The sequence below is a fragment of the Pseudoalteromonas peptidolytica genome (assembly GCF_012641745.1).
Taxonomy (GTDB): domain Bacteria; phylum Pseudomonadota; class Gammaproteobacteria; order Enterobacterales; family Alteromonadaceae; genus Pseudoalteromonas; species Pseudoalteromonas peptidolytica.
Map to the genome: position 1 here is coordinate 57,672 of NZ_WEHZ01000004.1, position 57,671 is coordinate 115,342.

Annotated in this window: 48 protein-coding genes and 1 tRNA gene (2 of these 49 cut by a window edge); 27 read left to right on the forward strand and 22 right to left on the reverse strand. The window is 44.1% G+C overall.

Annotation, left to right across the window (positions count from 1 at the left end; all coding sequences use genetic code 11):
- The 8 genes from F9Y84_RS03855 to F9Y84_RS03890 all read left to right on the forward strand — a co-directional run.
- Positions 1-6,785: the 3' portion of a non-ribosomal peptide synthetase gene (locus F9Y84_RS03855; protein ID WP_147389631.1), read on the forward strand. 5,272 nt of this gene lie to the left of the window's left edge; 6,785 of the gene's 12,057 nt are visible here — the last part of the coding sequence; its start codon lies beyond the left edge, outside the window; its stop codon occupies positions 6,783-6,785.
- A 32-nt stretch (positions 6,786-6,817) separates the two neighbouring features.
- Positions 6,818-7,786, forward strand: a complete 969-nt coding sequence (locus F9Y84_RS03860) for a TauD/TfdA family dioxygenase (RefSeq protein ID WP_147389628.1) — start codon at positions 6,818-6,820, stop codon at positions 7,784-7,786.
- Positions 7,787-7,872: 86 nt separating this feature from the next.
- Positions 7,873-9,249: a serine hydrolase domain-containing protein gene (locus F9Y84_RS03865; RefSeq protein ID WP_147389627.1), complete on the forward strand. Its 1,377-nt coding sequence runs from the start codon at positions 7,873-7,875 to the stop codon at positions 9,247-9,249.
- 266 nt (positions 9,250-9,515) lie between these two features.
- The gene (locus F9Y84_RS03870) at positions 9,516-10,076 is read left to right on the forward strand and encodes a YcjF family protein (RefSeq protein WP_125251004.1); all 561 of its coding nucleotides are present in this window, start codon (positions 9,516-9,518) and stop codon (positions 10,074-10,076) included.
- A gap of 78 nt (positions 10,077-10,154) precedes the next feature.
- Positions 10,155-10,331 (forward strand): hypothetical protein, encoded by a 177-nt coding sequence (locus tag F9Y84_RS03875; protein ID WP_167508250.1) that lies wholly within the window; start codon positions 10,155-10,157, stop codon positions 10,329-10,331.
- Between the two features lie 153 nt (positions 10,332-10,484).
- Positions 10,485-12,146: a cyclic peptide export ABC transporter gene (locus tag F9Y84_RS03880; protein ID WP_147389626.1), complete on the forward strand. Its 1,662-nt coding sequence runs from the start codon at positions 10,485-10,487 to the stop codon at positions 12,144-12,146.
- On the forward strand, positions 12,143-13,222 hold the full coding sequence (locus F9Y84_RS03885) for a prohibitin family protein (RefSeq protein ID WP_125251006.1): 1,080 nt from the start codon (positions 12,143-12,145) through the stop codon (positions 13,220-13,222). The genes F9Y84_RS03880 and F9Y84_RS03885 overlap by 4 nt, the downstream gene beginning before the upstream one ends.
- Before the next feature lie 333 nt (positions 13,223-13,555).
- Positions 13,556-14,617, forward strand: a complete 1,062-nt coding sequence (locus tag F9Y84_RS03890) for a DUF6765 family protein (protein WP_147389014.1) — start codon at positions 13,556-13,558, stop codon at positions 14,615-14,617.
- A 43-nt stretch (positions 14,618-14,660) separates the two neighbouring features.
- On the opposite strand, the gene F9Y84_RS03895 is transcribed toward F9Y84_RS03890, so the two are convergent.
- Positions 14,661-14,816 (reverse strand): hypothetical protein, encoded by a 156-nt coding sequence (locus F9Y84_RS03895; RefSeq protein ID WP_167508214.1) that lies wholly within the window; start codon positions 14,814-14,816, stop codon positions 14,661-14,663.
- An 86-nt stretch (positions 14,817-14,902) separates the two neighbouring features.
- On the opposite strand from F9Y84_RS03895, the gene F9Y84_RS03900 reads away from it, so the two are divergent.
- Together F9Y84_RS03900 and F9Y84_RS03905 are read left to right on the forward strand one after the other, a co-directional pair.
- The gene (locus tag F9Y84_RS03900) at positions 14,903-15,148 is read left to right on the forward strand and encodes a helix-turn-helix domain-containing protein (protein ID WP_128730151.1); all 246 of its coding nucleotides are present in this window, start codon (positions 14,903-14,905) and stop codon (positions 15,146-15,148) included.
- Positions 15,132-16,163 (forward strand): type II restriction endonuclease, encoded by a 1,032-nt coding sequence (locus F9Y84_RS03905; RefSeq protein ID WP_147389015.1) that lies wholly within the window; start codon positions 15,132-15,134, stop codon positions 16,161-16,163. Before F9Y84_RS03900 ends, F9Y84_RS03905 begins: the two co-directional genes overlap by 17 nt.
- On the opposite strand, the gene yhdJ is transcribed toward F9Y84_RS03905, so the two are convergent.
- The 7 genes from yhdJ to cutA form a co-directional block, all read right to left on the reverse strand.
- Complete coding sequence (gene yhdJ, locus F9Y84_RS03910; RefSeq protein ID WP_147389016.1) at positions 16,152-17,060, reverse strand: adenine-specific DNA-methyltransferase; 909 nt, start codon at positions 17,058-17,060, stop codon at positions 16,152-16,154. The genes F9Y84_RS03905 and yhdJ overlap by 12 nt on opposite strands.
- Positions 17,061-17,209: 149 nt before the next feature.
- Positions 17,210-17,286: transfer RNA gene (locus tag F9Y84_RS03915), tRNA-Ile, on the reverse strand.
- A gap of 719 nt (positions 17,287-18,005) precedes the next feature.
- Positions 18,006-19,352 carry an acetyl-CoA carboxylase biotin carboxylase subunit gene (gene accC, locus F9Y84_RS03920; RefSeq protein ID WP_125251013.1) on the reverse strand — a complete coding sequence of 449 codons (1,347 nt, stop codon included), beginning with the start codon at positions 19,350-19,352 and terminating at the stop codon, positions 18,006-18,008.
- Positions 19,353-19,372: 20 nt separating this feature from the next.
- The gene (gene accB / locus F9Y84_RS03925; protein ID WP_147389017.1) at positions 19,373-19,834 is read right to left on the reverse strand and encodes an acetyl-CoA carboxylase biotin carboxyl carrier protein; all 462 of its coding nucleotides are present in this window, start codon (positions 19,832-19,834) and stop codon (positions 19,373-19,375) included.
- Between the two features lie 19 nt (positions 19,835-19,853).
- Positions 19,854-20,315 carry a type II 3-dehydroquinate dehydratase gene (gene aroQ / locus F9Y84_RS03930; RefSeq protein WP_147389018.1) on the reverse strand — a complete coding sequence of 154 codons (462 nt, stop codon included), beginning with the start codon at positions 20,313-20,315 and terminating at the stop codon, positions 19,854-19,856.
- A 195-nt stretch (positions 20,316-20,510) separates the two neighbouring features.
- Positions 20,511-22,322: a protein-disulfide reductase DsbD gene (locus tag F9Y84_RS03935; RefSeq protein ID WP_147389019.1), complete on the reverse strand. Its 1,812-nt coding sequence runs from the start codon at positions 22,320-22,322 to the stop codon at positions 20,511-20,513.
- Positions 22,322-22,642: a divalent-cation tolerance protein CutA gene (cutA, locus tag F9Y84_RS03940; protein WP_147389020.1), complete on the reverse strand. Its 321-nt coding sequence runs from the start codon at positions 22,640-22,642 to the stop codon at positions 22,322-22,324. The genes F9Y84_RS03935 and cutA overlap by 1 nt, the downstream gene beginning before the upstream one ends.
- Before the next feature lie 129 nt (positions 22,643-22,771).
- Between cutA and F9Y84_RS03945 the strand changes: the two genes are divergently transcribed.
- From F9Y84_RS03945 to F9Y84_RS03960, 4 genes are all read left to right on the forward strand, one after another.
- Positions 22,772-23,284, forward strand: coding sequence for an FxsA family protein (locus tag F9Y84_RS03945; protein WP_147389021.1), 513 nt, complete (start codon positions 22,772-22,774; stop codon positions 23,282-23,284).
- Positions 23,285-23,440: 156 nt separating this feature from the next.
- Positions 23,441-23,728 carry a co-chaperone GroES gene (locus tag F9Y84_RS03950; RefSeq protein ID WP_010368755.1) on the forward strand — a complete coding sequence of 96 codons (288 nt, stop codon included), beginning with the start codon at positions 23,441-23,443 and terminating at the stop codon, positions 23,726-23,728.
- Between the two features lie 50 nt (positions 23,729-23,778).
- Complete coding sequence (gene groL / locus F9Y84_RS03955; RefSeq protein ID WP_125251019.1) at positions 23,779-25,425, forward strand: chaperonin GroEL; 1,647 nt, start codon at positions 23,779-23,781, stop codon at positions 25,423-25,425.
- Between the two features lie 420 nt (positions 25,426-25,845).
- Positions 25,846-26,358, forward strand: coding sequence for a DUF3016 domain-containing protein (locus tag F9Y84_RS03960; RefSeq protein ID WP_128732686.1), 513 nt, complete (start codon positions 25,846-25,848; stop codon positions 26,356-26,358).
- Between the two features lie 68 nt (positions 26,359-26,426).
- On the opposite strand, the gene F9Y84_RS03965 is transcribed toward F9Y84_RS03960, so the two are convergent.
- The gene (locus F9Y84_RS03965) at positions 26,427-26,720 is read right to left on the reverse strand and encodes a prephenate dehydrogenase (protein WP_125251022.1); all 294 of its coding nucleotides are present in this window, start codon (positions 26,718-26,720) and stop codon (positions 26,427-26,429) included.
- A gap of 185 nt (positions 26,721-26,905) precedes the next feature.
- On the opposite strand from F9Y84_RS03965, the gene F9Y84_RS03970 reads away from it, so the two are divergent.
- Entirely contained in the window at positions 26,906-27,115 is a 210-nt protein-coding gene (locus F9Y84_RS03970; protein ID WP_125251023.1) for a hypothetical protein, read from the forward strand.
- A gap of 95 nt (positions 27,116-27,210) precedes the next feature.
- Here the strand turns inward: F9Y84_RS03970 and epmB are convergent, their stop codons facing one another.
- Positions 27,211-28,227, reverse strand: a complete 1,017-nt coding sequence (gene epmB / locus F9Y84_RS03975; protein ID WP_147389022.1) for an EF-P beta-lysylation protein EpmB — start codon at positions 28,225-28,227, stop codon at positions 27,211-27,213.
- A gap of 42 nt (positions 28,228-28,269) precedes the next feature.
- Between epmB and efp the strand changes: the two genes are divergently transcribed.
- Entirely contained in the window at positions 28,270-28,836 is a 567-nt protein-coding gene (gene efp, locus F9Y84_RS03980) for an elongation factor P (protein WP_125251025.1), read from the forward strand.
- Between the two features lie 208 nt (positions 28,837-29,044).
- Positions 29,045-30,019, forward strand: coding sequence for an elongation factor P--(R)-beta-lysine ligase (gene epmA, locus F9Y84_RS03985; RefSeq protein ID WP_147389023.1), 975 nt, complete (start codon positions 29,045-29,047; stop codon positions 30,017-30,019).
- A gap of 50 nt (positions 30,020-30,069) precedes the next feature.
- Here the strand turns inward: epmA and F9Y84_RS03990 are convergent, their stop codons facing one another.
- From F9Y84_RS03990 to F9Y84_RS04000, 3 genes are all read right to left on the reverse strand, one after another.
- The gene (locus F9Y84_RS03990; protein ID WP_125251102.1) at positions 30,070-31,284 is read right to left on the reverse strand and encodes a methyl-accepting chemotaxis protein; all 1,215 of its coding nucleotides are present in this window, start codon (positions 31,282-31,284) and stop codon (positions 30,070-30,072) included.
- Positions 31,285-31,377: 93 nt separating this feature from the next.
- Positions 31,378-32,100 (reverse strand): glycerophosphodiester phosphodiesterase, encoded by a 723-nt coding sequence (locus F9Y84_RS03995; protein WP_125251026.1) that lies wholly within the window; start codon positions 32,098-32,100, stop codon positions 31,378-31,380.
- Positions 32,097-32,960 (reverse strand): DMT family transporter, encoded by an 864-nt coding sequence (locus tag F9Y84_RS04000; protein WP_147389024.1) that lies wholly within the window; start codon positions 32,958-32,960, stop codon positions 32,097-32,099. Before F9Y84_RS04000 ends, F9Y84_RS03995 begins: the two co-directional genes overlap by 4 nt.
- 109 nt (positions 32,961-33,069) lie before the next feature.
- Between F9Y84_RS04000 and F9Y84_RS22510 the strand changes: the two genes are divergently transcribed.
- The 5 genes from F9Y84_RS22510 to rlmB all read left to right on the forward strand — a co-directional run bounded on the left by F9Y84_RS22510 (position 33,070) and on the right by rlmB (position 40,662).
- The gene (locus F9Y84_RS22510; RefSeq protein WP_147389025.1) at positions 33,070-34,164 is read left to right on the forward strand and encodes a sensor histidine kinase; all 1,095 of its coding nucleotides are present in this window, start codon (positions 33,070-33,072) and stop codon (positions 34,162-34,164) included.
- Positions 34,161-34,763 (forward strand): response regulator transcription factor, encoded by a 603-nt coding sequence (locus tag F9Y84_RS04010; protein ID WP_147389026.1) that lies wholly within the window; start codon positions 34,161-34,163, stop codon positions 34,761-34,763. Before F9Y84_RS22510 ends, F9Y84_RS04010 begins: the two co-directional genes overlap by 4 nt.
- A 108-nt stretch (positions 34,764-34,871) precedes the next feature.
- Complete coding sequence (locus F9Y84_RS04015; RefSeq protein WP_147389027.1) at positions 34,872-37,058, forward strand: ATP-binding protein; 2,187 nt, start codon at positions 34,872-34,874, stop codon at positions 37,056-37,058.
- A 355-nt stretch (positions 37,059-37,413) separates the two neighbouring features.
- A complete protein-coding gene (gene rnr / locus F9Y84_RS04020) occupies positions 37,414-39,900 on the forward strand; it encodes a ribonuclease R (RefSeq protein WP_147389028.1) in 2,487 nt (828 codons plus the stop codon).
- A 21-nt stretch (positions 39,901-39,921) separates the two neighbouring features.
- Positions 39,922-40,662, forward strand: coding sequence for a 23S rRNA (guanosine(2251)-2'-O)-methyltransferase RlmB (gene rlmB, locus F9Y84_RS04025; protein WP_147389029.1), 741 nt, complete (start codon positions 39,922-39,924; stop codon positions 40,660-40,662).
- Positions 40,663-41,116: 454 nt separating this feature from the next.
- Here the strand turns inward: rlmB and yjjG are convergent, their stop codons facing one another.
- The 3 genes from yjjG to F9Y84_RS04040 form a co-directional block, all read right to left on the reverse strand.
- Positions 41,117-41,794 (reverse strand): pyrimidine 5'-nucleotidase, encoded by a 678-nt coding sequence (gene yjjG, locus F9Y84_RS04030; RefSeq protein WP_147389030.1) that lies wholly within the window; start codon positions 41,792-41,794, stop codon positions 41,117-41,119.
- Positions 41,794-42,327: an inosine/xanthosine triphosphatase gene (gene yjjX / locus F9Y84_RS04035; protein WP_128731118.1), complete on the reverse strand. Its 534-nt coding sequence runs from the start codon at positions 42,325-42,327 to the stop codon at positions 41,794-41,796. Before yjjX ends, yjjG begins: the two co-directional genes overlap by 1 nt.
- A 97-nt stretch (positions 42,328-42,424) precedes the next feature.
- Positions 42,425-43,324 (reverse strand): phosphoribulokinase, encoded by a 900-nt coding sequence (locus tag F9Y84_RS04040; protein ID WP_147389031.1) that lies wholly within the window; start codon positions 43,322-43,324, stop codon positions 42,425-42,427.
- A 135-nt stretch (positions 43,325-43,459) separates the two neighbouring features.
- Between F9Y84_RS04040 and F9Y84_RS04045 the strand changes: the two genes are divergently transcribed.
- The 3 genes from F9Y84_RS04045 (at position 43,460) to phnW (ending at position 46,847) form a co-directional block, all read left to right on the forward strand.
- On the forward strand, positions 43,460-44,344 hold the full coding sequence (locus F9Y84_RS04045; RefSeq protein WP_147389032.1) for a TolB-like translocation protein: 885 nt from the start codon (positions 43,460-43,462) through the stop codon (positions 44,342-44,344).
- Between the two features lie 23 nt (positions 44,345-44,367).
- Positions 44,368-45,381 carry a UDP-glucose 4-epimerase GalE gene (gene galE, locus F9Y84_RS04050; protein ID WP_147389033.1) on the forward strand — a complete coding sequence of 338 codons (1,014 nt, stop codon included), beginning with the start codon at positions 44,368-44,370 and terminating at the stop codon, positions 45,379-45,381.
- A gap of 359 nt (positions 45,382-45,740) precedes the next feature.
- Entirely contained in the window at positions 45,741-46,847 is a 1,107-nt protein-coding gene (phnW, locus tag F9Y84_RS04055; protein ID WP_147389034.1) for a 2-aminoethylphosphonate--pyruvate transaminase, read from the forward strand.
- 441 nt (positions 46,848-47,288) lie between these two features.
- On the opposite strand, the gene F9Y84_RS04060 is transcribed toward phnW, so the two are convergent.
- From F9Y84_RS04060 to F9Y84_RS04085, 6 genes are all read right to left on the reverse strand, one after another.
- A complete protein-coding gene (locus F9Y84_RS04060; RefSeq protein WP_147389035.1) occupies positions 47,289-47,981 on the reverse strand; it encodes a UTRA domain-containing protein in 693 nt (230 codons plus the stop codon).
- 92 nt (positions 47,982-48,073) lie between these two features.
- Entirely contained in the window at positions 48,074-48,622 is a 549-nt protein-coding gene (locus F9Y84_RS04065; RefSeq protein WP_147389047.1) for an HD domain-containing protein, read from the reverse strand.
- Positions 48,619-50,037 (reverse strand): FAD-dependent oxidoreductase, encoded by a 1,419-nt coding sequence (locus F9Y84_RS04070; protein WP_147389036.1) that lies wholly within the window; start codon positions 50,035-50,037, stop codon positions 48,619-48,621. Before F9Y84_RS04070 ends, F9Y84_RS04065 begins: the two co-directional genes overlap by 4 nt.
- Positions 50,037-50,846 carry a phosphonoacetaldehyde hydrolase gene (phnX, locus tag F9Y84_RS04075; RefSeq protein ID WP_128731111.1) on the reverse strand — a complete coding sequence of 270 codons (810 nt, stop codon included), beginning with the start codon at positions 50,844-50,846 and terminating at the stop codon, positions 50,037-50,039. Before phnX ends, F9Y84_RS04070 begins: the two co-directional genes overlap by 1 nt.
- Before the next feature lie 17 nt (positions 50,847-50,863).
- Positions 50,864-52,210, reverse strand: a complete 1,347-nt coding sequence (locus F9Y84_RS04080; RefSeq protein ID WP_225740750.1) for a DUF5690 family protein — start codon at positions 52,208-52,210, stop codon at positions 50,864-50,866.
- Positions 52,211-52,295: 85 nt separating this feature from the next.
- Positions 52,296-55,091, reverse strand: coding sequence for a TonB-dependent receptor (locus F9Y84_RS04085; protein ID WP_147389037.1), 2,796 nt, complete (start codon positions 55,089-55,091; stop codon positions 52,296-52,298).
- A 243-nt stretch (positions 55,092-55,334) separates the two neighbouring features.
- Here F9Y84_RS04085 and F9Y84_RS04090 point away from each other — a divergent pair, with 243 nt between their 5' ends.
- Complete coding sequence (locus F9Y84_RS04090) at positions 55,335-56,549, forward strand: cation:proton antiporter (protein ID WP_147389038.1); 1,215 nt, start codon at positions 55,335-55,337, stop codon at positions 56,547-56,549.
- 175 nt (positions 56,550-56,724) lie between these two features.
- Positions 56,725-57,671: the 5' portion of an alkaline phosphatase gene (locus F9Y84_RS04095; RefSeq protein ID WP_147389039.1), read on the forward strand. It continues 718 nt past the right edge of the window; 947 of the gene's 1,665 nt are visible here — the first part of the coding sequence; the start codon lies at positions 56,725-56,727; the stop codon falls past the right edge of the window.

Consider the following 57,671-nt stretch of genomic DNA (forward strand, 5'->3'; position numbering starts at 1 on the left):
CAATACCTCAGCAGTTTCCAGAAGTTAACGTGGAGCAGTTGGCTTATGTGATTTATACCTCTGGCACGACAGGTAACCCCAAAGGCGTAATGATAGCTCACCAAGGATTGGCGAATTTATGTGCTTGGCACCAGCGAGCCTTTGCGGTGGATACTCATAGTGTTGCAAGTCAAACCGCCAACCCCGCCTTTGACGCGGCAACGTGGGAGGTTTGGCCTTATTTATGTGCCGGAGCGAGTCTAGTGTGTGTAACAAAAGCGGTGCTACAGTCACCGGCCGAATTAACAATCTGCTTCAATACATATCAAGTCACGCATAGTTTTATTGCAACGCCAATCGCTCAAGCGCTGCTCACCGAGCCTTTGTTTAACCCGCAAAGCTTGCGCTATTTATTGGTGGGTGGCGATAAACTTGGTGCGCTGCAAGCAAAAGAGTACGGATTTACCCTAGTCAATAACTATGGGCCCACCGAAGCCTCGGTGGTCGCGACTTCAGGCTTGGTTGAGTTTGACGAACAGGTGCCAGATATCGGCTTACCCGTCGACAATAGCCAGCTATTTATTTTAGATCCACAATTGCGCGCTGTGCCTCAGGGGATGATTGGTGAGTTATATATAACCGGAGCGGGACTTGCTAGAGGGTATTTACATCAACCACAGCTTAGCGCAGAGCGTTTTATTGAGCTAAAAATCTCTCCATCGCAAACGGTGCGAGCCTATAAAACGGGAGATTTAGTACGCCAGCTTAGCAACGGCCGTATCGCCTATATGGGTCGTAACGATGGACAAATAAAGCTGCGAGGTTATCGTATTGAGCTGGTCGAAATTGAACAGCAAATTGGGCTGCTATCGGGTGTACAAGAATGCGCGGTTCAGATAACCACAAGTGCGTCAGGGCAGCCACAGTTGCAGGCATTTGTGGTAGCAAATACTGAGCCTCAAGTGCTTCAAACCCAGCTAAAGGAAAGGCTACCAAGTTATATGGTACCAGAGCATTTTGTCATGCTCGCAAGGTTACCTTTGACGCCGCATGGCAAGGTTGACCATCGTGCCTTGGCAACGCTTGGTAAAACTCAACAGACTATCACAGTAACCGAGCCGAGCACGGTCACACCACAGGCTAACAGCATCGTTGCTCAGTTATTGGCGATTTATCGGCAGGTATTAAATACGCCATCTATGACCGCTGAAGACGACTATTTTGCGTTGGGCGGCGACTCTATTTTGAGTATTCAAATCGCCAGTAAAGCCAAAGCACTCAAGTTACCAGTGAGTGCGACTGATGTGTTTACCTACCCCAGTGTTTCGGCCCTTGCTGCAAGACTTGCCCAGCAAGATATTCTGGTGCCGACGGACAGAGAAAGACTGCCATTGGTTGGTCAGCTCGATAAATTACCAATTCAGTATTGGTTTTTTGCTCAGCAATTTGCCAAACCCAGTCATTGGGATCAAAGCGTGTTGGTGAGTGTGGATAAATCCGTCACACCTGCGCAGCTTATGGAGGTTGTAAAATATCTGCTTACCCAGCACGACGCGCTACGCTTGGTGGTTGCGGATGAAAACACCCTATTTGTAAGTGATAGCATTGATATTCAAAAGGTATTTACGGCCCATACACTTGAGCGTGAGGTATGGCAAGCTGAGCTGAGCGAGTTCAGTGAACAAGTGCAGCAAGGTTTTGCGTTTACTAGCACGCCACTGTTTAAAGCGGTGCTATTTGTTACACCTAACAGTGAGGCCAATAATCGCTTGCTGTTTAGTGCACATCACTTGCTAGTGGATGGCGTCTCTTGGCGGGTGTTACTTGAAGATGTGAGCCAGTTACTACAGCAGCAAATAAACAATGTGCCGTTTGAGCTTCCAGCCGCAAGCGCAAATTTGGCTGAACTTGTCGATTTTTATCGTGAACTTGCATCTAATGAGCGCGATTTGCGCAAATGGCAGAAGGTGGCTGCACTGGCTGAAAGCTCACACTTATTGAGCCTAAAAGATACAAGCGCGACTCCAACGATAACCAAAGCTCGCCACACGTTATCAGCATCGCACACCCGTGCATTATTAGGATCTGCCAACACCAGTTATGGTACGACTGCGCAAGCATTGCTTCTCAGTGCACTTGCTTGGTGTGCGCAAAAGCGTGGTGCAGGCAGTGAAGTGATCATGCTAGAAGGGCATGGCCGCGAGTTACTGACCGAGGCACTGGATAGCAGCCGCACCATCGGTTGGTTAACGGCGCTTTATCCAATGCAGTTATTTAGTAATGGCAGCCGCTTGCATGATGTGATTTGCAGTATCAAGGCAGAGCTTGAAAGGAGCGCTAAAGTTGCCAGTAGTTATGGTGCTGCGCGGTATTTACACCCAGAGCCAAACGTTCGCTCAGCGCTTGAGATTGATACCCGAGACTTACTGTTTTTTAACTATTTAGGCCAGCTAGATACAGTTATTGAGCAGCAAGGTTTGCTGGGAGATGCTAATGAGTCGACAGGCACTTTGGTTGCAGAGTCAAATCTCAGTTACTTTGGAGCGCAGCTAACAGCGGCGGTCGTGGATGGTCAATTGGCGTTAACGCTGGAGTTTGACAGCCAGCGCTTAGCATCTGAAGCAGCAGAGCAATTAAGTAAAGAGATACTCGAAAGTCTAATTGAGGTCATCGAGCATTGCCAATCTCAGCCTAAACGTCATTACACAGTCAGTGACTTTGTACTTCTCAGTGGCATTTCTGAGAGGCAGTTGCAGCGCATACTTGGGCAGGTCGAAGGGGAAGTTGAGGATATTTACCCCCTAACGGATTTACAGCAAGGCATGTGGTTCCACAGTCAAACGGCACGTGAGGCGCACACTCAACGCACGCAACCTTATATCGAGCAAACCAGCTTATTGCTACAAGGTTGTGTGGATATTGAGGCGTTGAGTTACGCTTGGCAGCAGTTGATTAAACAGCACAGCATATTACGCTCGGCCTTTGTGAGCGTTGCTGGTGAGCCGCTGCAGGTGATTTATAAACATGCCGAACTACCGCTGAATCTGGTGCAGAGTGTCGCTATTGCAGATGCGCAATCGCATGTGGTGAAATCACAGGCCGAAGTGGAGCTTGCCGAGCCGCTTAAGCTCTCGCAAGCGCCTTGTATGCGGTTAAGCTTAATCGCTTTTGATGATGGCAATGTTGGAGTGGTGTGGACGTATCATCATCTTATTATGGATGGCTGGTCATTACCGATATTATTTGCTGAATTAGTGGCATTTTATCAAGCTCGTTGCCAAGGTGAGTTACGCCCCATTGTAGTAGATAATTTCCGCGATCATATCGAATATTTGCATACACATGTTGAGTGTGATGAGGCGTTTTGGCGGGAGTATTTGGGTGGTGTTAGCGCGCCCACATTACTCAGCGAAAAGGTACTTCACACTGAAAATAAAGCGGCTGGTGTTAAAGAACTCAGTGTGACTTTACCGCAACCGCTGCAAGATGCCGTGACTCGCTTTACAGGCGAGCAAGGGCTTACCGTCAATCAGTTTATCCAAGGGCTCTGGGCGTATTGGATGGCAAGTTGCTGCAACGAACCGTATGCCTTATTTGGTCAAACCATAGCGGGCAGACCTACAGCGCTTAGTAGAATGGCGCAGCGCGTTGGCTTGTATATCAATACGCAAGCGGTTCATGTCGCGATAGATCAAAATGCGCGTGTGAAAGATTACTTACAAGCGGTGAAGTCGCAGCTTACTGCATTGGCGAAGCACCCGCATACACCACTGACACAAGTTCATCAGTGGTCGGGTATTGACAACGACAGTCCATTATTTGATTGCTTGTATGTTTTTGAAAATTATCCGCAAGATCCGTTACAAAATAGCGCTGCGCTGCCATTTATCGCAACAACCTTAAGTGAAGTTGACGAAACGCACTATCCATTGACTTTCGTGGTCGGCGTAGGGGCGGGTTTATCGTTCACGCTGAGCTATCAGCAGCAGTGCTTTGATGAGGTGTTTATCAAGCAAAGCCTTGCGGCGATGCAGCAGCTGATGTTAGCGGCGACACAACAGCCTGAGCAAACACTCGGAGAATTGTCTTGGCAGCCTCAACATATGCAGAATAGCAAGGCATTGCCACTGCCCACTTTTGCACTGACGCAAGCGGCACCATATCAAACGCCAAGTTTACCTATTCAGCAATTATTTGCTCAAGTTGCTGCTGAATTTCCTGAGCATATTGCTATTCGCGAATATAGTAGCGTCTCTGAGGAGGCGCGTTGTTATCACTATTCACAGCTGGATAAAGACGCCAATCAGCTCGCCCATTACCTTGCATCACGATTAGAGCTAAGTACAGCCCCCGTTATTATTGGCCTGTGTTTAGAGGCGAATTATCAGCTTATTGTGGCTATGCTTGCGGTGCTCAAATTGGGCGCGGCTTATCTACCAATTGCACCAACACTACCTGAGTCTCGACGCCGTTTGCTGTTGCAAAATGCCAATGCAGCCATGCTGATTACTAAAACAGAATATTGGCAGGGTAGCTCGGATCTGGTGGTGCCTCAAGTCGATTTAGATAGTATTCAGGGCGCTTTGGCCGAGCAGTCCAGTCATTGCTTTACTGCGCCATGCCAGATTGACGACCTCTGTTACGTAATTTATACCTCGGGCACCACGGGCATGCCAAAAGGGGTGATGGTGGAGCATGCCAGTGTCGTTAATTATGTGCAGACTTTAGCTACACAATATGCGATTACGCCAAGCGACAATTACCTGCAATTTGCTAGCATGAGCTTTGATGTGTTTGCCGAAGAAGTCTTTTGTACTTTACTTCGTGGTGCAACCTTGGTGATGGCACCGACGGACGACATGTTAGATCCCAATAAACTGGCGCAATTAAGCCAAGATGCTGAGTTAACACTGATGAGTTTGCCAACGGCGTATTGGCATCAACTTGCAGCAACTTCAGTCACCCTGCCAGATTCGCTGCGGATCATCACCATAGGTGGCGAGCAAATGCAGATTGCCGCGCTCACCGATTGGCAGCAGCGCTACGGCGACCGTATTCGAATAATTAATGCCTATGGCCCAACCGAAGCAACCATTTCGGCAACGCTTAATGATGTCACGCACTTCAGCGGTGCACGCGTGCCAATCGGTCAGCCTATCGCGGGTTTGTCTTTATATTTACTCGATGAACAGCTTCGAGCGGTGGCCACCGGTGTGGAAGGGGACTTATACATTGCGGGTATTGGCCTTGCCAGAGGCTATCTCAACGACGAGGAAAAGACGCAGCAAGCCTTTATTATTGAGCCAAATAGCGGCCAGCGACTTTATAAAACTGGCGATCGCGCTTGCTGTTTAGCCTCAAATGAATTGTTGTATTTAGGCCGTGGTGATGACCAAGTCAAAGTGCGCGGCTACCGTATTGAGCTGGGAGAAATTGAGCGACAACTTCAGCTGCTAGACGGGGTTGCTAATTGCGCTGTGGTGGTGCGCGAAGATGGCAGTAACAACGCGCAACTGGTGGCATTTGTACAGCCTGCACAGCAGACTGAAGTTAGCGCGGCTTCACTACGGGGGCAACTTGGAGCGGCTTTACCTGCTTACATGATCCCTGAGTTGTTCCAATCAGTTAGCCATCTGCCGTTGACAACCAACGGCAAAGTCGATCGCAAACAGCTCACTGCGCTGGCCGGTTCATACACTCTATCGCAATCCCAGCACCAAGAGGCTAAGCAGGAAAGGCTCACCCCACTACAAACGCAATTAGCGCAGCAGTTTGCTCATCGCTTGCAGGTGGATGGAGTGTGCCTTGACGATAACTTCTTTAATTTAGGTGGCCATTCGCTATTAGCGCTGCGTGTAGTGGGTGATATTAATCAGCACCTACAACTCAATTTGCCGCTGTCGGCACTGTTTGAACATCCAACCGTGCGTGGCCTCAGTCAGCATATACAAGTATTAAGAGAGGGTCTTGGCGAATGCGATGGCAAACCTCAATCGCTTGAAACCTTAGTGTGTTTGCAAGAGGGCGAGCTCGGTTTTACACCTGTGGTGCTGATTGCGGGAGCGGGAGGTTGGCTAATGGCATTTCATGCGTTAGTGAATGGGCTTGATAGCCGTATCCCCGTTTATGGCTTGCAACCAGAGGCGCTTGCCGAGGAGCCTGAGACGCTAACCTCCATAGAATGCACCGCCGAGTATTATTTTAGTGTATTAGCTGGCGCAGAACTTGGTGAACAAGTGCATTTGGTCGGACATTCTTTTGGCAGCTTTATTGCCTATCAACTTGCCACTTTACTTGAGCAACAAGGTCGAATTGGCTGCTCGGTAACTGTGATTGATACGCCTGTACCGAGTAACCCAGCGCTTAACTTGGATGAAACGCAAATTGCACAAATGATGCTGGATAATCTGGTGGCATTTTTCCGCCTTAGTGTCTCTGATGCTGAAATCAGTGCTTATCAACAAGGTGATGCAACAGCACGCATTGCTTCTCTCAATCGCTGGATAAAACAAGCTGGATTTAATTTTAGTGATGCGCATCTACGTCACTCTCAACAAGTTTTTAGTGCCCAACTGCGAGCAAATATTGAGATGCGGTCTATGCTTAGCGACATCCCAATCTGTGTTGTGAAAACGCAGCAAACGCAAGAATTTGAAGGCCGTCCTGTGAATAAAGACATGGGGTGGCAACCATTTAGTCACTCTCTCTCTTGTTATGAAGTCAAAGGAGATCATTTGTCCTGCTTGCAAGCCGAGCAAGTGGGGCAGTTGGTTAACATAATTGAGCGCAACTATATGTTGCACTAGCAAAAGTACTTACTTTTAAGGATGGGAAAACAATGGATCACGCACTTTCTTTGGAATTGGATCCGACAACGATTGCAGCAGACCCTCGGGTACATGACTTATCTGAGGTTAAACAAAGCGGCATGGCATGGGTGAAAAGTCACGTTCAAGAGGTAAATAGTTGGGTTGAGCGAGATGGTTTTGCACTACTGCGTGGCTTAAATATTGTGAGCACAAATCAGTTTAGCACCATACTTGAGACCTTATTTGGTGAGCGTTTAAGCCAGTATATTTATCGTTCTTCTCCTCGTACCGCGTTGAACAACAATATTTATACCACGACTGAGTACCATGCAGATCAAGTGATCCTTCAACATAACGAGAATGCCTATTCCAATGTGTGGCCGATGCGAATGGGGTTCTTTTGTGTTATCCCAGCAACCACGGGAGGATGCACCCCCCTTGCTGATAGTCGTGAAGTCTACCGCCATATTCCAGCTGAGCTAAGAGATAAGTTTGAGCGCCTAGGCGTGCAATATGTGCGTAACTACGGTGATATTGACCTACCATGGCAAGAAGTTTTCCAGACCGAGAGTAAGACAGAGGTTGAGCACTATTGCCAACAAAATGAAATCGAATTTACTTGGCTTGATGATAAAAGGCTACAAACCAAGCAATGGCGTCCAGCCGTTATGCGCCATCCAAAAAGTGGTGAAAAGGTATGGTTCAATCAAGCTCACTTGTTTCATTGCTCAAGCCTAGACAATCAACTCAGTGCGCACATGCGTGACAGTATCGGCAGCGAATTTTTGCCACGCAATGCTTTTTTTGGTGATGGCAGTGAGATTAGCGACCAAGACATTGCCATGATTAACCAAGTTTATCGCGACCTGACTTTTGCCTACCCATGGCAAAAAAACGATATTTTGCTATTGGACAATATGCTGTTTACCCATGGCAGAGAGGCCTATACAGGTACTCGAAAAGTGCTAGTTGGCATGGCGAAAATAGCCTCGGCTTAACTGGTTAATATTAATCTTTTCCAGTGGAAGCTGGGCAATAACACTTGTTAGTGGTTACGTGGTTGGCAATGTAAGGAATTTGAACAATGAAATGGCTAATACAACTGCGACTAAGACTGATGATGCTATTTTGCATTACCCTAGCGCTTGCATCTTGTTTGCAGAAAAAAAGTATCGCGGATAATCACACCATCATGCCTAATCAATTAGAAATGATAGCAGCGGTGGTGAAAGAGTACTGCGATGCGAACCTTTTCTTTGGCACTATTTATATTACGTCAGTTGATAAAGTAATTTACCAGCATCACTGCGGGCCACAAAATATGCAGTATGATGTCGCGAACAGTGTGAAGTCGAAGTATCGCATTGGCTCCAATACCAAAGCGTTTTCGGCCGCTATTCTAATGAATATGTTAGATGGTAAGGACTTACGGCAGGAAACCATTGGCGACCACTTGCCTTGGTATCCAGATAATCAATGCGCAGATGTGTCATTGCATCACCTACTTACCATGTCATCTGGGATCAATAACTACAGTGACAACGAAGCGGTGTACGACAACTATGGTTGGCGACCCTATTTATATGACTCAAATCTAGACCTTAACGGACCAGAAGATTTTAGTAATCGCTTTTGTACTTGTGGTGCTGAAGCTGGGCAAAGTGGCACCCCCTCGTTCACGCCCGGCAGTAAGTATGAATACAGCAACTGTAACTACTATCTTATTGGTAACATTATCGAGCAGTTAGCTGCAGGTAAACAGGGCAACATTGGTCGTGAGTATTGGTTTGCTAATATCGTTCAAGAGCAAATTCTAAACCCGCTTAACATGACTGACAGTGGCTCATATAGCGCGATAGGTGTGTATTCGAATATGACCACAGGTTATATCTACAACCAAAACCAGTATTTACCTCTAGCGAATGGCCGCCCTCCAGCTACAGGCGGGCCCGCCCCCTATGAAGATATTTTGGTTAACCCTTACAGTAATCCGCTAGTGCTTTACTCTGCCGGAGATTTATATTCGACCGTAGAGGATATGCACAAGTGGGATCAAGGGTTATATGGTACGCAGATCTTAAGTGATGCCCAAAAACTGGCAGCCTTTGCACCCTATTCCAATACCGGCAGTAGCACAGAGTGTGAATATTATGGTTATGGTTGGTTTGTAACCTATGTCGACCCTAACCAGTATGGCAAAGTAGCAAATTGCCCCGAAAACCCAGCAGACGCTAACCTTAGAATGTATGAAAAGTTTTTACAGTATTCAGGCAGTTACCCCTATTCATGGGTGACTAGTTTTACTCGTTTACTGGAACGAGATCAAAGCATCATGGTGTTTAGCAACTATGTAAAAGAAGGGATTGAGTCAGATTGTATCGCCGATGAGATCCGTAACATTATCTTCTATAGTGATAAACACCGCACTGAGGAATGTCAGCAAGATTTAAATCAGGCATAACGCGGTGAGAGAAAACATCGAGCTCTGATGCTCGGTTAAACAAATTAATAGAACACCTGTGGTAGGTGGCAACGTTTCGCTCAGCTGTATTTGTGACACTGTGCAAATCCTTGGTTGTTCTTAGGTTTACTTCTTCATGATTAATGAAGGTAGTAAAGCCCATCTTTGAATGAGCATAGCTTGTGAAATTATGGGTGCTAGGGCAAGTGCCGTGTTGGCACTTGATGGGTTCGACAACTGTTTAAGTAAATCATAGAGGATGAATTATGGCAGTGACAAAAACAGCGAAGGACGACAAGGTAAGCGAAGCGCCAGAACAACAGGAATCACAACTTGTTGCTGATGAAGATAGAGCAGCCGTTGCTCAGCTGATTGTCGACAAATACACCAAATGGTCGTTTGGCTCTGGGTTTATTCCCTTGCCTGCGGTTGATTTAGTGGCGTTGACGGGGATCCAAATGAAGATGATAGGCGAAGTCGCGAAAGTCTATGGTCAATCATATGGAGACAATAAGTTGCGTGGCACAGTAAGCGCATTGATCGGCGGCTCTTTTCCACAAACCTTAGGGGGCGCGGGACTAAGCAGCTTTTTGAAGGCGGTTCCTGTGCTTGGTACGTTAAGCGCAATCGCATTTATGCCTATAGTGTCTGCGGCATCAACACATGCAGTGGGCTCTACGTTTGTTCGACACTTTGAAAATGGCGGTACGCTGATAAACCTGAATTTAGCAAGTATGAAAGGGGATATCGCAGATATTGCAGCTAAGTATCGTGCAAATAAGGGAAATGCGGACGCAACCGCTACAGCGGATAAAGCCACAGTATAACGATACTGGCTGAAATAAACCGGCAGGCAACTGCTGGTTTATTTTCCGTTTGTCGTCAATCACAACTTGGAGCAACTTATGTTAATTGCGCTGTATTTAGTGTTATGTGTTTTAACTGGGTATTGGGGGCGTCACACCTTTGCGGGGCCGGTAGGATTCTTTCTCATCTCATTGATGTTCACGCCTGTTATAGGGTTGATTATTTTACTCGTTGGGCAAAGGCGCAAACCATTGGCCGAGCAAGATGAAGAATAGCCATTTCTGTTGTCACGGCTTTAACTAGATATCAATATAACCAGATGTTTTAAAGCGATATTCTTTTGTTTTTGACCTGTGGTTTTTATTTTTAGGGACTATGCTTAATTGCATGCGCGGGCAGTAGCCCAATAACAATAAAAGATAATAATAATGGTATTGTACGAATTAATTCGCCGACATATTCAGATAAAAAAACGGACCTTTTTTGCACTTGGGTGTATTTCTGGTTTGGCTAATGCGCTGGTGCTTGCACTTATCAACAACGTAGCAGCCAATATTTCTGACATAAATAAAGAAAACCACATACTCTATTATCTTGTGTTGTTTTCACTCACTATTGCGATTTATGGTTTGACTCAGCAACGCTTAATGACCAAGGCTGCACAAATGGTTGAGCGTGCCATAGATAAACTGAGGGTCGATTTATTTGAAAGCATTCGCCACACTGAGTTATCAACACTGGAAAAAGTTGGTAAGGAACGGATTTTCAATACGATAAGTAAAGAACTCCAAACCATATCTCAATCGGCGCAGCTTTTTGTGATCATCGGTCAGTCTATTAGTTTAGTATTCTTCACATCGCTTTATATCGCTTGGCATTCATTTGTAGCCTTTATGGTTATCTCAACACTTATCATGGTGGGTGCCAGTATACACCGCTTAAGAGCGAATGAGATTCAGCGCAACATGCGGATCTCCTTTGACAGTGAAAACCAGCTTATTCATCGCTTATCTGATTTGCTTGATGGCTTTAAAGAAGTAAAGCTGAGTGAGCCAAGAGCAGAAGACTTAGAGCGGGAATATCGTCGCGATTCTAATCGTGCTAGGCGAGCGAAGACAAAAACACAAACTCTGTTTGCAACAGACTTTATTTTGTCACAAATAACGTTTTTTACCGCAACCGGTGCAATGGTTTTTATTGTTCCTATGCTATCCGATGTCTATACAGATGTCGTGATCAAAGTCACTACTGCATCGTTATTTTTAATCGGTCCAATTACCAGCATTGTTGGTGGGATCCCAGTATTCACAACCGCAACCGAGGCGGCACAAAATGTCTTGGCACTAGAGCGTGATCTGAAAACGATAGCAGACCAACAGCATACCGAGAGGCTGAAATCTACCGAAAACCTCACATCATTTAAAGCCATTACTATGCAAGGCGCGTTTTATCAGCACCAGAAGAAATCCAGTGACCGCCCTTTTTCCGTAGGGCCTGTTGATATTACATTCGAGCAAGGGAAAACCACTTTTATTACCGGTGGAAATGGTAGTGGCAAAACCACATTTATTCGTATGCTGACAGGTTTATATGCGCTTCAAGGCGGACAAATTTTATTAAATGGTCAAGCTGTGACTGATGATAATCGGCTCGCATATCGAAGTTTATTCACCGCTGTCTTTGCCGATTTTCATTTGTTCCAGCAGCTCTATGGTATTCGTGATTTGAGTGCTCAAGAAATAGACGAGTGGTTAGACTTTCTGGAGATGCGTGCCAAAGTCAGTATTCAAGAAGGGGCGTTTAGTACCATTGACTTGTCATCAGGGCAGCGAAAGCGATTGGCGCTACTGAGCACTATTTTAGAAAATAGGCCTATTTACATTTTTGATGAGTGGGCGGCAGATCAAGACCCTATCTTTAGACGCAAATTCTACGAACAAGTGTTACCACGCTTAAAGGCTCGTGGTAACACGATTATCGCCATCACTCACGATGATGCTTACTTCCACTTAGCTGATACACACTTAAAAATGGAAGAAGGACAACTATTTACCCATCAAGATAGTGAAAGTAATGGAGTGCTATCATGAATGTTACTATCCCTGAAGATTTTGGTTTATATGCTGTTGGTGGTGTCGTACTGGCACTTATTCTTTCAAACTTGTTTATGCGGGCGTTAAAGCGCCATAAACCCAAATGGCATAAACGCATATTGTCTTGGCGCTTTCGTGCTGGTGTGACGTTACTAATTTTGCTTTTTATCGCCGTTGTTTTGGTCAAAGTTGTCTTTATAAAAATAGATTCAGGGCAGGTGGGAGTGATATGGAAGCGCTTTGGCGGCACGTATGTTGAGCACCCGTTTTATGAAGGGACAGTTTTAGTATACCCATGGGATACGTTGACGATTTATTCCAGCCGCTTCCAAACGACCACCACAGAGATCCATGCTATTACCTCTGAGGGACTGAGGATAAAAATGGAAATAACGGTGCGTTACCGCCCCGTCGTGGAGCATATTCCTTATTTACACAAGTTAGTTGGGGAAGACTATCTAGATGAAATTGTGATCCCAGAAGTTGCATCTGCGGTGCGCATGATTGTTTCTGACTATACCGCCGAGGAAGTATACGCAAATCAACGCTTAAAGATTCAAGATAAGCTGTTAAGCACTGTCCTGAGAGAGGTTCAGTTGCAAGAAAAAACCATACTAAAGCAAGAAAAGAGCGAGATGCAGGGGCATAATTTGGTAAATCTAGACGACATGCTAATTCGCCATGTAGATATTCCAGAAGGGGTGCATAATGCAATTATAGCGAAAGTAAACCAAATGCACTTGTATCAAGAGTACGAAATGCGCTTGGATGTTGCTGAAAAAGAAGCAGAGCGAAAGAAAGTTGAAGCCATGGGGATAGCTGATTTTCAAGAAAAGGTGAGTGGGGGGATCTCTGAAACTTACCTAAGATGGCGCGGCATAGAAGCAACCATTGAATTAGCCAAATCGAACAATGCAAAAGTGGTGGTTATTGGTAGTGGAAAAGATGGGTTACCACTGATTTTAAACACTGAAAATGGGGGAAGTGCTTTACCAGCTTCGGTGCAGCCAGTGGCAGGGGATCCGCAAAACCAAGAACCACAAACCCCCAATGCCATTACTAAACCAAAATAATACCAATTTTCTTAATTAAGTGGTCTATTTTGAGACGAGAAAACCTTGTCGATAACCCCGCTACCGCGTCCTGTTGTCGCCAAGGTACCTACATCCGCGTAGGTAAGGCTAAAAATTTGCTATTTAGTTGTTCTAAATAAGAAATTTTTAACGCTATTAGCGTCAGATTTACTCCTTCAAATTGAGCAAGCATTAAGTCAAATTGGTAAAAGAGACCAAAGTGAGCCTCACTGCAATACGGTCGCTCATAGCCTATCCTAGCCCTAAGTTAGTTACATTTTGATTCTCACGCACTACACTGTGTTGCGTGAGAAAAGGCAAGGATAATAAAAAATGCAAATTGATTTACACCATGGTATGACATGGGTTGTTGCCCGTGCTGCGGGATTCATTGAACAAGAAGCTGAAATTATTGCTCACGCGTCGCAATATGTAGACGATGCAACAAATTACGGTCATATCGAGTTTGATAACGGGGCGGCCTATGAGCGTATCGCTACCGCACATAAAATGCTTGATTATAAAAACCTCGACAGCCTGAAGAATATGAAAGTGTGGGTGCCTTTTCATTTTTTACCAGGCAATGGAGGGTTGCCCGCTGGACAAAACCCCTCCGGCAGTTTTATTCAAAAACTGGTCTGTAAACCGCATTCATATGTAGCAAAAGACATGATTACTGAATGTATCGCAGATAAGGCAAGGCCATATGGATTACATCGCCTAGGTATTACCTCTCATGTATTCATCGATACATGGGGCCATCAAGGGTTTGCTGGAATACAACATAAAGTCAATAAAGTTAATGAAATAAAAGACTTAAATGGCGAAGCGGAAGAAACATGGAGCGAGCATATCAGTGAATATTTTTCAGATATTTTTCAAGATGATATTCCAAGCCTTGGACATGGGCAGGCACTGTCTCACCCAGATCAGCCGCATCAAGTGTGGAGCTATATCAACGGTTTGGATGAGAAAGTAGTAAGAGATAACCCAAGCGATTTTCTGGTTGCTGCTGATGAGCTGTGCAAAGTCTATCAAGCTTATCGGGGAAAAGAGATAACAGGCTTGGGTGAGTCAGTAAAGCAAGAAATAGCACAGTGCTTTATTGAATTTAATATGGATGATGGTGAAGTGCGCCACCAATTGTGGCTTGATGCAATCAAAACCGATAGATTTGGCCTAGGTGCATACACACTTACTTATATTGCCAAAGGCGAAGGGTCGTGGAAGCATCAAGCGCTAGGCACGACACGTGCTAAAGGTGATGACGATAGCTATCCATTTCGCCGTGAATTTTTAACTTCTAATTGGAAGTATTTTCATGATGCGGCTAAAAAGCATCGTCTCTGTGTAATTGATGATATTTTGCCTAGATATGGGATTTGTGTCAGCTAAGCTTCAGTAAAGTAAGTGCAGCTAGGCTGCACTATTCTTGTGTTTAAAATAGCTCGGAAGAAAGTTCACGGGATTGTGAGTTTTGGTTAATATGCCAAGTTTCGACGAGGCGAGTTGTACCACCTGAGTTTTTACAAATTAATTCTGTCACCAGTACTTTATAAAAACCACTGTATTTAGCCTCACCCATCATCTTCATTACAAAATCCACACGTAATGTGACTTATAGTCCGTAGACACATTGTCTACATTGATAAATTATCCCTTTAGCATTAGAGGGTTATCATGAACGAAGAAAAAATTCTCCAGCTATTTGGACTACATATTAAAAGCTTGAGGCTAAAGCTAGGCCTTAGTCAAGAGGAGCTAGCTTCTCTGTGTGAGCTTGATAGAACATATATTAGCGGAATAGAGCGGGGCAAAAGAAATATCAGTCTGTTAAACATTTTAAAGCTTGCTGATTCTTTGCAGTCTTCAGCGTCAGAGCTCATGAATTTTAAGAGTAAGGATAATAATGACAAGCCCATATAGTCACTTTGTGGATGAATTAGCAGAAAAGCACGGTGTCAGTAAAACTGGATTATTAAAAAAGTTTCTTGAGTTTAAGACTCGAGCTGTAAAAGGGAATAGCAAATCTAGAAGAAATTGGGCCGCGGTTTATACGATATCCGTGATTTGTGAGGACTATGTGGCTGGACAAAAGAATGGCTCATCTTCCACATCTCTGCTGCGTAGGATTAGACAGAAGCCCTATGGAAGTAAACTTCAAAATCACCATCTGGATAACAGATTAAATGGCGAATTTAAGAAAAAATACCGAACAGATTTAGAAATCATGGACATAGATGGCTCTAACCGGAAAGTATCGGAAGCTATTTTGGGTGAAGCTGGAGATAAACCTGAAGCCGTGGCTAAATTTGCGGTAGATGTGGTTGCTACATATGCGTCAATTATCGCGAAAATCGAGATTGCATTTTTAACTGAAATTTCATCCGCTAATACTCAGCAAGATATACTAAAAACAATAGTTAAGGCTTTCAATGCCACCTCAGATGCAAGAGTTTTTGAAATTGTTTCTTTCGCTATCTTACATTTGTCTTTCAAGAAAATTAAAGCTTCATTCTCCACAAGCTCCGGTGAAATTGAGACTAGCCCATTAATGCTTTATAAAACCGGAAGAACTAACGCTAATGATGGAGGTATCGACTTTGTACTCAAGCCAATAGGAAAGTTTTTTCAAGTTACAGAAGGTATCGATTTCAAAAAGTACTTTTTAGATTTTGATAAGGTGAACCGGTTTCCTCTGAGTTTTGTGGTGAAGACAAGCTTAAGTGTAGATGAAGTACAGAGCCAAATTAGGCTTAAGGCCAGCCGGGAAATGGATGAGCTAAAAGTGGAGCTTTATATGTCTTTATTTGAGGATATATATACCTTAAATGAGCTAAGTGATTACCTCCAAGAACTTTCTACAGATAACAATTCAATTGAGCAGCTGAAACAAATTATTATCAACTGCTATAAGCTCGAGTTTAGTTTATCTGATTAAAGGGTTTTGCTGTGGCGAGGCACTTGTGTCAGCTTCTTTCTGCCTATTTTTTTTGGATAAATTATTGGTCTTTCTTTTTTTCTCTTTTGCTAGTTCTTGCTCAGAATAATGGGATGGAAGCTCGAGTCTTCTAATTCCCATTTTCACGTATTCTTCATTGATCTCGATACCAATAAATTTACGATTGAAGCGCTTTGCAACAGCGCCCGTGGTAAAGCTTCCTGAAAACGGATCAAGGACGTAATCCCCTTCGTTTGAAGATGCTTTTACAATACGCTCAAGCAGTGATTCTGGTTTTTGGGTTGGATGATTTTCATACTCATCCATCTTGAACCTAACTCTCGGGAACTCCCAAACATTACCAGGAACTTTTTTTGTATTGTAAGGCTGAGGAGGGTTTTTTCGATAATCTATTAGCTGCCTTTTAGCGCCTGTTTTCGCCTCAACTAATATATCTTCATGATTGAAAGTATAGTTTTTAGGGTGTTTAGTAAGCATTAATATCGGCTCATACATAGATCCAAAGTATGTCTTTGCTTGAACACCAGAGCTATCATAGCTCCAAATCACTCTGCTTTTTATAGTGAATAGTTTCCGACAGTAAATATCCAAAAAGGGCATATTTTCGGTACTATTCATTAAATAGAATGTTCCATTTGGCTTGAGTACTCTAAAGCAATCATCAATCCATTCGTAACACCATGCAAGAAAATCTTCTTCAGTCCACTTTTCCTTTAAACCATCGAAATCTTTGCCTATGTTATACGGTGGATCTGCGAAAATTAAGTTCACTGATTCGTCAGGAATAGCTTTTAAACCCAGCAGGACATCACCGTGAATAATCTTTTGATTTTCATCTGAAAAAGTTTGATTTATAACATCAAATCGAGCGGCCATTAGAATACTCAAAGGAACATAAAAGCGTGACGCATAGTCTACATTTTAATATATTACATAACAACTGAATTGAATATGGTACATAACGCTAAGGCGTTACCAAGTATAAAAACAGAAAGTGCTATTGATAGTAAACTTAGGGGGTGAAATGGTGGCCCCACCTGGACTCGAACCAGGGACCTACCGATTATGAGTCGGGTGCTCTAACCAACTGAGCTATAGGGCCATTTTGTGTTTTAAGTGCTCATTAAATTCATCCATGAAGCAATATCCTGTCGGCGTCCTGCCTCCACCTCATCAAGCTGCGAAGCGGTGCTTTGGTCTTGATTCGCCCAACTGAGCTATAGGGCCATTTTGTGTTTTTGCGCGTAACATTCGTCCATGAAGCTTGGTTCCGGTCTCGGATTCAACGCTCAGGTTCGCTGCGCTAATATCCCTTTGCTTCCTCGACGTAAACTTTCTTTGAAAGTTTACCCAACTGAGCTATAGGGCTATTTTGCTTTGTGGTTTAAAGGTAAATCACTGAAAGCGCAGGCAGTATAAAAATTTTTAACAGGCTTGTCACTATTAAAACGAGAAAAAATCGAGATGAATGTACTGATTGCTTAATTATGAAGCAAAGTGGAGTGTGAAGTAGCTTTTGCAGTAGAGATAGAATGAATTTTAGCGTCAGAAAGGTCGTGCTTTTCTCGCTCGCCGAGGAGCGGTGGCCGTAAAAATGATTGGCTTAGTTTAGCTTTTTCAAATGTTATGTCGATAGGAACGAACAAGCTTGTTCCTATTAGTATTCTTAAATTTATATTTTTGAGTGGTTATGCAGCCGCTACCGTCTTTCGAAGAAATTTCACTGATTTTTGTAGGGAGTAAGGTGTGAATGGGGTATTACTGTAACGCAGATAAAAGAAGCCGACGTAGTGTCGGCCTCTTTTAGGAGAACGAATTAGGTTATTGGTGCATGCCTAGTTTTTTCTCTAGGTAGTGGATATTCGTACCACCGTTTTGGAAGTTCTCGTCTGATAGAATCTTCTTGTGCAGCGGGGTATTGGTTTTAATCCCGTCAATCACTAGCTCATTCAGTGCGTTTTTAGCGCGAGCAATTGCAACATCACGGTTTTCACCATAAGTGATTAACTTACCGATCATTGAGTCGTAATGTGGCGGTACCGTGTAATCTGCGTAGATATGACTGTCCCAACGGATCCCAAGGCCACCTGCTGGATGGAAGCGTGTGATCTTACCCGGTGAAGGAATAAAACTGTCAGGGTCTTCAGCGTTAATACGGCACTCAATTGCATGACCTCGGATCACCACGTCATCTTGTGTAATAGAAAGTGGTTGGCCAGCAGCAATCTTAAGTTGCTCCTTGATTAAGTCTACGCCAGTGACCATTTCTGTTACTGGGTGCTCAACCTGAATACGGGTGTTCATTTCAATGAAGTAGAACTCACCGTTTTCGTATAAGAATTCAAATGTACCAGCACCGCGATAGCCGATTTCGATACATGCACGAGTACAGCGATCACCAATGTATTTACGCATTTCTGCAGTGATCCCTGGCGCAGGAGCTTCTTCCACTACTTTTTGGTGACGACGCTGCATTGAACAGTCACGCTCACCTAAATGGATTGCATTACCTTGACCGTCAGCCAGTACTTGTACTTCGATGTGGCGTGGGTTTTCTAGGAATTTTTCCATGTAAACCATACCATTGCCAAAGAACTGCTTAGCTTCTTGTTGCGTCAACGCAATTGAGTCAACCAGCTCTTTTTCGCTACGCACGACACGCATACCACGGCCACCACCGCCGCCTGCGGCTTTGATAATAACAGGGTAGCCAATGCGCTTGGCAATCTGCATATTGCGATCGTTATCTTCGGTTAACGGGCCATCAGAACCAGGAACACAAGGAACACCCGCTTTTCTCATGGCTTCAATAGCAGAAACTTTATCACCCATTAAGCGAATCGTGTCGCCTTTTGGACCGATAAAAATAAAGCCGCTTTGCTCAACTTGGTCGGCAAAGTCTGCATTTTCAGAAAGAAAACCGTAACCTGGGTGAATAGCAACGGCGTCAGTTACTTCTGCAGCTGCAATAATACGCGGAATATCAAGGTAGCTTTCACTTGCTGCTGGTTTGCCGATACAAATGGTTTCATCCGCAAGAAGAACGTGTTTTAGGTCACGATCGGCTGTTGAGTGTACAGCAACCGTCTTAATACCTAGCTCCTTGCAGGCACGCAATACACGAAGGGCAATTTCACCTCGGTTTGCAATGACTACTTTATCTAACATAACGTTGACCTTCTGCGTAATTATTCGATGATGAATAGCGGTTGGTCGAATTCTACTGGCTCACCGTTTTCAATTAAGATTGCTTTAACCACACCAGCTTTGTCTGATTCGATTTGGTTCATCATCTTCATTGCTTCAACGATACAAAGCGTGTCGCCAACATTTACTTTTGAACCTACTTCTACGTATGCTGCTGCTGTTGGAGATGAAGCTGAATAGAAAGTACCAACCATAGGTGACTTAACTTGGTGACCAGCTGGCGCTGCACTTTCTGGCGCTGCCGCTTCAGCAGCAGGTGCTGCAACAGGAGCGGCTGGTGCCGGTGCCGCTGGTGCTGCCATGTACTGTTGAGGTTGAGCGTAAACTGGTGCATTACTGTGGCGATTAATACGTACTGATTCTTCACCTTCTGTAATTTCTAGTTCTGCAATACCTGATTCTTCTACTAGTTCGATAAGTTTTTTGATCTTGCGAATATCCATACAATGACCCGCCTGTTAGTTAATTTGAGTTATTTTGTTTTCGCAGTTGCGCCAGTGCAGCATCGAGTGCTGCGCGATAGCCCAACGCGCCTAATCCACATATCACGCCTTCCGCCACGTCAGAAAAATAAGACTTGCGGCGAAATGGTTCTCTTTTGTGTACATTTGTGATGTGCACTTCATAAAAGGGGATGTCTACACTGAGTAAGGCATCTCTAAGCGCAATGCTAGTATGTGTGAATGCGGCAGGATTGATAATAATCGCATCGCATTGTCCATACTGTGCATGAATGGCCTCAATAAGCTCTGCTTCACTGTTACTTTGAATGTGTGACAACTCTACTTGCTGATTTTGTGCATAGTCAGTGAGCGCATCGACAATCTCATTGAGTGTCTGCGTACCATAGGTGCTGGTTTCACGACGACCTAACATATTTAAATTAGGTCCGTTTACTAATAAAATCTTTAATTTTGCAGACATTTTACGTGAACTTCCTTTAAGTAAAGCGTTAGACAAAAAATTGTACTGTATGGCTTGTTAACTTATGCCTAATTTCAGCAAATAGCAAATATTTCTCTATTTCGTCGAGTATTATAGAGAGTTCGCGGTAAATAGCAGCAAAATACTGGTCTAATGAGAAGGGTAAGGGAGCAAGATAGCTTGCTCCCAAAATGGCTACTTTGCGTCCTGCTTAGCCTTGTCTAGGTGAGCTGCAAAGTCTTTTGCATCTAAAAAGCCGGTGACGCGATGTGCTGGCATCTCGTTGCCTTGGCTATCAAAAATTAAAATGGTGGGTAAGCCAAATACCGTAAACGCTTCCATGATCTCTTGGGTATTATCATTAGCTTTGGTTAAGTCGAGTTTTAATAACTCGTAGTCTTTAAACTGTGCTTGTACCTCGGGAGTTGGGAAGGTGTACTTCTCGAACTCTTTACAGGCCACACACCAATCAGCATATAAATCCACAATTGGCACTTTACCTTTAGCATTAGCCTCTGCAATGGCTACTTCAAGCGCAGCTAGGTCTGGCAGTAATTTAAACTTTTTTTCTGCCGATGCGGCTTCAGTTTGAGTGGTTACTGCATTAACTACTGGCTTAGGTGCTGGAAAAAAACTGCTTTTTAAGGCAAATAAGCCAACGATAAATAAAGTGATAGCAAAACCCCACAGAGTGGTTTTACCTTTACTCGTTTGCAATTGGCTTTGCCAGTAATGTAAGTAAAGTGCTGTTGCAACGGCAAGGCCACCAGCCAAAGCAATGATCACGGTAGCATCAAGGATGCGCTCTAGCAGGATGAGTGGTACAAATAGCATCACAAAACCAAATAGCGTCTTGACCTGATCCATCCAGCCTCCAGCTTTTGGTAGTAACTTACCACCAGAAGTACCTAGCAATAATAGCGGTAAGCCCATGCCCAAACTCAGTGCATAGAGTGTTAGCGCACCGACAACATAATCGCCACTTTGCGCGACAAACAGGAGAGCACCAGACAAAGGTGCGGTGGTACAAGGGGATGCAATAAGGCCCGATAAGACACCCATTACAAACACACCCCAATAATTGCCGCCTTTTTGTTTGTTACTGAGCTGGGTGAGTTTATCCATCATGCTGCTTGGTAGGCGGATCTCGTATAGCCCAAACATTGATAGCGCGAGTGCAACGAACAAGATACTAAAGCTGATAAGTACCGCAGGATGCTGCAAGTAGCCTTGAATTTGGCCACCAAAGTAAGCAACAACAAGGCCAAGTGCGGCATAGGTAACGGCCATGCCTTGTACATAAACAAAAGATAAACTGAACGCTTTTTTAGTTGAAAGCCCCTGTTGACCTGCGATTAAGCTCGACAAAATAGGGAACATGGGGAACACACAGGGAGTAAAAGCAAGCCCAATACCAAGACCAAAGAACGTCAAAATATTTGCAAGCAAGCTGCGCTGCATTAATTGCTCAGTAAAAGACAAATTGTCGTCATCCACAGGACGGCTTGTGTTTTGAATCTCAGCGTCTGTCTCTGGAGCTTTGTTTGATGTGGCTTTTGGCTGTTCTCCTGCAATCGTGCTTAACGGCACTTCAACGATTTCTGGTGGGTAACAAAGCCCAGCTTCTGCACAGCCTTGATAGCGGATTTTTACAACCGCTCCAGGTTGAATATTATCGAGTTTAGAAATAACAGATAAATGATTGAAAAAGACTTCAGTGCGGCCAAAAAACTCATCCTCAATCATCACGCCTTTTTCTAACTCTGGCACTTTGATGTCGGCTTGTTTGGCGATGATTTGCAGATTTTTCTTATACAAGTAATAGCCATCAGCGATGTCCCAACCGACAAACAATGTTTTTCCTTGTTGGTCAAAATCAAACTTAAATGCTTCGTTTACAGGTAAAAAGGTTTGTTGCTTTGGCGCTAACAAGCTGTCTAGCACAGCATTATTTGCCTGTGCTGGAAGCCATATTAACAGCGAAAAAAGAACTACTAAGAGTCGCATTACAATAGTACCTCGTCCATCCATTTAAAATAAGCTAGGTTGCCACTAGTAACATCCACAACTTGAATTTCAGGGACATCATAGCTGTGAAGATCACGAATAGCAGCCATCACTTGCTCTAGTTTTTCGGATTTTGTCTTAATTAACAGCTTGGTTTCGCGCGCGTGCTCCACCTGACCTTCCCAAACATAAATAGATTCTACTTCTGGGATTAGGTTCACACACGCTGCGAGTTTTTGCTCTACAAGTTGCGCTGCAATTTTACGTGCTTCGGTAACGGATCCGCATGTAGATAAGACGAGTTTATATCTTATACCCATAGCTATTTCCATTTTAGGGTTGGTAATGGCATCTTAGCGGATAGCGCCTCTTTTCTAAAGCGTCTAACTTGCATCGCTTGAATTAAGACCTTGGCACCCATATTTATCTTTCGTAGATTTGGAGAAAGTATGTTTAGATTCTTATTTATTTTATTTATTGCCATTCCGATTATTGAAATTGCGTTGCTGATCCAAGTCAGCGAGGTAATAGGCGGGTTTGCGACGATTGCCCTTGTGATAGCAACCGCCATTCTAGGTGCGAGACTTGTCAAACAGCAAGGCTTGGGAGCTTACGTTAATGTTCAACAGCAGATGTCCCGAGGACAGTTGCCTGCTCAAGATTTGTTTACCGGCTTGTGTGTGATCATCGCTGGTGTTTTGTTAATGACGCCTGGGATCATGACCGACGTACTAGGGTTTTTACTGTTAACACCCGCAGTTAGAAAAAAGCTGGCGCAGTCACTGCTGGCCCATGCCACCGTAAAAGTGCAAACAGGCATGCACTCAGGTCAGTCACCGTTTGCTAATCAATCACGCGAAGAACGTGCGGAACAGCAGGAAGAAATTAGAGATCCATTTAAAAATCAATCGGGTAGAAATTCTTCAACAACGATTGAAGGTGAATACGAAAGAAAAGACTAAAATTTTTTAGTTTTTTCTCTTGGGTTTTAATTTGCCCATCCCCATAAATGAAAGCAATTAAAATTGCGTGTGTTAACCACAACCTGTGGATGTAACACCGCCTTAAAAAAGCATTATTTCTGTCATTGTTCAGAAACTGTTAGGAGAACTATATAAATGAACATTCGTCCTTTACATGATCGCGTCATTGTTAAGCGTCTTGAAGAAGAAACAAAGTCAGCTGGCGGCATTGTGTTAACCGGTTCTGCGGCTGAAAAGTCTTCACGTGGTGAAGTGGTTGCAGTAGGCAACGGCCGCGTGTTGGACAATGGTGAAACTAAAGCATTACAAGTAAAAGCGGGCGACACAGTGTTGTTCGGCTCTTACATCGAAAAGACTGAAAAGATCGAAGGTCAAGAGTACTTGATCATGCGTGAAGATAACATCTTAGGCATCGTAGAATAATTAATACTTTTTAGTTTAATCGACAACAGAATTTAAGAGGAATTTATAACATGGCAGCTAAAGAAGTTCGTTTTGCAGGTGACGCTCGTACAAAAATGCTTAAAGGCGTAAACGTACTAGCAGATGCAGTAAAAGTAACACTAGGTCCAAAAGGCCGTAACGTTGTTTTAGAAAAATCATTCGGCGCACCAACTATCACCAAAGACGGTGTATCTGTTGCAAAAGAGATTGAGCTTGAAGACAAGTTCGAAAACATGGGCGCACAGATGGTTAAAGAAGTTGCGTCTAAAGCAAATGACGCAGCGGGTGACGGTACAACTACTGCGACTGTTCTTGCTCAAGCTATCGTGAATGAGGGTCTTAAGTCAGTTGCTGCTGGTATGAACCCAATGGACCTTAAGCGTGGTATCGACAAAGCAGTTATCGCTGCAGTTGAAGAGTTAAAAACGCTTTCAGTACCTTGTTCAGACGCAAAAGCGATTGCACAGGTTGGTACTATTTCAGCTAACTCTGACAAAGAGATTGGTGACATCATTGCTGAAGCAATGGAAAAAGTAGGTCGTGAGTCTGGCGTTATCACTGTAGAAGAAGGCCAGTCACTACAGAACGAACTAGATGTAGTTGAAGGTATGCAGTTTGACCGTGGTTACCTATCACCATATTTCATCAACAACGCTGAAAAAGGCCAAGTTGAGCTAGATAACCCACATATCCTGCTAGTAGACAAGAAGGTTTCAAACATTCGTGAACTTCTGCCTACACTAGAAGCAGTTGCTAAAACAAGCAAGCCGCTACTAATCATTGCAGAAGACCTTGAAGGTGAAGCGCTGGCTACTCTGGTTGTAAACAACATGCGTGGTATCGTGAAAGTTGCTGCTGTTAAAGCGCCTGGTTTTGGTGATCGCCGTAAAGCGATGCTACAAGACATCGCTATTCTAACTGGTGGTACAGTTATCTCTGAGGAGATTGGTCTTGAGCTTGAGAAAGCTACGGTTGAAGACTTAGGTACAGCTAAGCGCGTGGTTATCACTAAAGATGATACAACTATCATCGACGGTGCCGGCGAGCAAGAAGCTATCGATGGTCGTGTATCACAGATCAAAGCACAAATCGAGGAAGCAACTTCTGACTACGACAAAGAGAAGCTACAAGAGCGCATGGCAAAACTTGCTGGCGGTGTTGCAGTAATCAAAGTTGGCGCAGCAACTGAAGTTGAAATGAAAGAAAAGAAAGACCGCGTAGAAGATGCACTACACGCAACTCGCGCAGCGGTTGAAGAAGGCGTAGTACCTGGTGGTGGTGTTGCACTAGTTCGTGTAGCAAGCAAGATTGAGTCGCTAACTGGTGACAACGAAGACCAGAACCACGGTATTAAAGTGGCACTTCGTGCGATGGAAGCACCACTTCGTCAAATCGTTTCAAACGCAGGTGACGAAGCATCAGTTGTTGTTAATGCAGTTAAAGGCGGTGAAGGTAACTACGGTTACAACGCAGCAACTGGCGAGTACAGCGACATGATTGAAATGGGTATCCTAGACCCAACTAAAGTAACGCGTTCTGCACTACAGTTCGCAGCATCAGTAGCTGGTCTTATGATCACTACAGAAGCTATGGTTGCTGAAATCCCGAAAGAAGAGCCAGCTGCTCCAGATATGGGCGGCATGGGCGGCATGGGTGGTATGGGCGGCATGATGTGATAAACATCATCTCCTAAGCATCTCGCTTCAAAACCCAGCTTCGGCTGGGTTTTTGCTTTTGAGCAATACAAGATATGTATTTAATACCAATCAAACTTAATACTTGCTCAATTTGAAGAAGTAAATCTGACGCTAAAAATTTCTTATTTAGAGCAACTAAACAGCAAAATTTTTGCCTTGCCTATACGGATGCAAGTACCTTAGCGATATCAGGACGCGGTAGCAGGGTTATCGACAAGGTTTTCTCGTCTTAAAATAGACTACTTAATTAAGATAATTAGCATAACTTTACTCGACAAAACTGAGAACATTTACCAATAACGTCGGTCTTACTATTATATTGATGAAAATGTAGCTAATTGTCACACTGCGTAAAAGGGTGTGATCCTGCTTTACTTCGTATTGATAAAGAGTAAGGTGGTGATAGAGCTTGAAGGAGATCTAAAGATGAAATTACCAATGACATTAGTTGCCCTGTGTCTGACACCATTATTTGTAAATGCAGGTGAAGTTTCGGTGACTTGGAAAGACTTTAAAGAGTACCGTGATGTGCGCCCAGGTAATGAAACACGCGGGTCCTTTTATGAGCGTGTGGAGAAGCAATTTACCAAGCATATGGAGGAGTTAGCTGAGCAGTTGCCGGAAGGTTATAAACTAGCAGTTAGCTTCGATGAAATAGACCTAGCTGGTGATGTACATTATGGAATATCAGATATTCGTGTGATAAAGCCGATCCATTTTCCGCGTTTAGAAATTAGCTACCAGCTAACGGATCAAGCAGGTAAAACTATTGCACAAGAAAACGCAGTAAAATTAAAAGACATGTCGTTTATGGATAGAATCAAACGCGGCTTAGATGAATCTTTTTATTATGAGAAGCGTTTGTTGACAGAATGGTTTGAAGACGACCTGATGAAAAAAGTGAGTTTATAAATGAACTTTAGGCGCTCTTATTAGATAAGGTTGCACGCAGCGTTTTGGCTGCGTGTTTACGTATAGTGTTATTTAAACGTCGCGAGTAGCTGCAATAGAGATTGGAGCTTTTTAACCACCAACGCCAGTTTTTGCTCGTCAATTTCTTCAGTTTTAGATAGACCTTCAACATCGGCTGCAACATCTAAAACATATGGCTTAAAGCGCTTAGCTTCAAACGTAAATCCCGCTTCTTCTGTAAATAGTGCTTTAAACTTACCGTGGCCTTGCTGTTGCAAGTCATCAAGCTTTTTATCCGCATCTAGTGCTTGGCGGTATACGATCTTGAGGTTTTCATTGAGTTTTTCGATAACGGCTTGCATGGTCAGTCCTAATCGCCCTACTAAAAGCGCTTATTTTAAGGGTTTCATTTACAAATGTCAGGTGTAAATCTACTCTTTTAAAGGTAGTAAAAAGGGATTGGAAATTTATCTCAAAATTTACCCTAAAGGTTTAGCTTTGTATGCCGATACCTTATCTGATCCATCAAAAAGTTAGGTAATCACTTATGAATATTTCCGGAAGTAACCTACCTGCTATGTCTGGAGCGAGTCAAAGTGGCGAAGTATACAGCGCTGCATTGGCAAAAAAGCAACAGAAAGCAGATGGACAAGCCGCGCTTGCATTAATTGAATCTGCGGGTAACAGTGCTGCTGCACAAACACCTGCTAAATCAGTAACTGCAACGTTAGGCAACAACATCAACACATACGCTTAATTGCTATGAGTTGATGGCACGTTGTCTTCGGTTGTCCGATAGCTATGTGCAAAAGCAATCGGTGCTAGGGTCATTAGCACCGATTTTTTGCGCTCTTAACCGAGTAAATCTAGGTCAACCGGCGTTTTACTTGGCTGACCGCCAATCTCTCGCACTAATTTAGGCACTAAAAATCCAGGCAACGTTTCTAAAAGCTCAGCCATAAGGGCTTTGGCTTCTGCTTCTTCAACATCGAAGTGGCTAGCCCCTTCTACTTTATCAAGCAAATGCAAATAATAAGGCAGTATATCCGCATCGAATAAGGCTTCACTCAATTGGGCTTGAGTTGCAGCATCGTTGTTAATTCCCTTGAGCAGTACAGCTTGGTTCAGTAAAGTCACATTTGCTTGTTTTAGCTGTTTCATTGCGGCTTTAAAGTGTTTGTCAATTTCATTCGGGTGGTTGATATGGTTAACCAAAATCACCTTTAAATGACTCTGTGCTAAACGTTGGCATAATGCCTCGGTTATTCTCGTTGGGATCACCACTGGTAGGCGGCTATGAATACGCAAACGTTTGATTTGTGGTATCGTCTCTAATTGTTCTAACACCCAAGCTATCATGTCGTCTTTGGCCATCAGCGGATCACCGCCGCTTAAGATCACCTCATTGATTTCAGGGTGGGTGCGTAGGTAATCAAACACTGGGGCTAAGGTGCGTTTATTGACCTGATTATCTTGATAAGGAAAGTGGCGTCGAAAGCAGTAACGGCAGTTGACCGCACAGCCGGTTTTGAGCATGAGTAATACTCGAGAGCGATACTTATGTAGCAGCCCCGGCACTGGAGCGTCCTGTTCTTCGAGTGGATCTTTACTAAATCCCGCTTCGGTTAAATATTCCTGATGTACCGGCAGCACTTGTAATAGCAAAGGATCGTAACGATCTCCGTGGCGCATTTTATCAATAAATGGGCGTGGTACTCGCATAGGAAACAAGCGCTTAGCTGCAAAGTCTCGTGCATTAAAATGGTCTTGCAACCCTAGGATGTTAAGTAGCTCCTGTGGGTCAGTGACAACATTTGCTAATTCTTTTTGCCAGTTAGTCTGCAAATTTACTTCATTTATTTGTATCATTAGCAGGTTAATTACTCGAATATACGTAGATTAGAGGATACGATGGCGAATTATAGCACCAACGAGTTCAAGGGCGGTCTAAAAATTATGATCGATGGCGAGCCTTGTTCTATCTTAGAAAATGAAATGGTCAAGCCTGGCAAAGGACAAGCGTTTAACCGCGTTAAGATCCGCAAGCTTATCTCAGGTAAAGTATTAGAAAAAACATTTAAGTCTGGTGATTCAGTTGAAGGTGCAGACGTTATAGACACAGATCTTGCTTACCTATATACAGATGGTGAGTTCTGGCACTTTATGAATAACGACACGTTTGAACAAATCGCTGCGGATGAAAAAGCGGTAGGCGAGAACGTAAAATGGCTCGTTGAAAATGACGTTTGTACTATTACGCTTTGGAACGGCAACCCAATTGCTGTAACGCCGCCAAATTTTGTTGAGCTTGAGATCACCGAGACGGATCCTGGCCTGAAAGGTGACACCGCAGGTACTGGTGGTAAGCCTGCCACATTGAGCACGGGTGCTGTTGTACGCGTTCCTTTGTTTGTTCAAATTGGTGAAGTGATTAAAGTTGACACGCGCAGTGGCGAATACGTTAGCCGCGTAAAATAAATATCACATCAACCTAAGTTGTTACACCATTTGTCTTAATGCTTTCTTAGTTTGAAAGAGTGATAAGCTGCAAAGAGTTGCCTTAATGGTAATAAAATGCGCTAACTGCGCTATCAACAAGGCTTTTTGGCCTTTAAGTAAAGCGCTATATAAGACAAATAGGCATTGATAAATCCCAGCATTAAGCTGGGATTTTATTGGAGTAGAAATAATGGTAAATGATTGGCAGCCGAGCGCAAGCATAGAAACGCTAAGACATAGAGCCGCGATTTTAGCGAAAATACGGCAGTTTTTCGCAGCCCGAGAGGTAATGGAGGTAGAAACCCCAAGCCTCTCGCAGGCCTCAGTAACCGATCCCCATTTAGATACTTTCCATACACGTTTTGTTGGCCCAAATCATAGCCAAGGGTTGCCACTGTACTTACAAACTTCTCCAGAGTATGCCATGAAAAGGTTATTGGCAGCTGGAAGTGGCTCTATTTTTCAGCTTGGCAAAGCATTTCGTAATGAAGAGTCTGGCCGTCATCATAATCCAGAGTTCACTATGCTTGAGTATTATCAGGTGGGCTATGATGAATTTGAGCTAATGTCTGAATTAGATGAATTGATGCAGTATTTACTAGACTGTCCTGCAAGTGAGTCAATCAGCTATCAGCAGGCGTTTATTACCTATCTTGGGTTTGACCCACTAGCTATCTCTTTAAGCGACTTAAAAAAGCATGCCGAGCAGCGTGGTTATGGTGATATAGCCGCGATTGAAAATAACCCAGATACATTGCTACAGTTGTTGTTCTGTATGGAGATTGAGCCGCAAATTGGCCAACGAGTTCCGTGTTTTGTATATAATTTTCCTGCATCACAAGCTGCGCTTGCCAAGCTCAACCCGAAAGATAATCGAGTTGCTGGGCGCTTCGAGCTGTATTATCAAAATATGGAACTGGCAAATGGTTTTAATGAGTTAACCGACGCAGCCGAGCAGCGTGCCCGTTTTATGCAAGATAATCAGCTAAGAGCAGAAATGGGGCTTGATGCTGTTCCTGTCGATGAGCGTCTACTCGCAGCTCTTGATGCAGGCATTCCTGATTGTGCCGGCGTTGCGGTGGGAGTAGATAGATTGGTAATGCTGGCACTAAACAAAACGACCATAAGTGAAGTAATCAGTTTTGATGTTTCGCGGGCTTAACGCACCGCGAAACATCTGGGGTAAGAGCAAATAGTGATCCTAAGTTTAGGCTATTTATGTGAAACAAACCGTTTCAGCTCTTTTTGGGTTGTTTCTGTAAGTTTTTGGGCGCTTTGACATTCAGCCAATGCACTATCTATTTGCGATTTTGAGTGCTGCCCCAATTCAACAATTTGCTGCACAGCTTGATGGGTGTGCTTTTGTGTCTCTTCCAGTTGGTGCACTGCGCTGACAATTTCTTCCAATTGTGCTTGATTGCGCTCAAAATCATCACTCATTGAGATAAAGCCATTGGATGTCTCACTAATGGCTTTTTCGGCAGAAACCGAGTGTGAAATAAGTTGCTCTGATTCTTGATTGGTTTCGCCAACAAGTACGTTCATCTTATTGATAAAGTCACTAATTTGGCGTGTGGCGTCATTTACTTTGACGGAGAGTGCTCTTACCTCATCGGCAACCACGGCAAACCCTCGACCTGCTTCTCCTGCTCGGGCAGCTTCAATCGCGGCGTTGAGCGCAAGTAAATTAGTCTGATCCGAAAACTCTTCAACCATTTTTAGGATACTGCGGATATTTTCGCTGTTCTCTTTTAGCCCCAGCACCGTCGATGAAAAGTTACCAAGCAGTGTGGTGATTTGTTTTACTTCAGCTACCAATTTAGTGACGGTTTGTGATGAGCCTCTCACGAAGTGCAGGCTCTCTGTATTGGCCTGATATACTTGATCCGTATTGTGAACAATGCTTTGTAAGCTATGGCTAACCTGATCAGAGGCTGCAATGATGGTATCGCCCTGACTTAACTGCTGCTGACCGTAGCTTGCGGTACTTTGCATTGATGCTGTGACATCATGATTGCTTTGGGTTGCAGCAGCGGCACTTTGATAGGTCTTTTCTAATAGTTCGCTTAAATGAGTGGTAAAAGAATTGTATTGTTCGCTGAGATCTCTAAATTCGTCAAAGGTAAACTGAGGCAATTTGGCATCTAAATTACCATCTTGGCGGTTAATTCGCTCTAATGACTCTTTCATTGCTTGTACTGGGCGGACAATTAAAAAGCGCATGTAGAACACAGTAAAACCAAATGCTGCAATAATCACAATAGCTAGCAGCCAGAATGCGGCCAGACTGGCGTCGGCGCTCACCAGCTCAGAATAAAGCCAAATCAAGCTAATGATTTGAAAAAGCAGTAAAAATCCTAGGTTACCAACTATTTTACGAGTGAGTGTGAAGAAAAAGGTTTCTTCGATAAAATTATAAATGCGCATATATAAACTCATATTGGGCTCATCATTGTGCCACTTTATTTGTCTCAGTATAGATGAGCTAAATGGAATAACAATGCTAAAGCGATCAACTAGTTACTCTTTTGGAGTGGCATAAGCACCAATCCGTTGTAAATACATTTTTGTCTGGCATGGGTAATTGGTAAAAATACCATCTACACCATAATCAATCATCATATCTATGTCTTGTTGTTTATCGACCGTATAGGCAAATACCTTAAGGCCTCTAGACTTTGCATCCAACACATACTCATGGTTGATAAAATTCTTGTCCATATGAATGCTGTAAGCATGCAGTGATCCGGCAAATTGCGCATAGTGGATTGGAATAGAAGCGGTCAGTGCGCCAATTCTCACCCAAGGCAACTTTTGCTTCAACCATAGCAGTTGATGATGATCGAATGATGAAATGAGCAACTGCTCACGGTTGATAATACCCTGTTGAATATGCGCTTCAATGTAGGAAACAAATTTATCCAAACCAAAAGTATGCTTAAGCTCTAAATTAATATCAGTTCGCGTACCAATGGTAGTAAACACTTGTTGCAAAGTGGGAATTTTTTGTCCTTTACCCGCATCCAGCGTTGCTAAGTAAGCTTGGCTTTGTTCATTCACTCTGCCGACGCCATTTGTGGTTCTATCAAGCCAAGTATCATGAATAATCGCGTAATCATCTGCGCAGCTTTGCACATCTAACTCTATACCATCAACACCAATATCTAACGCTGCCTCTATAGCTGCAAGCGTATTTTCGGGGTAACTGCCACTGGCTCCACGATGCGCTAAGACTTGAATCATGCTTTTTTCCTTGTAATAGACCAAGTTTCAAAACAGGCTGCACTAACGACTAACAAGCCACCGAATAATGTTGTTAGCGTTAGCGTCTCGTGTAACAGAATATAAGCTAACAGTGTTCCATACAATGGCTGTAAACAAGAAATTAATCCGGCTGTGGTAGCAGATAAATGTCTTAAACTTGAGGCAAATAAAGCATGAGGAATAGCCGTAAATACAACCCCAGCTAGCAGAATGAGTGAAATGTTTTGCGGCGAAACGTGCTGTGGTGGCACGTCAACAAACGCAATGAGCAGCAAACAAGCTACCAGCGTTTGATACAGCATAGTGTGTGGCCCGCTATAGTGTGAAAAAAATTGTTTTTGTAATAGGTTGCGTAGTGCAAATAGCGCGCCTGAGAATATCCCAGTAATAATACCCAGTGTGACTTGATTACCAAGGTTAGCTTCAGGCAACAGTAAGTATATCCCCAGCAATACTGTTGATGCACTGATAATATCTTTGAGTTGTATTTGTTTGCGATTAAATAATGGCTCTAAAAATACAGTGATCACCGGGTAAGTAAAAAATGCGATGATCCCGATAGCAACGCCAGCCATTTGCATACCGGCAAAATAAGTAACCCAATGCAGCCCAACAATTGCGCCGAGCATAATCGCGACTAGATAATCTCGTTGATTGTGTAGTTTTATAGGCTGGCGTTGCAGTTTTAATAAAATAAGTAACACAATGAAAGCAATAGCTGCGCGATAAACAGTAATATCAAGTGCTGATAGTGAAATCAATTTTGAAAATAATGCTGTTCCACCAAACAATAAAACGGCACTATGGAGCGACAGTAAAGCGGATTGTTTCGGTTGCATAAAAAATTATTTTGGCTTTTTTTAGCAGTCTACAAGATTGCGAACACTTGTCACTCCACATCGAACAATAAAAGTAAAACAACATTAAAATAATGAGCGGGAGAACGTGGTGGCCATTACCACAGATCACACTTTAGTAGAAAAACGGCGCTCCTTTTGGGATGCCGGTCCATTGATATTCTCAATTTTTTATTTCTTTCCTTTGGCTTTTAGTTGGACACAAGAAGGGAGCGTTAACCTTGTCGCGCAGCTGTTGATTTATCTCGGATTTGTCTGGCTGTATTGGCAGAGTATTGCCAAAACCGGCATTGCTTTAATTACCCTTTTGTCACTGATGACGTTACTGTGTATTGTTGGCAGTTTGGCGACAACCGGTACTAGCTCGTTATTTGGTTTTGTTGCTTTTTTTTGCGGTTTTAGTTTACAGGGTAAATACAAAGTTTATGGATTTTTTGGGCTACTCATATCGATTTTGTTTACCTCCCATTTTATCATACCAGCGCATACGATTTATTTTTTAATGCCTGCCATTTGTGTTTCATTGGGGCTATTTATCTTTGGCTGGGTAACGCATAGAGAGCGAGTACATCGTCAGTTGCAGCGTCAAAGTGAGCAAGAGATAAAACGCCTAGGCGCCGTTGCTGAGCGAGAACGAATTGCACGAGATTTACATGATTTACTCGGGCATTCATTGAGTTCTATTGCATTAAAGGCTGAGCTTGCCAGTAAGTTTGCTGCTGCACAGGCGTACGAGCAAGCGCAATCTGAGGCCCTTCAGGTCGCTGAGCTTGCACGAGAAGCACTGAGCGAAGTACGCCAGGCCGTTACTGGTTATCATCAACTGGCATTAGACGCACAACTTCATATTATGGCCTCGCGGCTGAAAGATAAGGGAATTGCTGTGTCGCTAAACCTGAATGCGGTGGAAATAGATAAAGAAAAAGAAGCGAGCTTGTGTTTTTTTGCCAAAGAGGTATGTACCAATATTATCCGCCATAGCGATGCCGACAAAGTGAGTGTGCAACTGCAACAAACGCAACAGGGCATATCAGTTGAAATTAAAGACAATGGTTCAGTGAAGAGTATTAAAGAAGGGAATGGATTAATGGGGATCCGAGCGCGTTTAAAGGAGTGTGGTGGTCAGTTGGTTTATCACACAGAGCAAGGTGGATATTTTAAAGCTGTTATTGAGGTAGATTTATGATCCGCGTGTTTATTGTTGAAGATCAAGCATTAGTTAGAGGTGCTATCGTTGCACTTTTAAGTTTAGATCAGGATATTGAAGTAATAGGAGATGCTGAAAATGGTCAGGTTGCCAAAGAAAAACTCAAGTCTTTAAGCCCAGATGTTGTGCTGACCGATATAGAGATGCCTCATATTACAGGACTTGAGCTTGCCCAGCATTTGCAACAAACACAGCCTAACTGCAAAGTGGTCATCATGACAACCTTTTCCAAAGCAGGCTACATTCGCCGCGCAATTACACTAGGAGTGAATGGCTTTGTTTTGAAAGAAGCGCCAAGCGAGTACTTACTATCAACCTTAAAAAAAGTGATGAATGGGCAAAAGGTAATTGATCCTGAGCTGGCTTTATATGCACTTGAAGATGCTGATCCTTTGACAGATAAAGAACGCAGGGCATTACGATTGGCAGGAGAGGGCTTAAAAACGACGGAAATTGCAGCTCAATTATTCTTAAGTGACGGAACCGTAAGAAATTATCTTTCGGATGCTATCGCCAAATTACATGCGACAAATCGAATTGATGCAGCAAGGATCGCGAAGCAAAAAGGGTGGCTGTAAGGTATTGTAATAGCATATATTCACTTAATACTTCAAAATAATGTTAAGCAGTACTATACTGCGCTACTTCACAAAGTAATGATAATGTATTAATTTTGAGTGTTGTTGATGGATCCTAAATTCCTTATTCAAGTAACCGCAATTACCACGGTGGTTTGCACTGTATTTATGGCGGTAAACTGGTTTATTAATAAGGCTCTCCCAGGCACTCGAGATTGGCTGTGTTTTATTGCATTGACGGGGATTGGATGTGGGCTGCTGGCTGCCTATACATTACCCGTCACATTTTCTATTTTTATTCCTAATTTAGCCATAGCAATAGGTTTATTCTATCTTACTCGGGGTGTGGACGCCTTTTTTGCAGTTCAGAGTAACTATATGCCTTGGTATGTGCTTGGGGCTATCGGAATTCCAAGTTTTAGTTATTTCTTATACGTAGACTTTAATTTTATTGCACGGGTCATACTCAATTATTTGGTGTGGGCAATGGCAATGATTTATTGTTTAAGAGCGCTAAATCAAGGCCAAAAGTTGTTATCAAAAGACTTTACTGTGGCACATTGGGCATTTGGTTTATCTTGTTTTAGCCTGCTGTTGGTATTTACCTTCAGGGCTGTCATGTTAGGTAGCTACTCAGTAACAGATAGCTTAGTGTCAGCAAATTGGGTTAATCAATTCTTCTCCGTGTCAGTAAGCACTATGCCATTGTTGCTATGCTTTTCACTTTGTCTGTTGTGTAGTAGCCGTCGTGAAAAAGAATTGCAAAGCTTGAAAACGGCTGCTGAACAGTCAGCTCAAATCAAAGGCCAGTTTTTAACCCTGCTAAGTCATGAATTAAGAACACCGTTAAATGCCATTGTTGGGCACGCAGAATCACTTAAAAAGGTTCCGCGTGAGCCTGCTCGTCATGCTGAACTGTGTGATGTGATAGTTCATGCTGCGATGTCGATGTCTGATTTAGCCAATCAAGTGCTGCTACAGGCAAAGGGCGAGTATGCAGCACAAAACCGCGTGCCTTTCTCCCTTTATAGTCTTGCTCAAGAGCTAGTACGTTTATTACAGCCCCTCGCATTAGCAAAGGGCCTGAGTTTGAAGGTGGAAGTCAAAGGTTTATATCCGCAGGATGTGCATGTTGTAGAGCAAGATACGTTAGCACTGATACTAAGAAATTTGCTTTCAAATGCGATAAAATATACCGACAAAGGGTGTATTACGCTAAGCCTTGAAGGCGCAGCTAGAGAAGACGATAAGCAAGCGATTCGGTTTGCTATTCGCGATACAGGAAAAGGCTTAACTGAGGCACAAATAGAAAGAATTTTTGAACCCTTCGTCACTCTCGACAGCGAACAATCTATCTCACATAGTGCCGGGATTGGTTTGGCGCTCTGTAAACAACTATTACATGGGCTAGCAGCGAACTTGGACGTAAAAAGTCAGTTAGGACAAGGAACTGAGTTTAGCTTTGAATTAACTTGCCAATGTAGTAACACGCCAATACAGCAAGGTCAGTTGAGTGCGGAAAAACTGCCATTGAATGTATTGGTTGTTGAGGATAATGCAATAAATGTTGAGGTGATCAGCAATTACCTAAATGATATGGTTACGCAGTTTTCTCTAGTTAAAAGCTTGGCAGAGGCTGAAGTTACTCTACTTGCGCATCATTTTGATATTGTTTTATTAGATATGCATTTACCTGATGGGCATGGCCTTGAGTGGTTCAAAACTCGATTTACTGAAATTGGTTTTACGAAAAAAGTCAAAGTAATCGCGTTGACAGGTGATGGCGACCCTGAATTGAAAAGGCGATGCTTACAAGCTGGTATGCAGGATTGTTTAACAAAGCCGGTGATGCCAAGTCGTCTCTATGCGGTATTAGAAAGCTCAACGATCAAACAAGTTTCCTCCATTGAGCGCAAAGTGTTGATTGACCGGCCTAAATTTTTAGAGCTTGTACACAGTGAAGCATCGGGAGTTTTAGCAACCAAACTGATGTACCTTGCAGATAGATTTGAATATGAAATTGCCCAGATAAAGGGGTTAATTGAGCTAGATGTTCAGGATTTGGCAGCAGAAAAGCTGCATTATATCGAGGCCGAAGCGCAGAACTTTGGCATGATAAACTTAGTCGAACATATTCAAAGCTTACAATCTCAGTTACTACAAACTGGTTCGACAATAGATTGGGATACACTCGCTGCTGTGGCTCGTCAGTCTGTTGAGCGTCTATTAGAGTTACATGCACAGCTGGTAACCCCACAGAGTCATTCAAATCAGGCAGTGAATTTATCAGCATAATAGGCTTCATCTGGTGTTATGTAGGTTATTTATTTTGTATGTTTTCATGCAAATAGCACTGTAGTTAAAGTATAAGCTTTTGATATTATTAAATATAGGCAAGGTTAGTTTTTGCATGAAAATGGGGGATATAACTTCACTCACTTTTCGGATGACTTAACCGATTTAAGCTATGACTCAAAAGGTTGGTTTTTAAATATCGTTGGTAAATTTTAGCCAAAGGCTTGAATTGATAATTATCATCAAGCCGATATATGAACTTATTTTGAATTCGCATACTGTGTTCACTGATAATTAATGCGAGTGCTGTTATTTTGGGTTAAAATAACAGCATAGCTTATTTAACAAGACAGTAATGCCAAAACAGGATCCCTATCTCGATAGAGAACAGCAAAAATACGACAACCCCGTACCCAGTCGCGAATTTATCTTAGAACACATTAAAAGCGCGGCCAAACCTCCTTCTTTCTCTCAACTGTGTTTCGACTTAAAAGTGCTAGACGAAGAGCGTCAAGTCGCACTTAAACGCCGCTTGCGCGCGATGGAGCGAGATGGTCAGTTACACTTCAATAAATTCAAGTGTTACACCATTCCAAGCGATGATGGCTTAGTGAAAGGCCGTGTTGTTGGCCATCGTGACGGCTTTGGCTTTTTAGAAGTGGAAGGCGAACCCAAAGATTGGTTTATCACTAAATATCAGATGGAGCGAGTGCTACATGGCGATTGGGTGCTAGCTAAAGCTGGTAGCCGAGGGTCGGGTGGTAAGGTTGAGGCACGCATTGTCCGCGTGCTTGAAAAAGAACGAGCCCCTGTAGTCGGTCGGTATTTTGTTGAGTTTGGCATGGCGGTAGTGGTGCCAGAAGATCCGCGTATTACGCAAGATATTATCATAGTACCAGGTCAAGAAAATGGTGCTCGCCATAATCAAATGGTGCAAGTAGAGATCACTCAAAGTCCAAGTAAGCAAATGAATGCAATGGGCAAAGTGCTTGAAGTATTAGGTGACCATATGGCACCTGGTATGGAAATTGAAGTGGCACTACGTAATCACGATATTCCTCATGAATGGCTAAGTGAAGTTGAAGCACAAGTAGCAAATCTTGGTGAGTTTGTTGAAGAGTCAGCTAAACAAGGTCGTGTTGATCTGCGCGAGTTGCCGTTAGTAACCATTGATGGCGAAGATGCCCGGGACTTTGACGATGCGGTATATTGTGAGCGTAAAAAGTCAGGTGGCTGGCGTTTATGGGTGGCCATTGCTGATGTTTCTCACTATGTAGGTAAAGGCACTGCGCTTGACAAAGAAGCGATAGAGCGTGGAAATTCTGTGTATTTCCCTGAGCAAGTTGTGCCTATGCTTCCAAAGGTGCTGTCCAACGGCTTGTGCTCGCTAAACCCAAAAGTTGACCGTTTGTGTATGGTCGCTGAAATGACAGTGTCTGAAGCTGGTCGCTTATCGGGCTATCGTTTTTACGAAGCAGTGATGAACTCTCACGCCCGTTTAACGTACACCAAAGTTCATGCGATTTTACAAGGCGATGAAAAACTGAGGGCTGATTATCAGCCACTTGTGCCTCATCTCACAGAGCTTCATAACATGTATATGGCGCTCAAAGCGGCAAGGCAGGAGCGTGGTGCAATTGAGTTTGAAACCCTAGAAACACGTTTTGTTTTTAACGCGCATCGTAAGATTGACTCTATTGTGCCTGTTGTTAGAAACGACGCCCATAAGTTGATTGAAGAATGTATGATCTTGGCGAATGTGTCTGCGGCAAAGCTATTGGAAAAACACGAAGCCCATAGTTTGTACCGTGTTCATGATGAGCCAGATCCTGAAAGGTTGAGCCAGTTTAGACAATTCTTGCAAGACTTGGGTATTGAAAGCCAATTACCTAACGATCCGTCGCCAGAGGAGTTGACGCAAGCGCTTGAGTCATTGGGAGATCGCCCTGAAAAAGAATTGATCCAAACCATGTTACTGCGCTCAATGAAGCAAGCAGTATATCAGCCAGAAAATATTGGTCACTTTGGTTTGGCATTAAAAGCCTATGCCCACTTTACTTCACCGATCCGTCGTTACCCAGATTTAGTCGTGCATCGTGCGATCAAAGGCATCTTGCAGCAACAAGAGCAACCCGTGAGTGGCGCTTATATTTATAACGAAGATGAAGTAAAACAACTCGGTGAGCAGTGCTCAATGACAGAGCGCCGCGCTGATGACGCGACCCGTGAAGTTGCTGATTGGCTTAAATGTGAGTTTATGCAAGACCATGTTGGTGATGAGTTTACTGGTGTGATCTCGTCAGTTACCAACTTTGGCTTATTTGTCAGGCTGGACGATTTGCAGATTGACGGTATGATCCATGTCAGCAATTTGGGTCATGAATACTTCCATTTTGATGCAGCTAAGCAGTGCTTGATTGGAGAGCATAGCCGTACTGTGTTTAGGTTGGGCGATAAGCTTAATGTCGTGGTTGCTTCGGTGAGCTTAGATGACCGCCGGATCAATTTAGCATTAGCCGAAGAAGGTCAACAAGACAGATACGCAAGACGAAGAAAGTCAGCTAAGGGTGCTGCTGGTAGTGTTCGTGCACAACTTAAAGCAGGCAAGATCCCTGAGACTAAACGCCGTGATGAGACTGACTCGGTAAATGGCAAAGATAAAGGGGCTGGAAAGTCTAAAAAGCGGAAGAAGACAACGCCAAAAGGTGAGCTTAAAAAAGCGAAAAAAGCCGGTACGCTGAAATCGAAAAAGAAATCGAGCAGCAAAAAAACGAAAGGGGCGAAAAGCAAAGCAAAACGTCCTGGTAAAAATGAAAGAAATCGCAGTAAAAAAGCACAATAAATCTAAAGCGGGAGCTTTAACGTGAGTAACGAATTAATTTTTGGCTTTCATTCAATCGAAGCCATTTTGAATAACGCGCCGGAGCGCTTTTTAGAAATTTATGCACTAAAGGGACGTGAAGATAAGCGCTTAAATCAAGTGGTCAATGAGGCGCGTAAATTTGGTATTTCGGTGCAATTTATGCAGCGTAAAGCGCTTGATAACAAAGCAAATGGTGAGCAACATCAGGGCATTATTGCCAATGTTAAAGCGGCGCGGGCTTTCAATGAAAAAGATCTTGATGACATCATTCAACGAGAAACCACACCGTTTTTCTTGGTGTTGGATGGGGTGACAGATCCTCACAACTTAGGAGCTTGCTTACGTAGTGCGGATGCAGCTGGTGTACATGGTGTGATTGTACCTAAAGATAAGTCAGCAAAACTGAATGGCACGGCAAGAAAAGTGGCATGTGGTGCAGCCGAAACGGTTCCGCTCATTCAAGTGACGAACCTTGCTCGTACGTTGCGTGATATTAAAGAGGCAGGAGTGTGGGTAGTTGGTACCGCTGGAGAAACTGATACCGTTGTGTTTGATGCCAACCTAACAGGGCCTATGGCCATCGTTATGGGGGCGGAAGGGGATGGTATGCGCCGCCTAACACGTGAGCACTGTGATGAGCTGGTAAAGATCCCTATGGTCGGTAGCGTATCTAGCTTAAATGTGTCGGTTGCCACTGGTGTATGTTTGTTTGAAGTATTGAGACAGCGCTCGGCACTTTAATTATTTGATAAGCGCTGTTTAGAGCAGCGCATCTTTAAAGCGGTAAAAGCTCGCAAGGTAAACTTGCTCCTACACAAATTCGCTTTGGTAGGAGCCGATTTACTCGGCGAGCTTTTTAATAGCGCGCAAGGTAAGTGTATTCCCACACAAATTATCTTTGGTAGGAGCCGATTTACTCGGCGAGCTTTTTAATAGCGCGCAAGGTAAGTGTATTCCCACACAAATTATCTTTGGTAGGAGCCGATTTACTCGGCGAGCTTTTTAATAGCGCGCAAGGTAAGTATATTCCCACACAAATTATCTTTGGTAGGAGCCGGTTTACTCGGCGAGCTTTTTAATAGCGCGCAAGGTAAGTGTATTCCCACACAAATTATCTTTGGTAGGAGCCGATTTACTCGGCGAGCTTTTTAATAGCGCGCAAGATAAACTTGCTCCCGCAAATAAGCGCTGGGTATTACCCCTTTAAAATGGCTTGTAGCTGCGCAAGTGACTTTACGGTATAGGTTGGCTTGATATGATCAGGACAAACTTTACCTTCGTGTTGCAGCCAACAGCTATCAATTCCAAAGCGGTTTGCACCTAAAATGTCACTCGCAGGCGTGTCACCAACCATTAAGACCTTAGATTTGTCAGGGTTACCTAGTAACGCTAAGGTGTGTTCAAAAATACTAGGATCTGGTTTGGCCTTACCCACCAGCTCAGAGATCACCACTTCAGAAAAACGATCTATAAGACCTGTATGTTCTAAGCGTTTTTGCTGAAGTGCGGCAAAGCCGTTGGTAATGACAGCCAAAGTGCACTGACCCTTAAGACTGTCAAGCAAGGCGCGAGCACCTGACAGTGGCTGACAAATCTCTGCCATCGCCGCTAAAAAACCAGCATTGAGGGTTTCAGGTGTCACATTGAGCTTTGTTGCCCAGCGTTTAAAACGAGTAACTTGTAATGTTTTAGCGTCAATTTCACCATTTTGATATTTTACCCAAAGTGGTGCGTTGAGGCTGTTATATTCCTCATAGTCTGCATCACTAAACACAACATCATAATGTGCAAATAGTTTTTGCAACCCGAGTTTGGCATTAAAACTAAACAAGGTTTCATCAGCGTCAAATAGAATATGGCTGTAGTGCGACATTATGGATACATCTCAGGGTGGTTAAACGGTGCCATGGCAAGCAATAACGCTTGAGTATAGCTACTTTCTCTGGTGGCGAGGTGATTGGTCAGCAGTCCAATCGCACCACCTTGTTGTTTTATATTAGTAGTGTTGAATAGGTCGTCCATCACATGCCCGAGTTCTTCACCTTGTTCAAGGCGTGCGTAGACCGATGCCGGTAGCGGCAAATTGCAGCTGCGACCAATACTAGTACGAGTGTTATTCGCGATGACAACAAAAGCGAAGGTCGCTGCGCCATACTCAAATTTGGCCGCGCCTCCTTCCATTGCACAATAAAAATCAGCTTGGTGATGCTGTTTAAGGTAAGTAACTCGGTTTTCCGCGCCTTCTCGTGTGGCCTGCTCACCTAAAGGTTGGTCAGCAACAAGGCTGGGGGCTGATATGCCCTGACAATCGATTTTGGCGTTGGGAAAGTACAGTGTAAAGATAGCTTTTGCAGCGTTGATTTTGACTGGGTTTTTAGACCCTACTAAAACGGTAAGCACGTCCATATTACAACTACTCGTAATGCCCTAAAAGACGTCAGTGTAAAGTGTGATATGGCGTGATGCAAGGAAGCTATTATTTCTTATCAAAAGATAAGCCAGGTTAAATCGGTAAATCGACAGGTGCCATATTTTCGAGGGCACGTTTTTTTACTAGCAACTCTTTAATCAGCGGAGTTAACACCAATTCCATCGCTAACCCCATTTTCCCTCCCGGTACTACGAGGGTATTGACACGCGACATGAAGCTGCCTTCAATCATTTGTAAATAGTAGGGAAAATTGACATCTTCGATACCACGAAAGCGAATAACCACAAAGCTTTCGTCCAACGACGGGATGTCTTTAGCACTAAAAGGGTTTGAAGTATCTACAGTGGGTACGCGTTGGAAATTAATATGGGTGCGAGAAAACTGTGGGGTGATATGGTTAATGTAATCATCCATTGAGCGCACGATTGAAGTCATAACCGCTTCTTTGGAGTGGCCGCGCTCATTGGTGTCACGAATAAGCTTTTGGATCCATTCAAGGTTGATGATAGGCACCATACCAATTAATAAATCTACATTACTAGCGACATCATATTCCGGTGTTACAACGCCACCATGTAATCCTTCATAAAACAGCATATCGGTATTGTGCTCTAACTCTTGGTAAGGCGTGAAGGTGCCCGGTAGTTGGTTAAATGGCACTGCATCGTCAAATGTGTGAAGATAACGGCGTACTTTTCCATTCCCCGTTTCACCATAGCTTTTAAATAGCTTTTCTAGTGCTCCAAAATCGTTCGCTTCCTCACCAAAATAGCTAATGTGTTTACCTTCTTGTAGCGCTTCGCGACGCAATTTATCCATTTCAGGGCGAGTGTAGCGATGAAAGCTATCGCCTTCCACGTATGCGGCCTTGGTATTTAGACTGCGGAATATGTGCTTTATCGCGCTTGTCGTCGTTGTAGTCCCTGCGCCTGAGCTACCAGTAATAGCGATAATAGGGTGTTTGTCTGACATTATTTTGCCTTAGCTTTCATCACCAGTTAATTCGATGTTACGCGAAGCAAAGTTTTTGGCAAGCTTTGCTTGAAGGTGAGTGTTGGGTATCATAGAGCAGCGATATAACGACAACGAAAAATCAAAGGAACATCCATGCTCACTTCTATGCGTGTGAAGCTCGCGGTTGGCTTATTTGCCTTGGCATCTTGTTTACCGGCTTATTCTTCTATGCCCAAAAGCCAAATTTGGCTAGCTGAATTAGCTGAGCACTTTAGCGCAAAGCCAATTACTGACAATTCAGCGTATTTTAATCAGCCACTGGTAACCGACTCTGGAGTCTACTATACGGCAGAGGTAAGTACTGATGGTAAGAGCCAAACAGATCTGTTTTTCTATGACTTTCAAAGTAAACACACAACAAACCTGACACAATCCCCGGTCTCTGAATATTCACCCACACTTCACCCAAGTGGCGCAGGGTTAACGGCGATCGTGGTCGAAGCATCAGGCAAACAAAGGTTGTGGTTCTATCCGTTTGATGATGCCCAGAAGCCAAGTCGAGTTTTTGAGCATATTGAGCCTGTGGGGTATCACGCTTGGGGTGATAACCAAGACCTAATCATGTTTATTTTAGGTGCCACTGAAAGCGCTCCACATACCCTACAATACACTGATATAAACGGCCATCTGCCACAAATTCTAGCTGAAGATATTGGTCGGAGCTTATCTTACAACCGTGCTCGAGATGTGTTTGCTTTTACCTATCAAGTTAATGGCTTAACGTGGTTCGCAACCTACCACAAACAAAGCGACCATATTCAGCGATATTTTGCACTACCAAGTCAGGTTCAGGACTATACTTGGTTAGACGATAATAAAGTGGCCTATGCACTGGGTAATAAAATCTTTTATCGTGATTTAAATTCCCCTAAAAAAGTACATTTATTCAGAAATCTAAGAAGTTACTGTAAGACCTCAATTTCTCGTTTAAGTTTTTTTAACAACAAACTGGCATTTGTCTGCCACAGTGAAGACTGATCACAACAAATATAGGAATAGATATGACGATTCTCGTAACAGGTGGAGCAGGTTATATTGGCTCTCACACTGTATTGGAGCTGCTTCAGCAAGGAAAAAAGGTAGTAGTTGTTGATAATCTTAGTAATTCTCAGCAGACTTCATTAGATAGAGTTTCAGAGATAGTAGGAAAGGAAGCAGCATTCCATCAAGGTGATATTCTTGACAAGGCATTTCTCGATAGCGTGTTTGCGCAATATGAGATTGAGGAAGTGATCCACTTTGCAGGCTTAAAGGCGGTAGGCGAGTCGGTACAAAAGCCTATTGAGTATTATCAAAATAACGTGCAAGGGACGCTAACACTGCTTGATGCCATGCGTGATGCAAATGTCTTTAAGCTTGTTTTTAGCTCATCTGCCACGGTGTATGGCGACCCTGCGAGCCTTCCTATTCGTGAAGACTTCCCTGTTGGCGGTACCACCAACCCTTACGGTACATCAAAGCTAATGGTTGAAATGGTGCTACAGGATGTCGCAAAGTCAGACCCTCGTTGGGCCTTTGCTATTTTGCGCTACTTTAACCCAGTAGGTGCGCATGAATCAGGGTTAATTGGTGAAGATCCAAATGGTATTCCCAACAACTTACTCCCTTACATCTCACAAGTTGCAGTTGGTAAGCTGGCGAGTTTAGGTGTGTTCGGTAATGATTACGACACCATAGATGGTACAGGTGTGAGAGATTACATCCACGTGGTTGATCTCGCTATTGGTCACTTAAAAGCGCTTGAAAAAATTGCAGTAGCAGCAGGTGCGCATATCTATAATTTGGGAACGGGTAATGGCTACTCGGTACTAGAGATGGTTACCGCGTTTGAAAAAGCAGCGGGCAAAGCCATTCCATACGAAATTAAACCGCGTCGCGACGGTGACATTGCCGCTTGTTACGCCGCGCCTGAAAAAGCCAATTCAGAACTAGGCTGGCAAGCCAAGCGTGGGCTTGATGCAATGATGGAAGATACCTGGCGTTGGCAAAGCAATAATCCAAACGGGTATAAATAACCTAAGCTTGGGATAACAACTTGTTTTCTGGCAGCTGTTATCCCTTACTACTGCGTTAAATTTGCTTGCAATAGACCTGCTATTGACGCACAAATTTGCCTTGTATTAAGAAATAACTTCTGGCTAGAGTGAGATCACAGCTTTTGCGTTTAGTTATTTTAGTTAATTTACTGACTACTTACCCCAAGTTCAGGTTAAATAACCTAAACCTCTGTCGCTTCTCTTCGCCTTTGCCTTATAGAGCAAAGGCGAAGCTTCGAACGTCATCGCTACATCAATCTTAGTTTCATAAAACTGTCATACCGATGTCACCTAAACTCGCTTAAATATTCTGGTATAGACCAGTTTAGAGGCAAGTTATGAACAACGATTATTTACTCCTGACGCCAGGGCCACTTAGTACCTCTCGCAGTGTGAAAGAAGCCATGTTGCAAGACTGGTGCACTTGGGATGATGACTACAATCAAGGTGTGGTTCAGGTTATTCGCAGGCAGCTTTGTGAGATTGCGGTTGCGGATCCACAGTATCGTAATGACTACAGCACTACCTTAATGCAGGGTAGTGGAACAGCAAGTGTTGAAGCGGCTATTGGAACTTTTATTCCTAAGTCTGGCACTTTATTGGTTATTAATAATGGTGCCTATGGCGCGCGCATTATTGAGATAGCTAACTATCTAAATATTAATGTGGTAGCGCTCGACTTTGTTGAAACCGAGTTGCCACAACTTGAGCAGATCTCACAAGCGCTTGAGCAATACCCTGAGATCACCCATGTGGCAATGGTACACTGCGAAACCACGACGGGGATGTTGAATCCGGCTAAGCGCGTAGCTGAGCTTGCGAAACATCACAACAAAATCATGATCTTGGATGCCATGAGTAGTTTTGGTGGTGTTGAGATGGATATGCACGAGTGGCAAATTGATATTCTCATTAGCTCAGCAAATAAGTGTATTCAAGGTGTCCCAGGTTTTGGCTTTGTGATCGCAAAAACAGCGCTTTTGGTTGCCTGTGAAGGACAAGCACGTTCACTCTCGTTGGATCTTCACGCTCAGTGGAAAACCATGGAAAACCACCATGGTAAATGGCGTTTTACCTCGCCAACGCATGTTGTCAGAGCGTTTGCCAAAGCCCTAGAAGAATTGGCGCAAGAGGGAGGCATTTCTGCGCGATTTAAGCGTTACAGCGAAAATCAAAAACAACTCGTTAGCGGCATGAAAGCTCTTGGTTTTGAAGCCTTGTTACCAGAAGCCATGCACTCACCTATTATCACTTCTTTTTATTCACCAAGTGAAGAAAGTTATGAATTTAAGCGCTTTTATGAAGCATTGAAGCAAAAAGGATATGTGATTTACCCCGGTAAAGTATCAAATGCGGACTGCTTTCGAATTGGTAATATTGGCGAAGTATATGCCGCAGACATTAGCGGACTACTAGAAGCTATCGCACAAGCAAAATACTGGTAAACCATCAGAGTAGGAGCCGCTTTACGCGGCGATGGGTATTGCTGAAGCAAAGTATTGGTAAACCGTTAGGGTAGGAGACGCTTTACGCGGCGATGGGTTAAGGGAGTTACACCCCTTTAGCAAAATAAATGAATAGCGAATCTTCAATTGTGTTAACGATGGCCTAATCTGAGCTGTCACCTTCCCATAAAATGATTCTGCACTCATTAAAGCATGAGGCTAACTAAGAAAAATCACGTTTTACCAAATCACAAGTTATCGCAGTGCTAACAGAAGCTGGAAAGTCTCAGGTGTATGTAATAAACACTGCGTAAGCAATGGTACGTATTCCACCACTAACTCGCATTTAGACGTAGAATATAGAATTAATGAAGATGTTTTTGACGCGGCAGTAGCTCTGGAAAGGTTGTCGTGCTAAAGCACGACCTACGGGGACGGGGATTACACGCCTTCAACAATCATTTCTATGGCGTCATGGAGCCAATATTCAATATTGTAATCCACCAAGACTTGTTCGGCGTCATAGCGGGCGCGCAATACCTTTAAGCAAGGTGCGCCGCTGTTCTTTTCTAATTTGTCGGCAACATCATCGGGTAGTACGGTGACGCTTATTACACACTGCTCAAAGCTGACGTCAACTTGGTAGTGAGTCGACATCACTTCCGTGATAGAGCCATCCAGCGGTTGGTTGTGCAAGTCGGCAAAACGTTCGGCTGCACAATAGATCTGTTCCATCATTATTGCGCGACTATCTAGCGCGCGTACTCGGGTTAATTCATACACCGGCTGGCCGTCAAAATGAGAGCGGCTAAACTCAGGCTCTGTGGAAGGGGCATTAATTGCCACTACTTGAGTTGTTGGTGCAAAGCCTTGTTCAATGGCAAGGTGGTTAAAGTTTACTTTTTTAGCGGGGTGCCATTTGAGCTTTTCCGGCGTGACAAACCAGCCGCGACGCTTTTGGCTAAAGATAAGTCCTTCGGCTTCTAGTCGTGCTAGGGCTTCACGGACGGTGATCCGTGTTGAGCTAAATGTTTCTTGCAGCGCGCGCTCTGAAGGTAGTTTGGCACCGGGCGTCATGCTGCCAGCGGCGAGCAGCGCTTGGATATGGTTTCGAATACGTTGATAAAGCAGCATAATTGAGTCGATAAAACCTTTTGTGACAAGCTTACTATCGTTTTATGACAGGATAAATATTTATAATTTGAGACTTGTAAACTCAGATTGGTTTAACTCGCCAAATAGGTTTCTATTTGGCTAAACCAATAACTGCTAGGCAAAACGGTTAAATTTGGATCTTTTCCTAAATCATCAAAACGACGCAGCGCGATAATGGCGTCCAATTCAGGCAGCTTGGAGAATGCCGAAAGTTCTTCGGGGCTCATTTTTCCGCCTTGTCTTGTTAGCGTTAATCGACTGGCTGGAGAGAGCGTTTGGTAATACTTCTCATCCATACTGACCAGATAGCGTTTCGCATCTACGTGTTTGCGTACTAGTATTGTCACCGCGCGGTCAAAGCCAAGCTGGGTTAAGTGATCTGCCCCTAAATTGCCATGATTGCTATATCCCTGCGAGGTAAAGTCGGCGTTATTCTGAGACTGGGCAACAAAATGGCCAATATCATGTAAAAATGCAGCGATTTGGGTCGCTTGATCATAACCACTTTCTTTCGCGAGGGTGGCGCATTGCTCGGCATGGTAAATTTGGCTGCATGCCTCGTCATAGGTGGCGTGACCATATTGCTCGAATAGCTGTTTTATTTGTGCAATGGCATTCACTTTATATACTCCTGCTTCACGTTCGGGTCTAATTTTGCTGCGCTGCCACTGAGCTTGCTTAGCCAAACATCGAGTTTATGCGGTGGCATGTTGTTATCCTCAGCGCTTTCTTTACGGCGAATAGCATTTCTCACCATTAAGGCGCCCGCGGTGCGAAATGGCTCGACGGGAAACTGTTTAAGCGTTTGGTTGACCAAGGCGCAGTGACGCCAGTCGTTATGTTGATTAAGCAGAAGACTCGCTAAGATTTGCCCACCTAAATAGGATTGCACCACGCCGTTGCCTGAGTAACCACTGCCATAAAACACATTAGCTTGACCATTTAAATGACCAAAGAAAGGTATGCCAGAGACACTTCGGTCTGAAGGTCCAGTCCAAGTTCTGTCTATCTCGAGCTGGTGATGTGCAAAGAAATGGCTAAATGAGCGTTCAAGAATCGCTTGATAGCGGCTAGCACGGTGAAAGGTGTCTCTCACTTGATTATTGAAACTAAAATAATTCCCGCCTTTGCCAAGCATTAATCGACCGCTTGAGGTGGTGCGGTAGTAATTCACGAAAATACGTGCATCAATCACCGGAGCACCGTGGTTCAGCCTCATTGCTGCAAGCTTTTCAGGTGCTGGTGTGGTGATCGCCATATCGCTCGAAACTAACACTACGCTTCGAGAAAACTGCGGCAATAAGCTTGGCAGCCAAGCGTTAACGGCAAATACTAGCTGATTGGCTCTGATCTCGCCTTTGTCTGTGGTGATGGTTAGCGTGTCTTGGCCTTGGTGCTTTAGGTAGCGGGTGTGTTCAAATACCTTGACCCCAAGGGCTTTTGCCACCTTCATCAGTCCACGCACAAGCTTGGCGGGTTGAACACTACCCCCGTGGGGGGAGTAAATTCCAGCAAGGTTGGCATTAGATCCGGTTGCTTGCAACTGCGCTTTAGTTAGTGTTTGCCACACATTAAGCTGGTGTTGGTCGAGTAGGGTGGTAATGGGGCCAAAAGCATTGCGCTGGCTGTGATTTGAAGCCGTATAGTAAGTACCATCAATGCGGCAATCACATTCAATCCCGTGTTTACTGGTAAAGGCTTTAATGTCATGAACGGCCTGCTCAGACTGGCGCACTAAAAAGCAGGCTTGTTCTAAGCCAAACTCTTTAATTAAGCTGGCAAACTTACTCGACCATGTCAACATAGCTCCACCATTACGACCCGAGGCGCCTTGCCCGCAGAGGTCTTTTTCAATAATGGCGATATTCAGCTCAGGTTTTTGCTTTTTCAGCGTTATGGCTGTCCAAAGGCCAGTAAAGCCGCCACCTATGATACAAACTTGGGTATCCAACGCGCCATGATGCGGCGCGCTGGCTGCGGCTTCAATATCGGCTTGAGTGATTGCTTCATCAAACCAAAAAGGCTGAAAACGCATTACGGGCGCTCTCCACGGGCGATACGAGCAGAAATATCCACCAAGACCATTTCGATGTCAGCAAGTGAGTCAATCACATAGTGCGCACCGGCTTCGCCAAGCTGCTGATAAGCATTAAGGGAATGTGCACTTTGCTCTTCGTGACCAAGCGCCGTCCATTCTTCTTCGCTAAGCCCCACCGCATTACCCGTTAACGCAAGTCCTACGGTCCACATACCAGCATTTAATCCCTCGCTTATTCCCGGCGCGGAATCATCGACTTTTACGCATCCTGATACGCGATTAATGCCAAGTCGTTGTACGTTTTCTAACGCCATCCAGGGACCTGGGCGAGAGCCTGCTGCACATTCATCACTGGCAACCACACAATCTGGCTGATAACCATAGTCGGCAGCGGCAGGCACTAGTACGTCCATCACAGGCTTGGGATACCCAGAACAACTGCCAATCTTAACGCCTTGTTGTTGTAATCGTTTGATCACCGCAAGCACGCCCGGAATGGGGGCAGCTCGGTCGGCGACTTTTGCTTGTTGGAGCGGCATAAAGGTTTGATAAATATGGTCAACATCTGCCGTACTCGGTGCCTGACCAAATTGCGTTATCCAGCGGGTGCGGACACTCTCCATTTGTAGCAAGGTATTAATGTGATCCCATTTACCCATTCCCATCGGACCGCGCGCTTCAGCCAAGGAAATATCAAATTGATACGCTTGCTTAAATGCTTCAACAAAAATACTGGTAGGGGCAATCGAACCATAGTCGACCACAGTACCTGCCCAATCCAAAATTAACGCTTCAATGTGTTTCATGTTGCAAAGACTCCTAGCTAGGAAATATGTGATGAAAGTGCCGTGGCGCGTAGTTGCGTTGACGCCATACGTGGTCGCTTTAATTTCACGGCAAAATAAATAATTGAACTCACTACGAGGGCGCTTGCGATAAACGCCACCCAATAGCAGGCCATGGTAAAAAAGTGCAGCCAGCTGAGCTCCGGTGTGGCAAAAGTTTTATAGAGCAAAATGCCCACTGAGCCGATGTAGCCCGCCGAATCCGCCAGATAAATTAAAAACCCGGCGTTCGCAGTCGAGCCAACTGCTGAGATCATGCGGTCAAACAAAAAGCAGTTATAGGGGATATAACTGATATAAAGACCAGCCCCCAGCAGTACCATCCAAGTTTTAGGATCGAGACTTTGGGTTTGGTATAAATACGTACTGCCAGCCAGTAGTAAAGCCCCGAGTAAGACAAAGCCATGATTGGCAAAAAATGCGATGCGGTTATTTTTAATTAACACCAATGCGGCAAGCGCAATGAGCACGATAAAGGCGATGCGGATCCCGGCATAAGCAAAAATCGCGGGTTCTTGCCCATAACCTAAGGCCTGCCAGATCTCGGCTGAGAAGTTATCTCTAAAGTCACGAAAGCCGGTAAAGAGTAAAAAGCTAAGCACCAGCACGGTTATTCCAAACCAATACTGTTTAAAAAACGCCAGCCGTGCTTTGCCATCCATTGGCGCGCGCTTTTGTCGTAATTGTTCATCTTCTTGTGTAGGCTCAGGAATACTATTTAGACAAGCAACGCTGAGTGCAAGCAGTGGTAGAAAAATCGCTCCGGTTGCCGCTGGCATCCACAGTTCAGGCATATTGAGTTCGCTCACCAGCCATTTGCCTACAGTTCTGACCAATCCAGAGGCAAGAATAAAAGTAACGCTGAGTACCGCACCTAAGATTTCGGTGGTTTTACGACCTTCTAAAAAGCTAAAAACCAAACCCCAGATCATGCCAAGGGAGAGGCCATTGGCAAACAGCCAAACCAGATTCCAGCCCGTGGGAGTGATGGCAAATAGCACCAGCGCGAGCTCGGCGGCTAAAATCATGGCCAAAATTGCACGACCGCGATAATGATGCTGCATTTCAGCAATCACTTTAACGCCGATAAATTTCGCGCATAGGTAGCCAAACACTTGCGAAAGGATCAGGGCAATTTTAAAGCTAACAACCCAGCTCGGGTCATCAAAGGCTTCATAGGTATTGACCGAAAATGGCTTACGAAAGGCGTACATACAAAAGTAAGTCATAAACGCACTGGTCGCGGCAAATAGCACAAAGCCGATACCTTGGGCGTCTTTTAGCCAGTGTGGGCGAGTGTTAAATAGCGTGATCTGCAACATCATAGGATCCTCGGTAATTCGAGGGCAATCCTTTGTGGATTGCCCGTCAACCGGTGTATACCAATCGGCTTAATCAAGTGAATTGGTACTAAAATTGGTAGTTAATGCCGACCATGCCGCGGATACCATAGTATTCCACCTGTAATGGACGACCTTGCTCACCTTGGTAGTACTGCAATGCTTCATTGGTGAGGTTACTTAGCTCTAGGTAAACTAACGTTTGTTCGTTAAGTTGGTATGACGTTGTAAAGTCGACGCTGGTATTGGCGCCATAGTAGCTATCCGATTGGCTATCGCCGCCGTGCTCTTCGATATAAGCACCTTTATGATTCAGCGCTATTCGAGCTGCAAAGCGGGTGTCGTCGTAATACAGCGTAAAGTTGTAAAGCTCATTGGCCTGACGTGGAATGGCCACTTTTTCTGTGCGCTCTGGGATCTGCATTTCAGAATCCATAAAGGTCGCATTGGTCATTACCCCAAAGTTGCTCAAACTGTCAGAAATAAAACCAAGGTCGCGGTTAAATGCCAGCTCAATGCCCGCAAGCCAAGCGCTATCGCCGTTTTCAGGACGGATGATGGTCACGCCTTGCTTGTTGTTGTAATTGCCAACGCTGGTAGCTTGGAAGATTGGGTCTTGGATATCTTTGTAGAATACCCCCGCAGAGACTAAGCCAACGCGGTCAAAATAATGTTCCACCATCAAGTCGAGGTTATTTGAGTAGGTAGGGTCGAGCGCTGGATTTCCTGAGTTAAGCTGGTTGTCCTGCTCAAGGTAAGTTGCGCCTGGTGTTAATGAGCCAAAGTCAGGACGGGCAAAGGTGCGAGTTAGTGCTATGCGATAATTGGTATCGTCATTGGCGCGATAGGTAACATGTAGTGCAGGTAAAATTGACCAATAATCATTGCTGTTGGTGGTATCAACAACTTTGTCTTCGTCGGCTAAGTAGGTGTACCCAGACACTTCGGTATCAGTGCGGGTAACGCGTAAGCCGCCTAATACTTCCCAGTTGTCGCTGGCTTGGTAAGTTGCCATACCATAGAGCGAGGCGTGGGTTTCTTCAACATCAAAGTTTCTGCCCAGCGCTCCACCGTTGCTGATGAGTGCTGATTCACCTACATCTAGCTTGAACTTATTGCGATTTTGCGTCCAAAACTGAGCAAGAGCATCGGTGGAAGCCACTTGTGATAGCTGCGTGCGATAATCAAACTTGGCTTCGCTTAAGTAATCGCTGCGACCGGGTTGATCGCTTAAGGCAAAGTCTGCAAGCGTTGGCGCTGCGCCAAATTGTTCGCTGTCCCACGCGTAAAACTCATCGGCAAAGTCAGCCTTACGGACTTTGTCACGGTATTTTGCCCCAAGTTTAACGGCTAGCTGGTTATTGTATTGCCAGTCAAAGTCGGCATTAGCGACGAGTCTGTCTTTTTCGTTGACGTAGACCTTGTATAGCTCAACCCAAGACAAGCCCGTTTTGCTTGGATCGAGTGTAAAGCCCGAGGGGAAGTGATTACTAATGGCATTCCATGGATCGCTGCCGCCGTCTACTTGGTTGTAGGCATAATTTTTACCGGTATCGCGGTCTTCAAGTCCAACATATCCCACATTTTTTTGATCAAAACGGGCGACAAAATAGCTGTTGTCTTCACTGTTGGGTTTGTCGCCATAGCGGAACTCATTTTCGTACGTGGCTAGTTGCCAAGAGAGCGTTTTATCAAAGCCAAAGTCATGTTCACCCGCAATTTCAAAGCCTTGCATTTCGGTGATGAGTTCGTTGCGAATATGCTGCAGTTCAGCACGGTCTTTATCAAAACGCAGCCTGTGCTTATAGTGGGTTTCATCGTCAATTAGTGTGCCATATAGCGCGCTGGCGCTGAGCGTGCCGTTTTCAAGTTGATATTCCAGCGAGCCATTTAAGCCATAAGTTTCACGGGTTCCGGTATAATCACGCAGCTCTAAGCGGTAAATACCTAAGCCATCGTTACCTCGGCGCGGCTCATAGTTATCGGTTGCCCAATCGCGCTGCCAAGCTGTGGCGTTAATAATAAAACCCAGCTTGTCGTCGAGTAGACGATCGCCGTACACCACATTGGCAGAATAGTTTGTGCCATCGGCCAGTTCATTTTGGCCCACAGCGAAGTTGGTTTTGAGGATAAAATCATCAGCGCCTTTTTTGGTCACGAAATTAACATTACCGCCAATCGCATCGCCTTCCATGTCAGGGGTGATAGCCTTAGACACTTCCACAAATTCAATCAATTCGCTTGGAAAAAAGTCGAACGCAGTAGCGCGGCTGGTGGTTTCCTCTTCAGCGGTTGGAAGGCGGTTACCGTTGATGCTGGCCGAACTCCATTGTGACGGTAAACCGCGCACTGCAACAAAGCGGCCTTCACCTTGGTCACGCTCTATCGACACACCTGGAATACGTTGCACGGCTTCAGCGGCATTTCTATCTGGTAATTTACCAATCCCATCGGCAGAAATGATACTTTTGATATTACTAGCATTTTTTTGGTTATTTGCTGCGGCCATTGCGCCACGGAAGATTTGCCCAACCGTGACCACTTCTTCCATCGTTTGTTGTTGGTTTAATAAGATTGGAGACAAGGTAGTGACTTTGCCATCAATCACCTCAACCTGAAGCTCAGTTTCCTGATAACCCATATATTTCACCACTAGGGTGTAGCGACCTGCTTCCAGTTTTGGTAGTTCAAAGCGACCACGATAATCAGATACAGTGGAAACATCTTGGCCTTTGACCGAGATAACAGCGCCAGACAGATTACTTTGTGGGTCTTTTACTACACCAACGAGTTTACCTGTCGCAGCATATAAGCTGGGACTGGTGGTGAGTAACACGGCAGCTGCGATTTGGGTGAGTTTTTTCATTGCTCTTTTCTCAAAAGTTTGGGTTAAGTTTTCTGGTCTAGTCCAGTTTGTTGCAGATAGAGTAATGACGGTTTTTTACAGTCCGATGACATAAAGATTAAAAATTAACTAGCGCCGGCTGCTCTTGAGTATTTAGTACGTTTTATAGGAAATAGGAGGTTGTTATTAGATGTTTGGCTTAACTGAATAAGGTTTGTCATACTCGCGTTATCAGCAACCGGTTTTCAGTAAAGGAATGGCAACGTGATTTATGCTTTGATTGCGGCGATTGGACTTTCTCTTTTTATCTATAGCATCACAGCTAGACAACTAGATAGGGCGGAGCTCACCGCCCCGATGTGGTTTATGCTAACCGGTGGAGTTATCGGGTTAGCGCTTGGTAATACTGAGGATGGACAGCAGGCATTCGCTGTTGATATTGATGGTTTACAAACACTGCTGCCAGTTATTGAGCTGACGCTTGCGATTTATCTATTCTCCGATGCTGCAAAAACACGACTACGGGTGCTATCCCACAGTTTCCAGCTACCAGTTAAATTATTGCTCGGGCTGCCATTAACAATGGTATTCGGTGCTTGGATAGCTCATGAGCTGTTTCAGTTATCTTGGTTGGCTTGCTTTTTAATTGCGGTAATAATCACTCCAACCGATGCCACTTTATGCAAAACCTTCATTCAGGATAAGTCTGTGCCCACCAGATTCCGTGAGGCAATTAATGTAGAAAGTGGCCTAAATGATGGCCTATGTATTCCGGTATTTCTGTTCTTACTGGGAGTATTAGCTGAGCGAACGCAAGCGACAACTGAATCATTTGCTGGGATTTTTATACGAGAAGTAGGGACTGCACTTGTTGTCTCGGGGTTACTGACCGGGGCGATCATTTGGTTACTTAAACGTGCCTATCAACATCATTTTTTTGCGTCTAAAACCAGCCCTTTTCTCTTTGTTGGTATCGCTTTTTTAGTTTTCTCGGTAACCCAAGTACTGCATGGCAGCGGTTTTATTGCTGCATTTGTCTGCGGTTTGCTGTTTGATAAATATTATCGTGATGCGTTTAAAGATCAGCTTATCGAGGAAGGGGAACACCTCGCTGAATTTGCGGCTTTTATCATTTGGATTGTGTTTGGTTTGTCGGCCAGTGTGGTGCTTTTGGCAGTCACAGAGTGGCAGGTTTGGGTGTACGCAGTGTTGGCGACCGCCTTATTTAGATTGCTCCCAGTATACCTTTGTTTATTAGGTGGTGATCTGACAACCAAAGAGCGTTTTACTTTAGCATGGTTTGGCCCTAAAGGCTTGGCGTCGGTGGTGCTAACCTTAATGCTACTCAGCGAAGAGTTGCCAAATGGTTTGCTAATTACTCAAGTGGCGATGGCAACGGTGTTGCTGAGCATTTTTGTATTTGGGCTATCTAGTCGACCCATTTCTAAATTATTTACCAGTACTTTAGGCAGAGAGTGATGACTCTACATCATGAAAACTATACAGAGTAACTTCGCGCCAAAATTGTATTGTTATATTATAACTAATTGTAAAGTAATATAATTTTTGTCACTTTGCTGAAATAAAAAAGTCATGTAACGCGCCTAGACTGTGCCTGCCTTACAGACAAATATTACGTTTCAGGAACAGTACAATGAATAAAAAGTTACTTACAGTTGCTATCTCTGCAATATTACTTACCGCGTGTGATGACGATACTAAAACCGTTGAGGTGATCAAAGAAGTTGAAGTCATCAAAGAGGTTCCAGTGCAAGAAGTGACACAAGTAAAGAATGTGATCCTTATGATCGGCGACGGTATGGGACCACAGCAAGTTGGCTTACTTGAAGAATACGCTCAGCGCGCGCCAAACTCTACTTATAAAAATAAAGGCAACCAAACAGCGCTTTCTAAACTTGCTGCGGGTGGTCATTTGGGTCTATCGCTTAATGCGCCGCATGGGGCAACAGGCAGCCTTGTGACTGATTCCGCTTGTTCTGCAACACAGTTAGCTACAGGCATTGCAGCTGGCTCTGAAATGATAGGTCTTGATGCCGAAGGTAATAAAGTTGCAACTATCTTAGAAAAAGCTAAAGCAGCCGGTAAAGCAACAGGTCTTGTGTCTGACACCCGTATCACTCATGCAACACCTGCGGCTTTCGCCGCACATATGCCGCATCGTTCTTATGAAGCAGAAATCGCCGAACAGTTGGTACGTTCAGGCAATGTTGATGTGATGCTATCTGGTGGTGCGCGTGTATTTTTACCAAAGAGTACACCAGATAATGCAGAGCTTAAAGCTCAGTTTGATGCGCTTGGTATGCCAAGTAGTGTGTATAAAAAATCAAAGCGTGGTGATGAAACAAATCTCGTTGTTGAAGCAAAAGAGCAGCACGGTTATGGCCTTGCTTTTGATAAAGCACAGCTAAATAGTTTGGAAGGTGAGAAAGTACTTGGTCTATTTGCAAACTCAGGTATGAATGACGCCATTGCTTATAAAGCTTGTCAACAAAACGACAGCTGTACACAGCCTTCACTAAAAGAAATGACAATTAAGGCTTTAGATATTTTATCTAAAGATGAAGATGGCTTTTTCTTAAT

Bases quoted from the DNA above. Each gene is read 5' to 3' on its own strand.
- F9Y84_RS03860 (WP_147389628.1), top strand. From the start codon at position 6,818: ATGGATCACGCACTTTCTTTGGAATTGGATCCGACAACGATTGCAGCA.
- F9Y84_RS03865 (WP_147389627.1), top strand. From the start codon at position 7,873: ATGAAATGGCTAATACAACTGCGACTAAGACTGATGATGCTATTTTGC.
- F9Y84_RS03870 (WP_125251004.1), top strand. From the start codon at position 9,516: ATGGCAGTGACAAAAACAGCGAAGGACGACAAGGTAAGCGAAGCGCCA.
- F9Y84_RS03875 (WP_167508250.1), top strand. From the start codon at position 10,155: ATGTTAATTGCGCTGTATTTAGTGTTATGTGTTTTAACTGGGTATTGG.
- F9Y84_RS03880 (WP_147389626.1), top strand. From the start codon at position 10,485: ATGGTATTGTACGAATTAATTCGCCGACATATTCAGATAAAAAAACGG.
- F9Y84_RS03885 (WP_125251006.1), top strand. From the start codon at position 12,143: ATGAATGTTACTATCCCTGAAGATTTTGGTTTATATGCTGTTGGTGGT.
- F9Y84_RS03890 (WP_147389014.1), top strand. From the start codon at position 13,556: ATGCAAATTGATTTACACCATGGTATGACATGGGTTGTTGCCCGTGCT.
- F9Y84_RS03895 (WP_167508214.1), bottom strand. From the start codon at position 14,816: ATGAAGATGATGGGTGAGGCTAAATACAGTGGTTTTTATAAAGTACTG.
- F9Y84_RS03900 (WP_128730151.1), top strand. From the start codon at position 14,903: ATGAACGAAGAAAAAATTCTCCAGCTATTTGGACTACATATTAAAAGC.
- F9Y84_RS03905 (WP_147389015.1), top strand. From the start codon at position 15,132: ATGACAAGCCCATATAGTCACTTTGTGGATGAATTAGCAGAAAAGCAC.
- yhdJ (WP_147389016.1), bottom strand. From the start codon at position 17,060: ATGGCCGCTCGATTTGATGTTATAAATCAAACTTTTTCAGATGAAAAT.
- accC (WP_125251013.1), bottom strand. From the start codon at position 19,352: ATGTTAGATAAAGTAGTCATTGCAAACCGAGGTGAAATTGCCCTTCGT.
- accB (WP_147389017.1), bottom strand. From the start codon at position 19,834: ATGGATATTCGCAAGATCAAAAAACTTATCGAACTAGTAGAAGAATCA.
- aroQ (WP_147389018.1), bottom strand. From the start codon at position 20,315: ATGTCTGCAAAATTAAAGATTTTATTAGTAAACGGACCTAATTTAAAT.
- F9Y84_RS03935 (WP_147389019.1), bottom strand. From the start codon at position 22,322: ATGCGACTCTTAGTAGTTCTTTTTTCGCTGTTAATATGGCTTCCAGCA.
- cutA (WP_147389020.1), bottom strand. From the start codon at position 22,642: ATGGGTATAAGATATAAACTCGTCTTATCTACATGCGGATCCGTTACC.
- F9Y84_RS03945 (WP_147389021.1), top strand. From the start codon at position 22,772: ATGTTTAGATTCTTATTTATTTTATTTATTGCCATTCCGATTATTGAA.
- F9Y84_RS03950 (WP_010368755.1), top strand. From the start codon at position 23,441: ATGAACATTCGTCCTTTACATGATCGCGTCATTGTTAAGCGTCTTGAA.
- groL (WP_125251019.1), top strand. From the start codon at position 23,779: ATGGCAGCTAAAGAAGTTCGTTTTGCAGGTGACGCTCGTACAAAAATG.
- F9Y84_RS03965 (WP_125251022.1), bottom strand. From the start codon at position 26,720: ATGCAAGCCGTTATCGAAAAACTCAATGAAAACCTCAAGATCGTATAC.
- F9Y84_RS03970 (WP_125251023.1), top strand. From the start codon at position 26,906: ATGAATATTTCCGGAAGTAACCTACCTGCTATGTCTGGAGCGAGTCAA.
- epmB (WP_147389022.1), bottom strand. From the start codon at position 28,227: ATGATACAAATAAATGAAGTAAATTTGCAGACTAACTGGCAAAAAGAA.
- efp (WP_125251025.1), top strand. From the start codon at position 28,270: ATGGCGAATTATAGCACCAACGAGTTCAAGGGCGGTCTAAAAATTATG.
- F9Y84_RS03990 (WP_125251102.1), bottom strand. From the start codon at position 31,284: ATGCGCATTTATAATTTTATCGAAGAAACCTTTTTCTTCACACTCACT.
- F9Y84_RS03995 (WP_125251026.1), bottom strand. From the start codon at position 32,100: ATGATTCAAGTCTTAGCGCATCGTGGAGCCAGTGGCAGTTACCCCGAA.
- F9Y84_RS04000 (WP_147389024.1), bottom strand. From the start codon at position 32,960: ATGCAACCGAAACAATCCGCTTTACTGTCGCTCCATAGTGCCGTTTTA.
- F9Y84_RS04010 (WP_147389026.1), top strand. From the start codon at position 34,161: ATGATCCGCGTGTTTATTGTTGAAGATCAAGCATTAGTTAGAGGTGCT.
- F9Y84_RS04015 (WP_147389027.1), top strand. From the start codon at position 34,872: ATGGATCCTAAATTCCTTATTCAAGTAACCGCAATTACCACGGTGGTT.
- rnr (WP_147389028.1), top strand. From the start codon at position 37,414: ATGCCAAAACAGGATCCCTATCTCGATAGAGAACAGCAAAAATACGAC.
- yjjG (WP_147389030.1), bottom strand. From the start codon at position 41,794: ATGTCGCACTACAGCCATATTCTATTTGACGCTGATGAAACCTTGTTT.
- yjjX (WP_128731118.1), bottom strand. From the start codon at position 42,327: ATGGACGTGCTTACCGTTTTAGTAGGGTCTAAAAACCCAGTCAAAATC.
- F9Y84_RS04040 (WP_147389031.1), bottom strand. From the start codon at position 43,324: ATGTCAGACAAACACCCTATTATCGCTATTACTGGTAGCTCAGGCGCA.
- F9Y84_RS04045 (WP_147389032.1), top strand. From the start codon at position 43,460: ATGCTCACTTCTATGCGTGTGAAGCTCGCGGTTGGCTTATTTGCCTTG.
- galE (WP_147389033.1), top strand. From the start codon at position 44,368: ATGACGATTCTCGTAACAGGTGGAGCAGGTTATATTGGCTCTCACACT.
- phnW (WP_147389034.1), top strand. From the start codon at position 45,741: ATGAACAACGATTATTTACTCCTGACGCCAGGGCCACTTAGTACCTCT.
- F9Y84_RS04060 (WP_147389035.1), bottom strand. From the start codon at position 47,981: ATGCTGCTTTATCAACGTATTCGAAACCATATCCAAGCGCTGCTCGCC.
- F9Y84_RS04070 (WP_147389036.1), bottom strand. From the start codon at position 50,037: ATGCGTTTTCAGCCTTTTTGGTTTGATGAAGCAATCACTCAAGCCGAT.
- phnX (WP_128731111.1), bottom strand. From the start codon at position 50,846: ATGAAACACATTGAAGCGTTAATTTTGGATTGGGCAGGTACTGTGGTC.
- F9Y84_RS04080 (WP_225740750.1), bottom strand. From the start codon at position 52,210: ATGATGTTGCAGATCACGCTATTTAACACTCGCCCACACTGGCTAAAA.
- F9Y84_RS04085 (WP_147389037.1), bottom strand. From the start codon at position 55,091: ATGAAAAAACTCACCCAAATCGCAGCTGCCGTGTTACTCACCACCAGT.